Here is a 42173-nt window from a genome sequence, read left to right on the forward strand (position 1 = left end):
AGAAGTAGCGAACATGATCACCCATGCCTTGCTCGGCATGTCGGCGCCCGCCACCGAGCGACTCATCGCTGAGGGCGAGCGCAAGCGCAAGCGCCGCCAAGTCGACGAGCAGTCACGCGCCGACGTCGCCCGGCGGCAAAACCTGGTCAGTGCCGCATGATTCGGCCGCGGATCCACCCCGACGACCTCGGCCTCGTCGGCGACCTGCTCGCCTTGCTGCTACTGGCCGTCGTCATGTGGCAGGTCGGCGCGTGGCTCACGAGCTGGGCCTCGCTGTGATCGGCTGGATATGCGTCGTAATCGTTTGCCTCGCATTGGGATTCGCTGGCCTGGTCGTCGCCCTTGTGCACGGGGGCAACCGTTGACCGAAACCCGCTGGTTCACCGCCTACGAGCAGGCCTACGAACGGCGACCGCAGGCGCAACCCTACGGGCCACCCCCAGCCACCACCACCGACGACGAGTGGCTCGCGTACTGCGAAATCAGTTCGGCTGCCACATGGTTCGCCGGTCTGCTGCTCGCGCCATGCGTGATCGCGATCATCGCCCGCGCAGTCGTACAGCACATCAACCCTTATAAGCCGCCCGCCGCCAAGGCGCCAACCGCAGCGACGGGCGACCTCTCCTAACCCCTGAAACACCTGTGCCCCGCCGAGTTACCGCTCGGCGAGGCGCACTCCAGAGATCGTGAGGGACTCTACATGTCCAAACATCGCGCCGGATTGCTCCACAGATTCACGCGCCGTCACCAGACTGCGCCCGCCATCGCCGCCCGCGAAGGCCTCGACGCACGTCGCGCACTCGCCGACGCGCCCACCGTCGTACTTCCCGTCTACGTCGACCCGCAGGCCGATGCGATCACCGAGGAACTTCCGGTCGTCACCGCCGGCGTGCTCGGATGGGCCGCGCCCTGGCCGGTCGCCGAGCAGACCGCGGCGACGATCCGCGAGCACGTGCTCGACGGCGTCGCCGGTCGCCGGTCCCTGGCCGTGCAGGGCCGCCGATGAAACTGCTGACCTTCCCCAGCGCCGAGCCGGTCCAAGGTCCGCCGCCGGACCTCGTCGCCGCGGCGGTCGCCGCCGAGCTCGCGAAAGAACTCGGGTGGTCCGGCCATCGCGATTTCGCCGAGCGGGCCCGCGCGGTCGTTGCCGTACTCGGCTACGAGTTCGACATCCTCGAGGACCCCGCCGAGGACGACGGCGAAGATGTGCCGTTCGATCCCGACGTCGTCCGCGACTACGAACTCGCCGCCGAATCGGGGGCGCTATGAGCTGGGATGCGCGGGACGAGTCGGACCTCGACCCGGTCGTCGTCCGCCGGTGCGAGTGCGGGCGCGAGTTCACCCCGCAATTCACCAACACCGTGCGATGCCCGGCATGCATCCATCGATACACCGCGGCCGAACCGGTCCGCGCCCACCTCGCGCGCCTGCGGGCGAGCAAGTCCTTGTGTCAGGTCGGGCGCGAGGCGGGCGTCCGGCCGGCGACGGTCCGAAGCATCGGATCCAAGCTCGACCGGCAGTTCGTGAGCGCGGACATTGCCGAGCGCCTGCTCGCCGTCGACTGCGGGGTCGCGTGATGGCGCGATACACCGATCACGACGACATCGCCGCCGAGGCACTGCTCGTTTGTGAGGCGGTCCGGGAGCTCGCCCCACTTGAGGTCTATCGACGTTTGGCGCACATGTGCGCCCGCAATCCCGAATCCGGCGCGCAACTGCTGATGTGCCTGGCGACGTGGGTCGATTACGAGGCACCGGTGAGCAAGCTCGCCGACCGCGCCGAGGCGATCGTCGAGGGCCGGATCCGTGCCGTCGCAACGAGGCTCGTGTCATGACGGCCGCGCTCCGCGAGGCCGGTCTCTTCGCAGGTATCAGCGCAGCCGACTACCACGCCGACACGGATTCGCTGTCCGCGTCCGGTGCGAAGTTGCTCGCCGCCCGCACGCCGTTCGAATTCTGGTACGCCCAGAACAACCCACCGACCCGCAAACCCGAGTTCGACCTCGGTCACGCCACCCACCGCGAAATCCTCGGCGAGGGCGAGGAAACCGAGATCATCGACGCCGCCAACTACAACACGAAACCCGCTCGCGAGGCCCGCGACACTGCGTACGCCGCCGGTCGGGTACCGCTGCTGCCCGAGCAGCACGCGCGGGTTCAGACCATGGCCGAGCGCGTGCGCGGGCACGAGCTCGCGGGCCCGCTGCTGTCCTCGGGTCTGGCCGAGCAGTCCGGTTGGTGGTTCGACGAGGCCGCCGGTATTTGGTGCCGGTTCCGGCCGGATTGGATGACCTGGCGTGGCGAGGTTCTCTACCTCGTCGACGTCAAAACGACCCAGGACGCCGACCCGGCCGCGTTCGAACGGTCCGCGGTGCGGTTCGGCTACCACCAGCAGGACCCGCACTACGTCGAAGGCGCCATGAAAACTACCGGCGCCGAACGCGTTTCGTTCGTGTTCGTCGTCGTCTCGGTCAAGCCCCCGCACATGGTGAACGTCTTCTATTTCGACGACGACGCGATCGCCGAGGGTGCGCGCCTCAATCGCCGCGCCCGCCGCATATTCGGCCGCTGCCTGGCCGCCGATCACTGGCCCGAGTACCCGCTCGGCCCGCACCGAATGTCCCTGCCCAGATGGCACCCCCACGAGGAAACCGAAGATGACGAATGAAATCGCTGTCCGCGAACCGACATCCGCACTAGCGATCACCACCGATCAGCGCGAGTTCAACGACGCACAGGTCGCGGCACTGTTACAGCTCGCCGGCGTCAAAGACGCGCCGCCCGCACAGCTCGCGATGTTCTTTCACCGGTGCCGCACAACCGGATTGGATCCGTTCGCACGACAGATCTACCTCATCGGCCGCAAAACCAAGACCGGCGGCTACAACGGCGAGCCTGCGAAGTACGAGACGACGTGGACGATCCAGACCGGTATCCACGGGTACCGACTGAACGGCCGCCGTGCCGCACAGAGGGCGGGCCACCGCGTGCAGACCGAAGGCCCGTTCTGGAAAGGCCCGGACGGCGGCGACTGGCTGGGAGAGTGGCTCGGCGGCAAGGGCAAACCGCCGGCGGTCGCCAAGTTCGTCGTATTCGTCGACGGCGAGCCCAATGTCGGCATCGCTCATTACGACGAGTTCGTCCAGACCAAGTACAACGGCGACCCGAATTCCATGTGGGCCAAGATGCCCGCGAACCAACTCGCGAAGTGCGCCGAGGCGCAAGGCTGGCAAAAGGCCTTCCCAGATGATTTCTCGGGCCTGCTGCTCGAGGACGCCGTCCAGTCGATCGAGCCCGACGGCATGCCCTCGCCGACCCGCGTCGCGTCCGAGCGCGTCGCCCCGACCGCGGCCGAGATCATCGCCGCGCCCGCCTCGGATCCGGGCTCAACCCCGGCCGCGGCGAAGGCCTCACCCGCGGACCCCGTCGAGCCGCGCATCACGGCCGAGCAGTCGGCGGCGATCGGCGAACACCTGCGGGCCCTCGAAATCGTCGACGAGGCCGAACAACTGCGGCTCGTGTCCGAGGTCCTCGGCCGCCCGGTGACCGGACCCGGCGACCTCACCGAAGTCGAGGCGACCAAGCTCGTCGACGACCTCGCCGAGCTGCGCGCCGCCGAGGCCGCCCCGATCGAGGCTGCGGCCCAATGAGCGACCACCACCGCGCCGAGGCCGAGCGCATGATCCGCCAGGCCGAAGGCGCCGATACCCACGCCGCGGCGGGCCTGGCCGGAATCGCAACCGCCCGCGCCTTGCTCGCGGTCGAGGCCCGCCTCGGCCAGATCGCCGAGCACCTGGCCGACGCGACTCGGACCGGCCGCGCTGGTTTCGCGCTGCACGCCTCGGTAACCGACTACGCACCCGAGCGCCTCGGATGGGCCGCCCGCGCGCACGTCACCGCCCTCGTCAACGAGATCGTCACGCCCGCAGCAAAAGAGGAGAACCCCCGATGACCTCCACTGCCGACGGGCCGACCCCGGATCCGGTTCTCGCTCTCGCATGACCACCAGCACCGGCGGGCCTGCCCACGCGGGGCCGCCGGTGCGCCCCTGATCCACGAAAGGCACGGATATGAGCCTGGACCCGCGCGAGTTCATCCGCGTGCATTCCGGCATGCCCGAGCACCCGAAGGTAGAACCGCTCAGCGACAACGCGTTCCGGGCGCTTATCGAGGCATGGTGCCTGTGTCGGCGCAGCCGCAACGACGGCCTTATCCCACTCGCCACGTGGAACAAGCGTTGGAAGTTGAAGGCCCGCAAGGAACTGATCGCCGCGGGCCTGGCGCACCTACATGCCGACGGCGTCGAAGTTCACGACTGGCTCGAGCACCAGCCCAGCGCCGCCGACCTCGAGCACAAGCGGTCGGTGCGCGCCGAAGCCGGTCGCAAGGGCGGCAAACAGTCCGGCAAGGCCCGTCAGGACCGAAGCACAGCACAAGCAAACGCCGAAGCATTTGCTTCCGGTTTTGCTTCCCCCTCAGATGGTCACGAAACGGTAACTTTCGTCGAAAACGTCGCCGACATGGGACACGAGTCTGGCCTCTCGAAATCGGTTGCAAATCAAGCACGTTCGGACGCCGTACAAACCGAATTACCTGCGGAGACGGTCCAGAACAGTGAAGCAATTGCTTCGGTTTTGCTTGATCAAACGCTGAAGCACAGCGGAAGCAAAACACAACCAGACTCAGACTCAGACATAGATATAGGTCGCGTTGGGGGAGAAACGTACGTAAGTAGCGCACCGGTTTCGCGCGAAAACAACCCGCCCCCAAAGCATCACGCCGAGCATCCCGAGTGGGATCCGGACTGCGCCCAGTGCACGGCACTACTCGACAACCGCATCGACTTCCAGGCCGCACAAGTCGATGCCACCGCACCGCCAGCGCCGCACTGCGATGAGCACCCCGGCGGCACCGACGCCCCGTGTGCCCCGTGTGGCAAAGCGCGCCGCGCCCGCCATGCCTACGACATCACGCGGGCCCGCGCCCAATCCGCCCGCCTCACCGCCGAGGCCTACCGCACCGCCGAGCGCCGTCGCGCCGCCATCGATCGATGCGGGCTGTGCGACGCGACCGGGTACCACGGCACGACCGTTTGCGACCACGACCCCGACCGGCCCGCACGCGCCGCCCGCCGAATCGCTGAAATCCGCGCTGACCTCACACGAAAGCGCGCCACCACCACGGAGGAACACACCAATGCCTGACCTCGACGACATCGTCGCCGCCGGTCGCGACGAGCTCGACCGATCCACCGACGAACCGATCTACGGTGTCGCCCTGCTCGGCACCTGGGCTCGCCGCCACCTCGCCCACGTGCTCGACGACCGCGACCGACTCGCCGCCCGCATCGCCGAGCTAGAGACCGTCATGCCCGAGGCCGACTCATGAGCCGCACTCGGATTCGCGCCGCCGCAATCGAGATTGCCGCGAAGGCCCTGGCCGCTGGCGAGAGCAACTCGACGCCGCAGGCGCGGCACTACACCGACGCCGAGGCCGTCGTGGACGCTCTCGGCTCGCGTATCTGTGCGCCGCCGCGGCGGCGCACCCGAGCGAGCGCCAAGAGCGCGGGCGGCGCATTCGAGACGCTCATCGTTCGCGGCCTGGCCGCCGCCCTCGACGATGACCGGATCGAGCGGCGCGTCCGCAACGGGGTGCGCGACCGCGGCGACGTGACCGGCGTCCGCGCGCCCGGTGGCGGCCGCCTCGTGCTCGAGTGCAAGGACTACGGCGGCGAGATCCGCGCCGCCGAGTGGACCGCGGAGGCCGAGGCCGAGCGCGGACACGACGACGCCCTCGTCGGTCTCGTCGTCGCGAAACGCATGGGCACCAAGAAATTCGGCGATCAATGGGTCCTGCTGACGATGCGCGATCTCGTCGCGATCCTGACCGGCCGCCGCAACCACATCATCTGACAGGAGAGACGCCACCGATGAACATCGAGTGCCCGGCATGCATGCGGCCCGCGCCGCCCGGCTGGTTCCTGTGCGCGACATGCGCCGACCGGCTCGTCGCCGAGTTGCTCGCCGTGCCTGGACTGGTCGACGAGTGGACGACCACGCGTGCCGGCCTCGCCCGAATGAGCGCGGGGCGCTATGGAGGCCGGTCGGCCGAGACTGCGCTCCCGGTTCAGTCCATCGCCCGCGATCTGCCCGAGTATGAAGAACAGGACGCCGTCGGTGCGACGCTGCGCGGCGACCGTGCCCGCCAGCGCCTCGACAACGCCGTCGGCACGTGGGCGCGTTTGGTGGCCGAGGAACGCGGCGTCGAAATCCCCATCGGGGCGCGCGGACTGGCTCAGCTCGCCGTCAACGGCCGCGCCGGTCGACTCGACGCGCCGCCGGTCGTCGAGGTGGTGCGCTGGCTCGAGGGCGCCCCGGTCGGACCGCCCCGCCCGCGGGCCCGGATCGTACGCCGCGGGGCCGACACTCTCACCGCACCGGCGACACCGGTCGAACAGACGGCGGTGTGGCTGGCCTGCCACGCACACACCTTGCGTGTGCACGCGCTCGCAGGCGACGCGCTCGCCGAGATCACCGGCGCGACCGAGGGAATCCGTCGTGTGATCGACCGATCCGAGCGGCGCTATCGGGGCGTGTGCCCGCACTGCTCGGCCGAGCTGCGCGCCGGTCTCGGCGAGTCCTACGTCCGTTGTCGAGGATGCTGGGTGCAATACGACGTCGCCGAGATCGAGGCCGCAGCACGGGAATCCGCGGCCAAGCGGCTCTACACCGCAGGCGAGCTATTGCGTGTGCTGCCTGAGCTCGGCGCACCGGTCGCGAAATCCACGCTGTACCGATGGATTCGGGCGCGCAAGCTGACCGAGTGCGGATGGTCCGACCGCGGCCGCCGAATCACCGATACGAAACACAATCACAGCGACGCCGCCGTCTACCGGTGCGGCGACGCGCTCGCGCTCGCTGAAACCGCGGCCGTCGACAGCGACCCCGGGGTCTGATGTCGAGATGGACTGTGTGCCAGCACTATTCGGCAATTCAGTCCATCGAACCTCTTGTACTTCGCATCGTGACGATGTATAGTTAGAGATGTGAGGGAGACATCCTCACAAACAACTACACAGAGGAGGCGGTGTGGATTGGATTCCAATCGCAGGGCTGATCATCAGCACAGCGAACGGACTGACCACCATCTACATCTACCGGATCAACCACCGCGAGCCCCCCTACAAGGGCAAGCACCGGAGGAAACCGGACAGAGGTAGGAAAGGCCGGTAAGAAGTGAGGGACCGGGGTGTAAGAGGCACCCCGGTTCCCCACCGAAACAGTCTCACACCGCCGGAAAGGAACCACAAATGTTGAACCTGCTCCGCGGCCTCGCCGCCCTGACCGCGGCCGCCATGGTCGTACTGACCGTCATCGCGCTCATCGCCGGTCGCTCCGGCGCTGAGGTGGCGATCTACGCGGTCACCGCGGCCATCCTGGTCGCTACCACCATCTACACACTCAGGAGGTCCCGTGCCCAGTAAGGGCCCCGTCCGCTATCTCAACCGCGCCCAGGTCGCCGAACGGCTCGGCATCGCAGCCTCATCGCTGAGCCGCGCTGTCCTGCCCGATCCCGACGTGATCGTCGGCCCGGTCAACGAGGACGGCTCGCTCCCCAAGGGCACCGTCCGCGGATGGCTCGAGACGACCATCAACGAATGGAAGCGACCCGGCCAGGGCGCCCGGACCGACTTGCATCCATAACCGCAGATAGACGACCGTGCGGCCGACACGACATTGCACCTGTTCGCGTCGGCCGCTAACGTGTGGCACTACAAACCGCGACTGACGACCCGACCCCGGAATCGTTCCAGCCGCGGTTTTTTCATGCCCGTAGCGCGTCAAACCGGGCGACCCGGCAAGCAGTCCAACGAGCACCACGACTGATCCGTCAGTCGCTCCGCAACCCCGGAACTAGCGACGGGGGACGGCCCGCCCTCGAGCAGTCCAGCGGGCCCGCTGCGCGCTACCCCCTTCCCTCTCGGAATCGACGAAAGGAACAGCCGTGCCCGTCGTGCGCGAAATCGCCCTCAAAAAGGACGAATCCCTGTTGGTTACGTGGATGGCCGAACCGGCTCGCTACGCGCGATTGCAGACCGCCGCAGCGAATTACAGCAAGTACGTGTTCGCACTGAACATCCCGCACATCGTGAGCGGCATCGAATACACCCAGGTCGAAATCAAGTTCGACGACGTCCCGTACTACGCCACCAACTACGAGGTCACCGGCATCTCAGCGACCGGCGCACGCCGGTTCTTCCGAGGCATCGGCCGCTCTTTCTGGGGCGGTCGCACGATCAAGGGCCTGCTCGTCTGGGAGCTTCCCCAGTTCGGCGCGGGCTACGACATCGTCGATTGGGGCGGCATCGCCGTACCCGACGACCGACCCGCGTAGCCAATCACCCCACACCCCAAGGAGTTACACCATGATGTCAACCCTGTCCGCCGCGGCGCACGCCGTCGACTGGTCGCTCGTCGGCCGCGCCGCCGTCGACGTGGCCGCCGCCCTGTTCCGCGTCATCTTCTGAAATGACCCTGAAGTATCCGATCCTCGTCATGCCGTTGTGCTGGTGGTCGACCATCCTGGCCGCCCTCGCCTACGGGCCGACTGCCTGACCATGGTCACCCGCCGCACCACCACACAGCGCGGCCTCGGCTGGCACCACCAGCAACAGCGCGAGGCGCTACTCGCTCGACACCGCGACGGCGCGCGCTGCTGGTGGTGCGGCGAACCGATGTACCGCGACGCCGTCCGCAACCTCGACGGCGAGAGCCTGGCCGCGGACCACTCCCACGCCCGAGCTCACGGCGGCACCCGAGCCGACCGGCTGCTCCATGGCCTGTGCAACAAATCCCGCGGCGACGGCTCGCGCGACGACCGCCGACCCGCGCTCACCCGGCGATGCGGCGGCCACGCAGGAAACGTCCTGGAGTGGAGTTGAGGACCCCAGGCTGGCCGAGGCTTGCTAGCTCAGCAGCCGCGGCCTCGATGAGATTGTCTCTTGCCTTTTCGATCGCCTCAAACGCGTTCTCGACCTTAGTCAGCGCTCCGGGCATTTGCGACTGCAAAGGATCTTCGCCTTCATCGGCCTCGACTATTTCGCGAACTGCGGCGATGAGATCGTCGTCGTTAAACGCGTCCGCTAGCTCGCGGCACGCGGCGCTGACCGAAGGCGCATTAAGCATTTGAAGCATCCCAGCGTTCGCCTCGATGCTGCCACCGCGTTCGAGGATCGACAGGGCACCAGCAAGTCGCTCCGAGTCCTCCGGGTTGTAAATCATTCTGCCGTAGGCAATTTGACCGTTGTACGCGCACTCGACTGATTCGCCGCACAACTTGAGGATCTGCTCGCGTTGCCATTTGAGATGCTCGCGGCCGTCCGCAGCAGAGATCGCAGCGCGGTTGGTGCGGTTGGCGATACGGATGCCTAGGAGTGTCACGGACGCGATGACGAGCGAGCTGAACAATGGAAGCCACTGAGCCATACACCGAGCATCGCACATGAGACGATCGGCGCTCCGCCGGAAAATACAGACCCCCGGGTCCTGACTTCGGCAGCGGTAGTCAGGATTTTTTGTACAGGGCCCGGAGCTACAGCGTCGAGGGGGTGTGCCATCGACCTCGACCTCACCCCCGCCGGCCTCGCGCTGTTCGAATCACTCAGCGACCCAACCGATTCGGTCGAGCTCTCCGCGCTCATCCTCGAGGCGGCGCGAATCAAGGACCGCCTCGACAGGCTCGACCGGCTGATCTCGGGCGAGGATGAACTCTGGGCGCGCCTGGTGACCGCACGGGGCGGCGACGACACCGTCCTCGAGGTCCGGATCGACTCGACGCTGACCGAGGCCCGTCAGCAGGCCACCGTATTCCGTCAGATGCTCGCCGAGATCGGCCGCCGCCGCGGTCACGAGGGCGGCGCGAGCGGGTATGACCCTCTCGACGATCTCTAGCGTCGATATCGACGCCCGTTTCGCGGACATCATTGCCGCGGAATGGCCGAAACTTACTGGGCGCCAGAGTCCGGAATCGGTCTGCTACACCGACGGCGACCCCGACCTCGGCCACAAGGCCGCCGAAATGGGCCGCCGATCGGCCGCTCGGATCCGCGTCATGCCTTGGCAAGGCTGGTCGCTCGAGCGGATCCTGTCCAAGAACCCGGATGGGACCTGGACACACCCCGAGTGCTGTCTGATCGTCCCCCGGCAGTCCGGCAAGTCCCTGGTTCTGTCACTGCGCGTGCTCTACGGCATGTTCAAGCTCGGCGAGAACATCGTGTTTTCGGCGCAGCAGTGGGAAACCGCTAAGGCGCTGTGGAAACGCACGTGGGCGATCGTGAAAACGACGCCGTGGATGCTGAAACACGTTGCCTCACACACCTGCTCGCAGGGACGCGGCACGATCGTTCTCGAGTCCGGCGCTCAGGTCGTGTTCACGACCCGCTCAGCGAACGCCGGCCGCGGCCTCGACCGCGTCGACCTCGAAATCTACGACGAGGCGTACGACCTCACAGAGGCCGATATGGCCGCGTTGTCGCCGACCAAGATGGCCGCGGGCGACCCTCAAACGATCTACACCTCGAGCGCGGTCAACGCCGAGCAGCACCCGAACGGGAAAGTGCTTGCCGCAGTGCGCCGCCGCGGCCTGGCCGGTGAGTGCGGGTTGCTGTTCGCCGAATGGATGGCACCCGAGCACCTCGACCGGACCGACCCGGCCACCTGGCGCACCGCGAATCCGTCCTACGGCGTGATTCAGACCGACAAGAAACTCGAGGCCGAGATCCGGAAGTTCTCGACCGAGGCCGGCCGCAAGTCGTTCGATGTCGAGTACCTCGGCCGCGGCGACTGGCCGGTCGACGAGGACGAGGTCACGCCCGCAGTCGATATGGACTGGTGGGAACAACTCGGCGAAACCGACGGGGTACGTGTCCACGGGCCGCGCGCTCTGGCGATCGAAATGTCGACCGACCGGCAACTGTGTGTGATCGCTGCGGCGACACGCACGCAGGGCCGCAACGAGCGCATCCGCGTCGAGATCGGCTACTACGGGCCGCCCGCGCCGGTGATCGCCCGCATCGTGGACTTGGTCGAACGGTGGGATCCGTGCGCGGTCGTGATCAATTCGTCCTCACCCGCGAGCGCGCTGGTAGCCAAGCTCGGCGAGTTCGGCATCGAACCGGAAGTGACCAACGCACAGCAGTCGGCGCAGGCAACCGGCGGATTCGTCGACGACGCGGCCGAGGGCCGAATCTCGCACGCTGCCGACGACCGGCTCACGCGCTCACTCGAGACGACCCCAACGGTCGACGTCACCGGCGGCGGCATCCGATGGGACTACCGAGCGTCGAATGTTCTGCCCGTGCAGACCGTTTCGCTCGCCCGCTGGGGCCTGCTGACCTTCGGCGTCGATATCCGACCGCCGCAGACACCGACACACACCGGCGGGCGCGACGTCGAGCTCGTCGACGAGCTGATGGTCATGGGATTTTGACGAGAGGGGGTCACAGTGAGCACTCCGACCACTGAAATCGGTTACGCCACCGACGGTTACACCGACGGCGGCAAGTTCTGGCAGCACGCCGAGGACACGCCCGAGCTGCGCTGGCCGCTGAACGTGCGTGTGTATCGGCGCATGGCCCGCCAGGACGCCCAGATCACATCGGTTCTGCGCGCGGTGTCGCTGCCCGTGCGTCGTACGGCCTGGCGCATCGATCCGGCAGGCGCGCGGCCCGAGGTGGTCGAGCACATCGCCCGTGACCTCGGGCTACCGATCAAGGGAAAGGCCGAGGTGACCGGACGGCGCAAGGGCCGATTCTCATGGTCGAAACACCTGGCCGAGGCGCTGCTGTGCCTGCGCTACGGACACGCCTATTTCGAGCAGGTCTACAGCCTCGGCGCGGACGGTCTCTACCACCTGCGCAAGCTGGGTCCCCGTCTGGCCGAGACGATCTCGGATATCGAAGTCGCGCGCGACGGCGGACTCGTCTCGATCGAACAGTACGGATTCGGCGTCAGCACCGCCGCCGCCCGCATCCCGGTCGGTCGGCTGGTCGCCTATGTGCACGAGCAAGAGGGCGGCGATTGGACCGGTACCTCGCTGCTTCGCCCGGCCTATAAGCACTGGCTGATCAAAGATCGGCTGTTGCGCGTGCAGGCGCAGACGATCGAGCGGAACGGTATGGGCGTGCCGGTCTACGAGGCCGGCCCGAACGACGATCAGGCGCAAATGGACGCGGGCAAACGAATCGCCCAGTCCTACATGGCCGGATCCGCCTCCGGTGCCGCGACTCCGTATCAGGCCCGGCTGCGCCTGGCGGGCGTCGAGGGCAACCTCATGCCCGCCGATCCGGCGATCCGCTACCACGACGAGCAGATCGGCCGCGCGGTCCTGGCGCACTTTCTGAACCTGGGAACGCAAACCGGATCGTGGGCGCTCGGTTCGACGTTCGCCGATTTCTTCGTGATGTCGTTGCAGACCGTCGGCGAGCTCATCCGAGACACCGCCCAAGCGCACGTGATCGAGGACTTGGTCGATGCGAACTGGGGGCCGAATGAACCCGCGCCGCGACTGGTTTTCGACGAGATCGGCACGCGGCAGGCCGCGACCGCCGAGGCCCTGAAAATCTTGATCGACGCTGGCGTGATCACACCGGACCCCGCGCTAGAGCAGGCCGCCCGCCAGGACTACGGGCTCCCCGCCTCGGCCGAGCCGGAACGGGTGACCGCGGCCGTCGCCGCACGCATGGCCCGCATTAGCCGCGACGAATTCGCCGACAAGACCGCACAGCTCGATTTCGCGCGCCGAATGGCCGAGGCGACGCCGCGGGCCCGCGTCCGCATCGAGACCGACGGCGCGCTGACGCTGTGGTGACCGGAGGAGAGTTGCTGTGACCGATAGCCGTATCCACGCACTGCGCGCGAACGGGCCGAGTGCACGCCGCGACTGGTATCGCATCGAAAACACCGCTACGGGAGTGCCCGAGGTATTCCTGTACGACGAGATCGATCCGTACTGGGGCGTTTCGGCGGAATCGTTCGCCCGTGAGCTCGCCGCCCTCGACGTCGACGCCCTCACGGTGCGGATCAACTCGCCCGGCGGGTCGGTATTCGACGGCATAGCGATCATGAACTCGCTACGCGGGCACCGCGCACGCGTAACCGCGGTCGTCGACGGCCTCGCCGCCAGCGCCGCGAGCTTTATCGCCATGGCCGCGGACGACATCGTCATGCGCCCGCATGCCGAGCTGATGATCCACGACGCATTCGGGGTGTGCGTGGGCGACGCGAACGAAATGCGTGACCTCGCCGAGCAACTCGACCGCGTCAGCAACAACATCGCCAGCATGTACGCCGCGCGGGCCGGTGGCACGGCCGAGCAGTGGCGCGCACACATGCACGCCGAGACCTGGTACTCGGCCGAGGAGGCCGTCGCCGCGGGCCTGGCCGACCGGATTGAGGACGCCCAGCCCGCCGACGCCCAAACACCCGGCCTTGCTGCACGTTTCGACCTGTCGATCTTCAATTTCGCGGGCCGTCGAGCCGCGCCCGCGCCCGAGATTCCCTCTGCCACCCCGGCCGAGGCCAACCGAAAGAGAGGAATGCACATGTCGTTTACCGCCGACATCGCAACGCGCCTCGGCCTCGCCGAGGACGCCGACGAAACCGCGATCCGCGCGGCGCTGGACACCGCGCTCGCCTCGCCCCGCAATATCGCGCCGGTCGAATTGCCGTTCACCGACGCCGACATCGCGTTCGCGCGCGCAATCGTCGAGCACGCGCCGACGCTGCTCGACGCGGCGAACTCCGCGATCTCTGATGGCAAGTCGACCGACCTCGCCGCGCTCGCGCAGCCGATCGCCGACAGCTTTCAGGACACCATCGACACCGCGAACGAGGCCCTTGACGCGTGGGGACAGGCCGCGACCGCCGATACCCCGCCCGCGCCTGCTGCTGCACCGGCCGCGCCCGGCAACGCCGCGGTTGCGCTGCCCGCCGGTGTGCTGGCGATCGACGCCGCGACCCTGTCCGAGCTCCAGACGCGCGCCGCCCGCGGCGACACCGCCCGCACCGAACAGGAACGAGCCGAACGCGTTGCCGCGGTCGACAATGCGGTCCGCACGGGCCGGATCGCGCCCTCGCAGCGTGAGGCGTGGACCAACCGCCTCGAAACCGACCCGGCCGAGCTCGTGGTCCTCAACGCGCTCACCCCCGTTCATCCCATCGGCCCCGAAATCGGGCACGCCGCAACCATTCACGACGACAACAGCGACGACGTTTACGCGACGCTGTTCGGAAAGGACGCCTGACATGCCCGAATACGCTGCGATCTTCAAACCGGCCGAGGCATTCTCCCGCATCACCTCGGCCGCTGTGACGGGCGGTCAGCTCGTCATCGTGTCCGGCAACGACACCATCGCGCCGTCCTCGGCCGCCAGCTCCGCATGGCTGGGCGTGGCCGCCAACGACGCCGCATTCGGTGACGTCGTGACCGTGTTGACCGGCGGCGTGCACGAGCTCGCCGCCTCCGGTGCCATCGCCGCGGGCGCGCGTGTGCTCCCGGCCGCCGGCGGCGCGGTCGCCGACATCGGTTCCGGCACCGACTATTCGCAAGTCGTCGGCATCGCCCTGGCGGCGGCGTCCGGCGGCAAGGTCCGCGTCAAGCTCGCCCGCTGAGGCGTCAGGAGAGGAACACCCACATGCCGTACACCTACCCGCCCGCAGCACCGACCATTTCGGGCGACAACATCACCATTTCCCGGTTCCTGAAGGATCCGAACCTCATCGCGCGGCGCCTACGCGAGATCGCCGAACAGCGATTCATCGCCGACGTGCTGCTCACCGGACGCTACGACGCGACCGGCGGCGCGATCGCCTACGAACAGGGCGAGTCGATCTACTCCGACCGTGCGCCCGAGGCCGTCGCGCCCGGCGCCGAATACCCGCTGACCTCGATCAGCGAGGGAACCGAGCAGATCGCCCGCACTGTGAAGTGGGGCCGCGACAGCGAGATCACCGACGAATCGATCGCGCGCCGCAAGATGGATCCGGTCAACCGGGCCATGACCAAGCAGGTCAACCAGATGGTCAAGACCGTCGACGGCGTCGCGCTGGCCGCGATTACCTCGCAGGTCACCCAGACCTCGGCGGCCTCGTCGTCCTGGTCCTCGGGCACCGCGACCATCCTGCGTGACGTGCTGCGCGTCGTCGCCCAGATCCGCGCCCTGAACGAGGGCTACGACCCCAACACGATCGTCGTCGACGACATCACATGGGCCAACGTGATGAGCGACCCGCAGATCGCGAACCTGCTTAAACGCGAGGACGGCCTCGCACCGATCTACACCGGCAATTTCCCGTCGATCGCCGGCCTGCGGTTCCTGCCCACCCCGAACATTCCGGTTGCGGGCACAGCCTTCGTTTTGGACTCGACCCAGCTCGGCGGCATGGCCGACGAAAAGCTCGCCGGACCCGGCTACGTGTCCGCGGGCGGCAGCATCCCCGGCGTCGAGGTCAAGACCATCCGCGACGACAACAAGGATCTGTTCCGGCTGCGCTCGCGGCGCGTCACGGTGCCCATCGTGATCGAGCCGAAGGCCGGCTGGAAGATCACCGGGGTCTGACCATGGACATCGTTGTCACTTCCCCGCTGGTCGTCGTCGCCGACAACTCCGGTCGGCTGCGCTATCACTATGCGGGCACGGTCATTCCGGAAATCTCGCGCGCCGACGCCGAGCGGCTACTCGCCGACGGCCTCGTCGCCGCGGTCGCCTCGCCCCTGTCCGACGTCCCCGTCGACGAGGGCCAGGACGACCACGACACGGACGAGGGTCCGGTCGACGTACCGGATCCAGACCGGCCGAAACAGGCCGCGCCGAAAGAGGATTGGGTCGCCTACGCGGTCGCGCAGGGCCTCGCCGAGGCCGAGGCCGAGGCGATGAGCAAGACCGACTTGATCAAGCGGTTCGCGTAGGTGGTGGCTGTGGCTCTGGCAACCGTCGACGAGATCGCCCGCGGCTGGCGACCACTCGACACCGACGAGCGCGCCGACGCCGCGCTGTTGATCGCCGCGGCCGAGGCGTGGATCCGTGACCCGGACCGTCGCCCCGACATCGCCGAGGGCGATCCGATCGCCAAACGCGTTGTTATCGAGGTCGTTCGGGCCGCGCTCGCGCCGCCAGCCGATTTTGTGGGCCACACCAGCTACTCGGATGGGATGGGTCCGTGGGCACAGTCCGGCACTGTGCCCACGCCCGCCGGCATGCTGATGTTCACCGCACAACACGAGGGCCTACTCGGTATCTCGTCGCAACCGATGCCGCGTGGCGAGTTCGGCGACCCTCGCGGCTACCGGTACCCGCCCTCGGGCGCGGTCCTGCCGTGAGTGCCAGCGTGATTCGCCATCGCGGCGGCGGATTCGACGACGAGGGCAACCCGATTCCCTCGACCGATACCGGGCTCGTCGCCCTGGCCGTCGCACCCGGCGCGGCACCGGCCTACCTCGACCGAGGCCGCAACGGGCAATCGGTGTCGATCTCGGTCTACTTCCGGCCCGCGGTCGACCTGCTCAGCACTGACGAGCTCACCGTCGACGGCATCCGCTATCAAATCGACGTGCAGCAGTGGGCGCCGCGCCGCGGCGGGCCTGCTCGTCGCGCCGGCACGCTCGCACTGTGCAGCGTGGGGAAGGGGTGACCGTATGGCCGACAACACCATTCGTCTCAACCGCGCGGCCGTCGCGAAACTGCTCAAATCCCCGGAAATAGCGGCCCAGATCAACGCCGCCGCACACCGGATCGCCGCCGCCGCGGGCGACGACGCCGAGGTCGACGAATACACCACCGACCGCAACGCCGCCGCCGTCAAGGTGGGCGCAGAGCGGCAGGCCGCCGAGGGAGCACTCACCCGCGCCGCGGCCAGTGTCGGGCTCGAGGTTCGGGCTAAAGCGTGAAACCCCAACGCGTTCCGGGCGACCCCGCCAAGGCGATCAAGACATACCTTGCCGCCACCCTGCCTGCGCTGGTCACCACGCCCGCCCCGACCGTCGGCCTCGTGCTCCCCACAGGATGGACCACGAAATCGGTTCCGGCCGTGGTCGTGTTCGACGACGGCGGCGCGGGCGCGTGGCCCGTGTCGACGTCGCCGACGATCCGCGTCACGGTATGGGCCGACGGCCGCGACCGCTCCCGCATGATCGCCGGTGCCGCGCTGGGACTGCTCGCCGCCGGCGACGTCCCCGGCGTCGCGAACATCACCGAGGCCTCGGGCCTGCTCGAGGCCCGCGACCCGAATAACGCCGGAATTCTCGCGTCGTTCACCGTGCGCGCTCAATCCCGCACGCTCCCAGCCTAATTCGGGCTGGACCACTCGATAGCCCCTGATCAGGAGGTAATTTGCCATGGCACGTGACCCCGGAAACGTCAAGATTTGGAAGGATGCTCACGTCTATGTGAGCTCCCTCGCCACCCGCCCGGCCATGCCCGCGACCATCGACGCCGCGATCACGACCGGTTGGGACGAGGTCGGAATCCTCAACGGCGACGACGGTTTCGCCGAGGACCGCTCGCAGTCCGAAAGCAAGCATTTCGGCTGGGGCCTGGGCCTGATCAAGATTGGTAGCAAGGATTTCGAGCTCGCTCGCAAGTTCTCCCCGCTCGAGGACAACACGATCACGCAGTCGATCGTCAACCCCGGCAGCACCGCAACCAAGTTCGCGATGCCGAAGCCGGTCAACATGTGGATCGCGTTCGAAACCGCGTCCGACCTCGGCGACAAAGAGCGACTGTTCTCGATCCTGCGGGCCCGTCTCTGGGTACCGGCGAACGCGCGCAACGAGTCCGACATCACCAAGTGGGAAGTTCAGTGCGCCCTGTTCGCCGACGGCACCGGCAACGTGTTCGACCGCCAGATCGGCACCCCCGCCACCCCGTAGACGCTGGCGGCCGGTACTTCCGTGCGGGTTCGACCGCGCCGCCAGCACTCCTGTAACCCGCGCTCACCGAAGGGAATCCGCACATGTCCAACCATCGCCGCCGCCCGAACCGGCCCGCCGCCTCGGCGCGGCCGGTTCCGGTGTCGCCCGCGCAGCGCGAGGCCGAGGGCCCCGCGACCGCCGTAGTCGAATGGCAGGGCCTCACGTTCCGAATCAACGCTGATCCCGATCAGTGGAATTTCTGGACCGTGACCCTTCCCCTGTCCTCTGACAATCTCCCGCAGAGTCTCCGCGGCCTGCTCGGGCCCGAGCAGATGGCGAGATTGCAGCAGGCCAAACCGCGGCTGACGAACATCGAGGCCCGCGAACTGTTCAACAAGATTAACGAGACCCTCGGGTTCACCTGGGGAAACTGATCGGGCTCCCGGCGGGCCTGCGGCGGCGACTGCTGCGCAAGTTCGCCGGCGAGCCGGTCCCGCCGCTCATGGCAGCGATGTCGCTGCTGCGGTTCTATCCCGACCTCGTCGAGGCCGACCTCGCCCGATTCTTCGGCCTGCGCTATTCGGACCGGTGGCGATTCGACGCCCACGGATACCGCATGCTCACCGTCCGCGAGATCTGGGTCCGGCTGCGGCAACTTCCCGACGACGCCCGCCTCGTTATTCACAGTCTCGGGCGACGTCGTTGGTCGGATGAGAGTTACCTGCTCGCCGACGTTTTCACCGCGCTTACCGGCCGCGCTCACCCGGCCCGCTCGGCCCCGGCGACCACGCCCGCACCGGCCGATGACGAGGCGGCGCGACGAGAGCAACTGCGGCTCAACCGTATTCGCGAAAAGCGCATACGCGAGGGACAGGAGGTGTAGCGATGTCCGAAACTGCGTTCGCCTACGCGACATTGCAAGTCATTCCCTCGATGCGCGGATCGACCGCGGGCCTCGAGCGGGAATTCACCAGCATTCTCGGCTCATCGGGCCGGACCGCCGGTCGCACTGCGGGCGCGGGCGTCGCGGCCGGCCTGCGGGACTCGCGCGCCGACGTCGAGAAGGCCTCGGCCACACTGGCGGCGGCCCGCGACAGAGAGGCCGACGTCGCTGGCAAGGTCCGCGTCGCCGAGACCCGACTCCAGGAACTCCGCGACAGCGGAAAGGCCAGCGCGACCCAGCTCGCCCGCGCCGAGGAACAACTCGCCACCGCAATGCGCGGGCGAGAGACCGCCAGCCGCAACACCACTCGCGCCGCCGAAGCACTCGAGAACGCTACCCGCGACGCCGCTCGGGCTGCCTCGAGCGGCGGCACCGGCCGCGACGCGGGCGAAGCCGTCGGCGGCAACATCGCCTCCGGTCTGGGCGAGAAACTCTCGGGCATGCTCGGCGGCAAGGCCGGAATCATCGGCGGCGCCGTCGCCGGCGCGATTGGCCTCGTAGGTCTGAGCGTGCCGGGCCTGTTCGCCGCGGCCCTGCAAAAGGGCATGGACAATCAAAAGTCCCTCGACATGACCCAGGCCCGCCTCGGCGTCGACGACGCCACCATGGCCAAGATCGGTACCGCGGCCGGACGCGCCTACACCTCCGGATTCGGCGAATCCGTCGGCGAGAACCTCGACACCGTCCGCCAGGCCATACAGTCGGGCCTGCTCGACGAGGGCGCCAGCGCGCAAGAAACGCAGGCCGTGGTCGCGCAACTGTCCACAGTGTCGAGCCTCATGGGCGAGGAAATCCCGGCCGTCGCCCGCGCGGCCGGCCAGGCGATCAAGACCGGCATCGCGGGTACAGCGACCGAGGCATTCGACCTGTTCACAGCCGCAGAACAGAACGGCCTCAACGTGTCCGAGGATTTCCTCGACACCATCACCGAGTACGGCACCCAGTTCCGCAAGCTGGGCTTGTCCGGGCCCGAGGCCGTCGGCCTGATCAATCAGGCTGTCAAGGCGGGCGCGCGCGACACCGACGTCGCCGCCGACGCGATCAAGGAATTCTCGATCCGCGTCGTCGATGGCTCGGAATCGACCGCGGGCGCATTCGAGGAACTCGGATTCAAGTCCGACGACCTCGCCACCAAGTTCGCCGCCGGTGGGACGACGGCGCGGGCCGCGGTCGGTGGTCTGCTGGCGAAGATTCGCGAGATCGAGGACCCGGTCAAGAAAAACGAGATCTCACTCGCGCTGTTCGGGACCCAGTTCGAGGACCTCGGCGACGCGCTCAATCAGATGAACCTCGACACCGCGGTCGAGGAACTGGGCACGGTCGGCGGCGCCGCCGACGCCGCGATGAAAAAGTTGGGCGGCGGCGCGGCGAACTCGATCGAGAACGCGAAACGCTCGATCGAGACCTCGACCGATGCGATATCGAACGCACTCGCCAAGGCCTTCGGCCCCGAACTGGCCAAGCTCGCCGATTGGGTAACCCAGCATCAGCCCGAGATCATCGGATTTCTCGGCAAGGTGGTCGAATTCGCGTTCAAGGCCGGCGACGGTTTCCTCGCCTTCAGCGCGACCGCGCTGCGGGCGCTGGCGGCGTTCGCCGACGGCGCGGGTTCCGCGCTGGGCTCGGTACTGAATCCGCTCGGCAAGGTCACCGAGGTATTCGGCAAGCTGACCGGAAACGACGATATCGAGAACCTCGGCAAGGACCTGGGCAGGCTCCAAACCAAGTTCAGCGGTGCGGCCGACACGGCCCGCACCCTCGCTGACGGCATCGATAACACGTTGCGTCCCAAGCTGACCCAGCTCGGCCAGACCGTCGGCGACAACATCGAACAAACCAAGCTCTCGGAACAGATGTTCCGGGCGCTGGGGACCACTGTCACCACCCTGCCCGACGGGCACACGATCACGTTGAAGGACAACACACCCGAGACCGAGGCCAACCTCGAGGCCCTCGGGTTGAAGGTCAACCACCTACCCGACAAGACGGTCACCGTCACCGCCAATACTGCCGACGGGCAAAAGGTCCTCGACGCGTTCGTGACCGCGAACAGCGGCCGTCAAATCCCGATGACTGCCGAGGTTCAGGCGAAGCTGAATACCGACATAGCCAATATCGAATCCCGTTGGAATCGCCCGATTCCCGGCGAGGTTCCGGGCCGTGCCGGTGGCGGCTTGTTCCGTGGTGCCGGGGGCCCACGCGAGGACGCGAACCTCGTGGCGATCTCCGATACCGAGTACATCGTCAACGCGCGCGCAACTGCGGCGAATCTGCCGCTGTTGGATGCGATCAACGCGGGCTGGACCCCGTCGGCCGATTTCGTGCGCGCCATGGTCGCAGGGCCGCAGGCCTTCGCCGACGGCGGTGTCGCCGGTAACCGCGCGAAGGTCTATGCGAGCAGCAAAGCCGGCGCTCCGTATGTGTACGGGTCGGATCTCGACTGCTCGGGATTCATGTCCGGTATCTACAACAGCCTGACGGGCAAGTCCGTGCGGTTCACCACCGCCAGCGATTTCGCACAGTTCGGTTTCGTGCCAGGTCTCGACGCCAACGGATTTTCGATCGGCACCAACGGCGGCGAGGGCACCGCCGGCCACATGAGCGGAACCCTGCTGGGGACCAACGTCGAATCCGACGGCACCAACGGCGTTCAGGTCGGCGGCAACGCCGACGGCGCGGCGAACTTCCCGAAGGTGTGGCACTTGCCGCGCGAGCTATGGGCCCCACCGGAATCCGACGACCCGACCAGCGAACGCGGCGCAGGCCTCGGCAGCGGCGGCGCGAACGGCAACGGGGTCGGCGGCAGCGACGGCGGACTCACCAGCGGCGGCAGCGGCAGCGGAACCGGCGGCGGCGCGGGCAGCGGGACCAGCAACGGAGGCGCGACGGCCACCCGACCGACAGGGACCGCGACGCCGGTATGGGTCGACAACTGGCCCAGCAACTACAACACCAGCGGGGGCGCCACCACGCCCACCAGCGGGACGACCCCGGCCGACGGCGGGACGACACCGGCCGACACCACCACCCCCACCGATCAGGCGACCACCACCCAGGACACCTACACCGCCCGCCAGCACCCGTTGCAAGGCGCGTGGATGACCGGTGACCTGTTCACCGGCGACGCGCCGTGGTGGTACGACGTCAAGAGCCCACAGGAGGCGCTGGCCAACCTCCAGGGCCAGGCGCAAAACCAGTGGAGCAAAACGCAATCCGACTTCCAGACCTGGGCGCAGGACTCATGGAAGGAAATGCTGTCCACCGGCGCCGCAGTCCTCGGGATGGGCGCGACCAGCGCCGCCAATAGCGGCGACACGATCAACATCAACGTCACACAGGCCGACCCGATGAGCGCGGCCTCGGCGGTCGAACGCGTGCTACGGCGAAAGACGTTGGCGCAACAACGGTCAGGAGGTATGGGCCGATGACACACCCCGCATTCGCCGTCGACACGACGAAAGTCGTTTACTGGGGCGCAATCTCGCAACGAGCCTGGCACTTGTCCGGCGTGGGGGCCGGACGCGAGGGTGTCGTCCTCGGTAGCGACCCGAAAGGCTATCTGTTCGCGCCGGTTTCGCTGCTCGTGAGCGAGGGCGCGCGCCAGGACGGGGCGACCTTTCTGCGGTCGGTGCGGTCGAAAAAGGAAATCGACTGGGTCGTCCACGTCGGCGGCGACATGCTCCCGACGCCGCTTCAGTCACCTCGGGATTTCCACGCCGTCAACGACGCGTGGTGGCGGGACTGGTCGACCGACGCCCCCGGCACACTCGGGTTTTTCACCCGTCACCAGGGATGGCGATTCCACAGCGTCCGTTTGGATGCCGCGCCCGAGCCGACCACCGGCATGGACCCGGCCCGCAATCTCCACGAGGCCTACAGCATGGGCCTGGTGGCACTCGATCCGCTCGCCCGCCACCTCGGCGAGTGGGACGTGTGGACCAACAGCGACGGCGCCAACGAGGGCCGCGTCCGTGTTCGCAACGCCGCCGATCAACCGGGCTGGCCGCGCTACACCATGCCCGGCCCCGGCCGCTACAGCCTCGAGGACCCGAGCGGGGCGACTCTTCCGCGTGTCGTCGACACCCCGAAAATCCTCGCCGGCGAGACCTTGCGCATCGACACCCACCCGCGGCACCGGACCGCGCGGGTCACCTCGGCTGCCAATCCCGCCGGTCGCAACGTGTGGGGACAGTTGGGCGGGCGCCGCTGGATTTCACCGGTACCACCGTGGAGCACAACCGATCTCGTCGTCCGCTGCTCGGACGGCGCGACCTCGGCGGCGAGTGTGCGCGTCGATCTCACTCCACGCGCCTCGAGGCCCTGGTGAGCCGATGACGTGGGATTCGGCCGCCGCCGCGCGGCAGATGGACGCCCTGCAGCGGGCGGACGAGGCCTACCTCGCTGATCAGACCGTCGTGGTCCGCTATTGGGACGGCGACATGGTCGAGGTGGGGGAGGAGCATAACTACAGCCACTTGCAATTCAGCTACGCGCGCAACGCTGCGGGCGGGCTGAAACTTACGGTGCCGTTCGATGATTTCCTGTACTACGACCACTTTTTCGCCAACGAGTACGGCGAGGACGCGACGATCCCGATCACGGTCAACACGCGTGCGTTCCGGTGGGACGGCTACGTCACCAAGGCCTCGATTCTCCGCGACGACAACGGCCTGAAAACCGTTGATATCGAGGCTATTCACGCCTGGAACCACATTGCCGCCATCTGCTGTTGGGCCTCGCCGTTCGCGCCGATCATCGCGCAATGGCCGCGGCATCACTACGTGGTCGCCCCGGCACGCACGTTCGCGCTGTCCTACCTCGTGCCCAATCTCATTCGGTTGCAATCGCAATATGGGTCGCTGGATCCGTCGGGCGCGATGTGGCCGATCACCGTGGTGCCGGTCGACGCGTGGACCGACGACAGCAAATTCGCGTTCGGCACTGCCCGGTTCGACATGGCCGACACGGTCATCGTCCCGCCGCTCGACGACGCCGGATGCGTCATCACCGCACGGTTTTTCCTGCCCGGCGAGGACGAACAACCCGCGCCCGCGTATTACACCCTCGACCGGCCGACGGTCGTGCTCGAGACCGAGAATCTCTCGCTGATCACCGGGCCCACGGGCACGCTGATCGACGGCCTGCTGTTGTTCGTCGAGGATTTCCTCCCCGACGGCGTGACCCCAGTCCGGTACCCGGTCCTCGACGCCCAGAGCGAATACGAATCCGTCTACGCCAACATGGGCCCGCTCGGCAGCGTCCGCGGCCTGCCGTGGGTCGGCTACCGCGAGGGCGAGTACTCCGGTCTCGGCAAGTCCGAAACCGCGATGCACAAACCCACGGCAATCGATGTGATCGTCGGCGGCAAGAGTCCCGGATGGGTCAATGCCGGCATCGAGATTGCGATCAAGAATCTGCTCTCGTGGCTCGGTCTGCTGATCGGCGTTCCGGGCCTCGACTCGCTGTATCAGGGCCAACTCGACGACGTGTTCCTCGCGTTCATGGTCTACCGCGACCAAGGACGCGCAAACAGGGCAGGCCCCTTTGCGTTCCGAGAGCTATTTGTCACCGGATCCGACAAGGCGTTCACGTTGGACGGTGTGATGAGTGGCCGCAAGGGTCTGCACCTGACGCGCGGCTATACGAGCAACCGCGTTTCCGTGGGAGACGGCAGCCCTCACACCCTGGGCCCGAAGGGCGACCTGTGGGTCGGCGATGGCGCATGGTTCGAGGTCGGCGATCAGCTGTTCGTCGACTACGTCACCGAAGCCACGTTCACCGACGACCGCACCACCGCGGCGAAATGGGAACTGACCATCGGCGACGGCTCGGACGAGGACGACTCGACGGTCAAGGCCTGGACCCGGCTAAGCGCGCTCGCGCAGATGGTGAAAACCCTCTCGACCGATGTCGGCGCTGACCTCGACCTGATCATCTTCTGACCGAAATCCCCTGTACGGAGGTGACTTAACGCATGTCCGACGTGACATTCCCCGCGCGGCTGACCGTGACCTCGGATCCCGACCTCGACGGTCTGCCGATCCTGTCGGCCACCGTCACGCCCTCGGCCGAGGCCGCCACTCAGGAACTACCCAAGGGCCAACTAGGCCCGGCCGGGCCACGCGGCGGGCCCCGCACGACGTTCCGCAAGGTCGGCACGCTGGCCAGCGCCGTCGCTCGCCCGACCGGCCTCGGCCCGGACGACCGCGGCAAATGGTGGCACCGCCTCGACAGCAACGGCATGGACGTATGGGTCGGCGACGGCTGGTTCCATTCACCGAACGCCGTTGGTGCGCAAGGCCTGACCGCCGACGCGCTGACCGTGACCGCCACCACCAACCACGCTGAGACGTTGACCGAGGCGGCGCTGACCGTCACCGCCAACGGGCGCGCGTTGACCCTGGCCGCGACCGCGCCCGCGGGACTGCAAGGCCCGCCCGGACCGACCGGCAGCAGCGGAACAATCAGCGCCGCCACCGATTTCGACAACACCGTCGGGCCCACGCACCGAGGTTTGTTCGCCTATCAGCCCGCGGCCCGCCGCTGGAAGGTCGCGGCACCACCCAACGGATTCAGCCAGTGGTCATGGTTCCAAGAGGATTTCCTCGCCAGCACCAGCACCGCGAATCCGTCGCTGACTGTCGCCTCGCTCGCCCTGCCTGCTCTGCCGTTCGCGTGGCGGCCCATGGTGTGGCTCGCCGGTTGGGTCCTGTCGGACACCGATGCCGGAACCTATCCGATCCTTGCCGCCCGACTCGGCTCGCCGACCGGGGTCATGGTCTCGTACGGCGCCGGAATCCGTTCCGGCAAATGGTGGTACCACATCACGTCGTTTCCGACCTTCGGCGATGACGGCCCCAAACCCCTGTCCCCGGCCAGCACGTACGCGAGCGTCCCGGCAGGCGAAAAGGCCTCGATCCTCGTAACCGTCGAAAAGATCGGCACCGCCGCCGGAAACCTGTCCTGGGACCGCACGCTCGCCAGCGCGGTTGTGTGGGCCCTACCGATCGGAGGATGAGTTGCCCAGCATCGGCGAGTACTTCAGCAGCGTTCGCATCGGCGGCGTCGACGAGGGCATCGCGGACGACGGCGTCACGCAATCCTTGCAAGCCACCCCCGCCGACAGCTCCCTCGAGCTCCCCATCGGGCCGCCCGGCAACACCGGACCCAAAGGCCCGCAGTCCTACCCGTTCCGGTGGGAGGGCGATATCGCCGATCAACGCGCCCTGGCCGCCATCGCAACCGGGCTCGGCCCGATCCACGCCGGTAAGGCCTGGCACGTCAAGTCGACAAACAGCCTGGCCTATTGGAACGGAACGACATTCGATACCTTCGCCGACGCGTTCGGCGCGCACGGCCCGACCGGCCAACCGAATCAGCTGACCCTCGGCACCGTCACCACCGGTGCGGCCGGCACCCAAATGCAGATCACCGTGACCGGCACGCCGCCGAACCAGACCGTGAATTTCGTTGTGCCGCGCGGTGTCAAGGGCCGCAAGGGTCCGATCGGACCGCCAGGACCGATCAGCGCCGCCGCGGATTTCGACAGCACGATCACCCGTGCCGACGGCATGATCCCGATGTGGAACGCCGCCACCAGCAAATGGACGCCGAGCCGTAACCCGAACTGGCGTGGCCCGTGGACGATCAACGACGCGTTGCGCTACGACGGCGGCCCCGGATTTGTGGCCGACAACCCCAACATCACGGCCGTGCCGTATCAGATTGCGTCCCTGCCGATTCCGGCGCAAGACGTTGCCTGGCGGCCGTTCGTGACCGGCGGCGTGATCGCGTGCACGACCAGCGACAAGTCCGGCGAGCGTGTCGTGTTGCATGCGGCCCTGCCCGACAACACGATCGTCGCGTACGGCGACGGGCACGGGTGGGCGGTCCTGCGGCACCTGACTTTGGTCCCGCACATCCGCACCACGGCGCAGAACCCGACCAGCACGGTTGGTGTGGTGCCCGCTGGGCAGGCAACGAGCATCATCGTCCGAATCGACGCGACCACCAACGCACCCCCGATCACCTACGGCCGCGCCTATTCGCACCTGGCGGTGTGGGCGGTACCTGTGACAGGAGCTCCCGCATGACCACTGTCTACGACTCCGACGTCACGGTCACCATGCGCTCGGTCACTGACGCGACCGGCCTGCCGCATACCGTCAACCCGATCGAGGTCGTCGACCGTCAGGTCCTCGTCGAACTGCGCGAGGGCCCACCCGGAACCCTAGGCCCACAGGGCGATCCGTCGTGGCCGTGGACATGGGCGGGCGACATCGCGAGCTTTGCCGCGCTGCAAGCCCTACACCTCGGCACCGCCGATGCCCGCAAGGCCTGGCGCGTCGTCGACGAACAAGCCCTGTATCTGTGGTCGGGCATGGAATTCGTGCGCATGCTCGGCACGTTCCAAGCCGTCGGCCACCAGGCCCCACCGACCACCCTGGCCGGATCCGCAACCGCGGGCCCGACCGGATCGGCGGCGGCGGTGGCGATCACCGGCACCGCCCCCGATCAGCAACTCGCGATCACGTTCCCGCGCGGCGTGACCGGCGACGTCGGCGACCCCGGCGTCCCCGGCCCGATCCGCGCCGCCGAGGACGTCGGCGACCTGTCGGGCGCGCGGCAGGACGCGGTACTCGCCTGGAATGCGGCCGCCGGCGAATGGCAGCCGAGACCGGCCCCACGCATCGGCGGACCGTGGGCGATCGCTGCCTCGCAGTTCACCGGCGGTGGATCCAACCTCTCGGCGTCTCCGAGAACCCTGGCGACGATGAACATTCCGGCCCAGCCCTACCCCTGGCGGCCGATCGTGATCGCCGGAAACATCGGCATTCAGAACCACGTCAGCGCCTACGACGCCGGCCGCGTCAACGTCGAGATCCGGCTCGGCGCCATCGACGGCCCACTCATCGGCTACGGCGTATCGACCGCGCTGGCGAATAACTCTGTCGTGCAGTTCTATCCGCGTTGGGACTACGCGATCGCCGACGGATCCACACACGCGACCGTCGCCGCCAACGTCACCGCCGCAATCTACGTGCTCGCCAAACGCGCCACCGGCAACGCGAACTATTCCGTCCAGACCGCCAATGCTCAGCTAGTGATCATGGCCCAACCCCTCTGAAACGATGAGCGAACAACCCGAAATCGTCGAGCAAATCATCACCCCCGCCGGACGCAACCAAACCAGCGCCACAGACCGCCCACCACGAGCAGGCGAGGCCGAGATCCCGCCGCGCATGCGGGCATTCGTCGAACAGCTCACCAACGGACAGTTGCCCGACCCCGGCGAGGTTCCCGAGCAGGATCCGCAAGTCCTCGCCCTGGCCGCCGAGCTGCAAATCGTCCATCTGCCCGAGTGGCGCAACCCGGCCGGTCGCGTGCTCGCCGGACCCGCGACCACCCAGATTCCGGCCGCGGTCCGCATCGCCGAGTACCTCGTCCGCCGCGGGGTGCGCGTACACCCCGAGCTCGAGCAGATCCGTTGGATACCGACCCCGAACGGCCCGCCCCGCGCCTACGACGACGGTCTCCACGTCACGCCCGACGAACACGGGCAATGGCCCGACCCGGACCCCGAAACGTTCTGGGACGTCGCCGATATCGCCGTCCGCCAGGAACGCGACGGCTCATGGATAGCCGTGCACCCGCGTGGAATCCAGTTCACCGCACTCAGCAAGAGCGCAGCCTATGCCGGCCTCGTCGAGCGGCTGCGCGCCAAGATCGAGGAGGCGCAACAGCATGGCTGAGCATGTGCTCGCTCACCAGTACTCGCCACAGGAAACCGGCTATTGGTGCGGCCCGGCGTCGACACAGATCGTGCTGACGATCTGCGGAATCGATGTGCCCGAGCAGCAGCTCGCCGCCGAGATCGGTACCGACACCGACGGAACCGACTGGATAGGGCAGATCACCGAGGTACTAGCCCGCCGCAGCGGGCGCCCGTACGTCACGCGTGAAATCCCCAACGATCCACCGACACCCGGCCAGCGCGAACAACTCTGGGCTGATATTCGCGCCTCGATCGACAGCGGCAACGGGCTGATCGCCAACATCGTCGCCCCGCCCGGCAACCAGCCACCCGGCTACCCGCCGGGACAGACGATCTACCACTACATCGCCCTCGTCGGATACCGCGACGGGGGCGATGTCTATGTCGCGGACCCCGCCAGATTCGGCGGATACGAACACTATTGGCTCTCGCTCGATCAGCTCGCCTCGCTGATCGCCCCGAAAGGCTATGCCGCGGTCCCGGCCGGCGCACCCGTCCCGCCGCCGTCTGCGGCCGTGACGTTCGGTGTCGACATCAGCAACCATCAGGCCGGCCTCGACCTCGACCGGGTGTTCGCCGAGGGATTCGAGTTCGTGATCGCCAAATGCACTGAGGGCGAGTACTACCGAGACCCGACCTGGCCCGGATTCCGCGATGCCACCCTCGGCGCGGGCAAGGTCCTGGCTGGCTATCACTACGTGCGTGCCGACGGCGACGCCGAGGCGCAGGCCGCGGCGTTCGTCGAGCACCTCGGGGACCCGAGCATTCCTGCGATGCTCGATCACGAGGACGGCTCGGGCGACCTCGGCGCGTTCCTCGCAGTGCGTGAGGCGATCGAGCGGCGCGGCGTGCGGGTCGCGCTTTCCTACCTGCCGCAGTGGTATTGGGACCGCATCGGCCGCCCGGACCTGTCCGGCATTCCGCCTCTGATGACCTCGCATTACGGGCCGCGTCGCGCCGGATTCGCCGCGGCGATCTACCCCGGACACGACGACATCGGATGGCAGGCATACGGCGGCGGCGACCCTCGGATCTTCCAATTCAGCGACCGCGGCCTCGTCGCCGGCCGAGAAATCGACGTCGACGCTTTCCGCGGCACCCCCAGCGAACTTCGCGACCTACTCACAGGAGACGACGACATGGCATTCACCGACGACGACCGCCGCATGCTCCGCGAGATCTGGGAACAGCTGCGCGGCCCCAACGCCGAGGGCTGGCCGCAGCTGGGCACCAACGCCGAGGGCAAGAACATGACCCCTGTCGATGCCCTCGCCGAGATCCGCGCCACCGTCAAGGGCAAGTGATGGGGCGCCACGACCTCGCCGAGGGCGGTCCCAGTCAGGTTCGCCACCCTTGGCGCGCGGTGGCCCGCACTGCCTTTCAGCTCGTCGTCGGCCTGGCCGCCGCCCTGCCCGCGATCGTCGCCTCGACCGGCCTACCGGCTACCGCCGCCGGTATCGGTGTGGCGCTGGCGATCTCGGCGACGCTGACCCGGATCATGGCCGTGCCTGCGGTCAATTCCGCGCTCACACTGTGGGCGCCCTGGCTGGCGGCCGAGCCGCGAGCAGGTGATGGCCTATGAATCCCGAGCAGATCACCGCGCTAGGCGGTGGCGTGGTCGCGATCATGACCGCGGTATTCGGTTGGCTCAATGCCCGGCAAGCCAAGCGGTTCGCCGAGCTCGAGCAGCGCGTCGAGCACCTCGAGACCGAGCTCGCCGAATCGAAATCCCTTTTTCGCGAAGCGGTCCGGTTCATTCGCGTACTGCTTGCCCATATTGCCGATCTCGGCATCGCCCACCGCACCGGCAGCGACCGGCCACCGGTGCCCGAGATTCCCGAACGACTGCGAGAGGAGGTCTGACCCGTGTCCGATCTACCCCCGTTGAAATACGGGCGCGTCGTCGGTCGTTTTCTGGCCAACATCGCCGACGGCCCCGACGTCAACGACACCCCGGATTTCGTGCCGCTCGCCGGAACCGTGACGTTCACCGCCGGCGCGCCGAAAGTGCTCGTCGCCTCGGCGCAACCGGACCCGGCGACCTACGTGCAGTTGCCCGAGTACTACGAGTGCCAGCTCGACGAATTCGGTTACCTCACCTGGCGCGGCGGCCGCGGAATCCGGCTGGTCGCACCCAACGGCGACACCAACCCGACCAACTGGACTTGGCGGGCCTCGTTCAACCTCACCTATCAGGGCAAACCGGTACGCCTAGACTCGTTCGCGTTCCTTGTCCCGCCCTATGTGCCCGGCCCGAATCCCGAACACCCCGATGTCGACGCAACCGGCCTGGTCGACCTCACCCTCGTCTCGCCGGTCCCCGCCAGCAACGGCGAGGCCGTCGTCCGCGGACTGAGCGTGGTCGCTGTGCGAATCGTCGGCGACGCACTCGTTTTCGAGCTGGACAACGGCGACGACCTGCCGCCGGTCACCGTGCCGGCCATCCCCGCCGCCTCGGCCGCCGCCGCAGCCGCCGCAGCCAGCGCGAGCACCGCAGGCACCGCCGCCACCAACGCGCAGAACGCCGTCAACTCGTTCACGCTCGGAATAGGCACCGTCACAACGGGACCGGCCGCCGCCGCCGTCCACGGCGGCCCGCCCGGCTGGACGCTGGACCTCACATTGCCGCCCGGCCCAACCGGCCCGGCCGCACCCGACGCCACCGCCAGCGGCAAGGGAATCATTCAGCTCGCCGGCGACCTCGGCGGCACCGCCGCCGCGCCGACCGTGCCCGCCCTCGCGGGCAAGGCCCCCGTCGTGCACACCCACCCGTCGACCGACATCTCGGACTCGACCACGACCGGCCGCTCGGTCCTGACCGCCGCCTCGGCCGCCGCCGCCCGCACAGCGATCGGCGCCGGTACCTCGAGCCTCGCCATCGGCACCGCCGCCGGTACCGCCTGCGAAGGCAACGACGCACGCCTCACCAACACGCGCACGCCCTCACCCGGCACCGTGCCCTACGACCTGTCGATCGTGGTGTGCGGCAAAGACACCGTGCGTGCGGTGGGCGTCGGCGATTTCCCGTTCGGCGTCAAGCTCCAACGCGCGGCGACGTTCACGTCGTGGACGATCCGCGCCGGGGGTGCCGACGCGTCGGGAAACCTGGTCGTCGAGATCCGCAAGAACGGGACCGCGGTCTCGCCGACGAGCACGATCACGGTTGCCGCCGCCAGCCAGGTCGCGGGCGCAACGGTCACTGGCAGTTGGTCATTCGCCGCCGGGGACATCCTCACCGTCGCGATAACCGGCGTCGGCACCACGCCCGGCAAGGGCCTGATCGCCGACATTCTCGGCCAGGCGTAGGGGCGGCGAATGGGAATCATCGTTGTGGGCCCGCGCGCGTCGGCGTTCCTGCCCTCGAAGATGAACAAGAACGGCACAGCGAACCTCACCACGAGCTACGCACCCGTTCAGGGCTGGACCGCTGACACCGGCTCATATCCGGGGAGCACGGTCAGCAGTCCCGACGCACTCGTCGTCCAAAACACCGGGGCATCGGTCAAGATCACGGTATCCGCGACATGGTCCGTCGGTATCGGATCAACCGTCGTCAGCCTGAATATCACTGTGAACGGCGGGATCGTCGCCACGATCGACAGCGCGACCGCGTCCTCGGGCACGACCAGCACGAACTGGACCGGTGCGGTCGCGCAAGGTGACCTGATCCGGATGGAAGCCAAAGCGGCCAGTGCGTTTCAACCCAGTATCTCGGCGGGATTCGTCCAAGTCGTCTGAGCGACAACACAAACGAGAACGCGCCCCGGCAATCCGTTGCCGGGGCGCTGTTTTCGCTGTTTCAGCCCGTGACAACCTGCCAGGTCGACAGCTCTGCCTTCGCCGAGGGCTTGCCGTTCCACAAGTGCAGCTGAAAATCAGGGTCTTTGACCTTCGCCTCATCCTTGAACGCCGCATCCTTGTCGGCGACGTACAGTGCGAAGGTCCGGCCACCGATGTCGGTTCCCTTGAGCGCCTTAGCGATATCGGTGGCGATCGGCCGCAATGCGTCCGCAGTTCGCGAGGTCGGCACACAGAGGTAGACGTGCACAGCGACCTTGCCCGGTTTGCTGGATTCGGTGCTGGTGAGCGCGTGAACGACGCTCACGCCGGCCGGTAGCTGTAGACCATCCGCGAATGCCGACAGTTCTGGATCGTCGATCGGATGCGACGGGTAGCACGCCGCCGGTTCCGCAGCCACGGGCGCAGAGGTCTGCACGCTCGTCATTGCCGGTCGTGTAGTGGTGGGCTGGACCTTGTCGTCATCGCCGCTGGATCCGCAGCCGGCGAGCAGGGCGGTAGCGCCGATAATCGGAAGCACCACAGCAGTTCTCATGATTTCCCCTCGGTTTGCGTGGCCGTGACGCTACCGACTAGCGAACAGCCGGACCAGAGTTTTCTGGGTGATTTGCACGATTTGTCAGGTTTTGGCCTCGTGTGCGCAACGCCGAAACCGGCAGGGTGTCGGCCGTCGATGAGGAGACCCGTGGAGGTGCGGCCCGCAGGCCCCGAATACGAACAGCTACCCCATTTCTCGTGCGCTTCGACGCGGACATGCCGCTGATCCTTGTACTCGATTAACCCGCGCAATCGCTCGTTACCGATCCCTTCCCCTGCCCCGGTCGTCGCGTTCACGCTGCCGCTCTGCGTCCCGGCCAGCGCGGGTAGCACGTTCGGCGGCCTCGCGTGACGCGCGCGCCGCGTCACCTGGCAGCTGACCAGAGCGGGCGAGGGTGCTGATCACGTCGTCGGGTGCACCGGGCATCGCAGCACGGAACTCTCGTTCCCTGTCGTGGATCGCGTCGGTACGCGCTCGCAGGACCCGTGTCCGCTCCGCCTGCTCGGCTTCTTTGCGTTCCCGTTCCGCTGTCTCACGGGCCTGCGCCTGTGCCCGGACACGGTCGGCGCGCTCTTGCGTACGCTGCCGTTTCCGTTCGCGATCCGCCTGCCGCAGCCGTTCGACGTCGTGCAGTTCGAGCTGCTCACGACCGCGTTCCCGTTCGATCTTTTCGCCGGCCCTGACAGCATCGCGAACCTGTTCCCGGTTCACACGCTCCACCTTGAACCGGTCGGGGAAGTCGCGACGCATCCGCTCCATCGCGGTACGGGTGCGTTCGTCCATCCGGGCGTCGTCACGAATGACCCAGGTGCCACGCGCGCGCTCATCGCGTTCGAGAATCTCCCGGTCCTTCTGCAGCTGGAAGAACGCATCACTTTCCAGCCGGTGGCGATTCTTGTACTCGGTGAAATCGCGGACACGCCCGTCCTTGTCGCGCCGGACAGTGTCGTGTCGGCGGCCGCCCAGGGAGGTGTTCGTTGTCTTCTCGTGCTGCCACCCGGCGGCTTCGGTCTCGCCACGCTCGCGGGCCTGGCCCTCGTGGAACGCGCGCCCCTTCTCGTTGGACTTGCGTCCGCGTTCACTCGCTCGTCGCTCGGTCTCGCGCATCCGTGCGGACTCTTCGGCCCGCTGCCGCGCCGAGTCCTCGGCTCGCCGTCGTGCAGATTCTTCCGCTCGCCGCCGCGCCGTGTCCTCTGCCCGGCGACGCTTTTCCGCGTCCTCGGGAGTACTCACGACGGCTACACGAGACCGTGCTTACGCCTCGTCTCGTCGTGAGGGTGTGGCAGGCCGTGCTTTTCAGCGTAATCGGCCGAGCGCGAATAGATCTCGGTGCCGATCATCATGAATGCCTCGGTGCTGCCGTCTGCCTCGGCTGCCTCGAACAGCATGTCGGTCAGGTCGTCGGGGCTGTTTCCCCACCGGTAACCGATCGCGGGGGTGAACGCCTCCCCGTACAGCACCGATCCGGGAGCATCCTGGTAACGCTCGTTGAACCACTCACCGCCCGCCAGCAGGCGCAGAGCTTCCCCGAAGTAGCACACGAACTGATCCGCGCGCTGCTGGCGTTCGCCCTCGTACGCCGCATAGAGAGCATCGACATCTGGAAAGAAATCGTCGAACTCATTGCATACCCAGCCGACCATGTCGTGAGTAAAGCGCTCACCGTCGGGCCGTGGCTCACCGTCCACCGACACCATCGGCAGGGTTTCGGTGAACAACCGGTCGACCTGTGCCGCGATCCGTTCCGGCCTCGACCAGGCGACCCAGGCAGGTAACTGCTGGGCGGCAGCGTCGAAATGGCCGGGGTTCAGTAAGTCATCACTCATGGTGGGGATCCCTTGTCAGGGTCACAGCGGTAGATCCTACCGCTGTGACAGCTAAGTATTCCGCCGCTTGGGGCGGTCTGTTGACTCGCATTCGAGTGCGAGCTGTGGCCGGCCTTCCGCCTGATTGCCGTACTCGACGTCAACGACCTCGAGTGGTTCGATGTCGATAATTTCGGTGATGAATCCGGCCTCTACGAGCTCACTCAGGTCGCGCTGCGCTACCTCGATGAGATCTTCAGCGGTGATCGGTGGCCCGACCCGGCCGTCTTCGGCGACCGGTGCCCAGGACCCATCGAGGTATTGCAACCAACCCGCGGGGCGGTCGCCGCTCAGCAGCGCTAGGACTCCTTCGGCAGACATCGCACGGCCTAGCTCGTAGCGCGATGGGTTCGGGCGTAGGTGGCCCCAGCGGCGGTGATCACGGCCGCCACCTCGAGCAGCTCGGAAGGAACTGCCCGGTCGTCGAAATGCGATGTGCTCGGCACGATTACGGCGGCGACGCCCAGACGGTCCACCACGACGCGCAGGCGGTGCAGTCGGTCGTTGGTACGTTCGCCGAACACGACGGTTTTGCGCAGGTCATAGCCAGTTCGCTTGGCGGCCGATTGGATTCGCTCTTCATCGCGAACCTGATTCAATCCCGACACATCGCTCCGCAGGTAGCCCACGGCAGACGGCAAGAGACCCACGGTCACCACCCCCGGCTGATCGGAACATAAGTGCGCGGTGGTTCGGCGGCGAGTCTTGTCTTGATGTCGGCCACGGTCAGCGTCGGCTGTGAGGACCGCGCAATGTCGACAACGCGGGCGACTACAGCAGCGACAAACAGCAGTAGCGAAGTGAGCGTGATTGCGAGGATCATTTCCATGTCGGGTGTTCTCCTGGTCCCTGGAACGGCTCTGGAGTGCACCCGACGCCCGAATTGGCCGGGCACCGAGTGCAATTCCACCCTCTCGCTGCGTTTGCTCCGAATGAAGTAGACGCCGGTACACGCCGGTATACGCTCGGTACACGCATCTCCCGCAGGGGTGAACAAATGGGTATGCACGAGGCATGGACCGGTGCAGACGCGACAGCGCTAAGGCTCGCGCTGGGCATGTCGCAACGCGAGTTCGCCGAGAGAACAGATATCTCCCTCAGCGTGGTCAAGAAGTGGGCGAGCCGCGGCGAAACAGTCATCCTGCCACCGGAATTCGGCGAGATGATGAACACGCATCTCGATGTCCGGGCAACACCGGAACAGCGCGCTGCCTACTTCGCGCACCGACAGTCCCGGACCGCGATCCTCGTACCCGATGGTCCCGAGCTCTCCATCGATCCCGCCGCGCCCCACTGGGATCCGGGAATCTGGACCGCGGATTGCAACGCCGTCGCCACTGAACTCACCCGAAAGGACCTCATGCTAGATCGGCGTCAAGTGGGGCGCGCCCTATTGGGGGTCGTGGTCGGCGCGAACCTGCTCGAACCCCTGGAACGCTGGCTATTGCGGGCTGGCCACGCAACACCAGACACCACCACCGCCAGCGTCCCTGGCGCTGGACTGCAAGAGATCGACGACTTGGAGAACGCCGCCCGCATATTCCGCGAATGGGACGACCAGCACGGCGGCGGCTTGCGACGAATGGCGGTCGTCGGACAGCTCAACGAAGTCAACGATCTGATCAAGCAATCCCAACCGGGCGAGCTCCGCCGACGCCTCCGCGGCGTGCAAGCACATCTCGCCGAAACCGCTGCGACGATGTCATGGGATTCCGGCTATCAGGCGCTGGCCCAGCGGTATTACGTGCTCGCGGTCAGGGCCGCGCATGCAGCGAGCGATTCCGCCTTTGCCGCGAACGCGCTAGCAGGTATGGCCCGCCAACTGCTGTGCCTAGGCCGCGCCAGTGATGCACTCGAGCTGGTCCGCCTGGCGCAAGACCACGCGGCCCGCGGAGCGACGCCGACTGTTCACGCCATGCTTCGCACTCGCGAGGCGTGGGCGTACGCAAATCTCGGCCGCCCGTCAGCATTTCACCGAACCTGGGACCGAGCCGGTGACGACATGGCAGCCTCGACACCCGACGACGACCCACACTGGATCGGATACTTCGACCGAGCCGAGTTCGCGGGAACCATCGGCGGTCGCCTGCTCGAGATGGCCAAGCACGCACCGGAATTCGCCAGCGAGGCCGCCGGCCAGATCGCTCAAGCAATCACTCTGCGACGACCGGAACGGCTGCGGAGTTCAGCCCTGGACCAGTTAGGGATCGCCGAAGCGCGCCTGATCGAGGGCGAGGTCGAGGAGGCATGCCGACTCGGCGAGGAAGCCCTCTCGACCGTCGAGAAAACGACCTCGGATCGAGTGCTGGTGAAAGTGCGTGAGATCTACGAGCGGACAGAGCAACTCGTCAACGTCAGCGCCGTCGCCGAACTTCGAGACAGAATGTGCCCGCTGGTCGGGTCCACGGTATGAAGTGAGCATGACTCGTATCGGTGTCACCGGCCATATGAACATCACCGCCGACACGGCCACCCTGGTCTATGACGAAATCGCTCAATTGCTCACCGAGGCAGCGCAGAACGGCGAACTGACCGGGATCAGCTGCATCGCGCGCGGCGCAGACAGCGTGTTCGCTCAGGCCGTTCTCGACGCCGGCGGCCGCCTCGAGGTCGTCTTGCCTTGCCGCAACTACCGCGAGCAGAAGGTCAAGCCCGACCATGTCGAGCAGTTCGACGAACTACTGAGCCGCGCCACCACCGTGCATGTTCTCGAGTTCGACGTTGCGGGCCGCGAAGCGTACGAGGCGGCCAACGAACTGCTTGTCGGCTCGAGCGATCGACTCGTCGCGGTTTGGGACAGCAAGCCCAGCGAGCAGGGCGGCACGGGTACCGTCGTCGAGCTGGCTCAGAAGAAGGGCGTGCCGGTCACCATTGTTTGGCCGACGGGAGCGGAACGCTCCTGATCAGTACCGGTCGTCGAGGTCGTCGTCGTCCACCTGGCGCACGGCCTCGGCCAACCGTGACAGCCGCGTGAGGACGTCGTCAGCAGCAGCCCCGGCGCGGTACGTCTTCTCCCCGACCGAGATGAGGCCCCCGAGCGTCGGCAGGGCCAGAACCCCGAGCACCTGCTCGACCTCGTCGAGGCTCGGCACCGGATCGAAGGCCGGCCGGATACCGCGCAGCACCTCGGCCGCCCCGAACACCGCACCGGGATCGGCCTCGGCAATTACGTCGAGGGCGGCGACGAGCAGATGATCAGCCCCCACGTGCGGGCCCCGACTCATCCGTCCACGGCCGGACTGCGCGCGCCGAACACCATTGGCGCACCTCGAGTTGCCCCCGCCCGTTGGCGGTCTCCGCCGTGAACTCGACGTAGGCGAGCCATCCACCGTCAGTACAGCGCAGCCAGGCATACAGCAGGCCCGGAACGGTGCGCGCGCGATTGAGGCCGCCCGCGCGGACCCGTAGCGGTACAGAGTTCGCGCCGAAAGTGGCTGGGTGGGTCGGCATGGCGAGGCCGATTTCGACCAGAACGCGTTTCGGCGGATCCTCGACTTTCCACAGCGGAGGATCGGTGATGGGCCATTGATCGAACATCAGTTCGGATAATAGCTCGAGCCGCTAGCGTGCCACGCCAACAACCGACGCGCCACGCTCGTCGAACCGATGTGCGAATATCAGATAACCGACCGCTTATGATCTGCGTGTGTCGGACGAACAGAAACTATGCGAGATCTGCGGCGAACGTCCTGTCACGGACAGCTACATGTCGATGATGTGCCCAGAGTGCCGGACACGGATCGAGACCCAGAACGCTACCGACCCGTACCCGCTGGTGGTGCTGCGCGAGGACTAGCCCCCACGCCAATCTATCGCGTCAATGTGTACTCGTCCGGGTTGCCGGATCGATACAACGATGCACACGGGCTCGAACGGCGATATCGTTCCCCAAAAGCATTGGGGGGCAATCTGTGTCTGAGGCGGTAACTGGCGAGAAGAACCCGCCTGTTTCGGCGTACAACCGATTCTCGTTGCGACGTCGACCGCTCTGGTTGGACCTCGGGCTCACTGTCGGAGGTTCTGCAGGGGCAGGATTCAGCGCCGCTCTGTTGTTCGGCGTGCCGGCCAGTTTCTCTCAACCGCTCGCGACATTTCTCGCTGGCACCGGCGCGCTCGGCGCGGGTTCGCTGGCCTACCTCAATGGTCAACGTTCCCGCACCCAAAGCGAGAACCACCACCAGGCCGACATGGATCGTGAACGGGAACGTCATCGCGAAGACACCCACCGCGCGCAGGAAACTGACCTGCGCAACCGATACACCGCGATCGCCGCCCAGATCGCTGACAGCTCCGCTGCGATCCGGCAAGCTGGCGTCTATGCGCTCACTGCGCTTGCAGATGACTGGTACAGGTTCGGAGAGGCCGAGGAACGCCAGGTTTGCATCAACTTGCTGCAGTGGTACCTGCGTGTCCCATTCCCAACAGAAACCAGCCACACGCGGCCAGATCTTCCCGAATATGAAATTCGCCAGACGATCGTCACCATCCTTATCGAACGTCGTCATCGCGCACCCGATCACCCTCGATCCTGGGCTGGTACCTCAATAAGCATGCGACAGGCATCGCTGCCAGGATGCGACCTCTTTCGATACGACCTCAGCCATCTCGACCTGACCCGGGCAAATTTAATCAACGCGATCCTGACCGGCGCGAACCTGACCAGCGCCAAGCTGATCGACGCGAACCTGACCGGCGCGGGCCTGACCGGCGCGAACCTCTCCGAGGCGGACCTAATCGGCGCGATCCTAGTTGGCGCGACTCTGCACGTCACGAACCTGACCGACGCAGACCTCTCCGAGGCAGACCTGACCCGCGCGATCCTAACCGACGCGAACCTGACCAATGCGCAATTGCCCCACGCGAAACTGACTGGTGCAGACCTCACCAACGCAACGCTAAACAGCGCATACATGACCAGCACCGACCTAACCGACGCGAACCTTACCAGCGCAAGACTGCTCCAGGCGAACATAACCGACGCAAACCTGACCCGCGCGAGACTGAATATCGCGAACTTGACCGGCGCATATCTGAGCGACTCAAAACTGATCGACGCGCACCTAACCGACGCATACCTGGCCGGTGCGGACCTAGCCAGCGCAGACCTGACCCGAGCCGTCCTGACCCGCGCCAATCTGACCAGTGCGAACCTGACCGACGCGAACCTGAACAGTGTGGACCTGAGTAGCGCGCACCTGCGCGCTGCGAACCTGACCGACGCAGACCTCACCGAGGCGAAACTGACTCGCGCACAACTGATGCACGCAGACCTTACTCGCGCGAACCTGACTCGCGCTGACCTAACCAATGCAGACCTAACCGGCGCAGATCTAACCGGCGCAGACCTGACCGGCGCGAACCTGACGGGCATCCTTAACGGTCCGGGGACACAGTGGCCGGTCGGCTCCACCCCGTCAACACCGCAGTGACGCACTAGCCGCGCCAACATCCGCCATGTTTACGGGCACGACGAACGCGTGACGGTCGGCACGCTACAAAATCACGCCACGCGTAGTATTCGTCCTCCTCGACGAGGCCGAGAAGCTCGGCCATCTCGTCGAAGATGCGCAGATCCGCGCCAACCAGGTCGGGGTCGAAATCGGGGAACATACGAGAACGGACGCACCGCGCCGGAGGCAGGTTCCCGACGCGGTACGTCCATACCTGCGAGTCTTATCGAACAAGTCGCAGCGGTGTCCGCAAGCGATAGAACACGATGTCGGCAGCAGACCCGCACGCAGCCGAGGGACCGATGACCTGGGCCGCAAGTTCTCGCATGGCGTCGACGGTGGGCCCGTCCTGCCATGCAAGCGCTACACCACTCCACCGGCCCAGGTTGCCGGTGGCGACGCCCTCAAGTTCGACTGGCACGCCAGCTTCATCGGTGAGCCACTGAGCAAGCGCCGTTGCTGTGTCGAGGCCCGCGTATTCGAATCGAGGGTTCCCGTCCCCGATGCCGGCGAACGCGTCCTGAGGAGTCATCGAAGGCCCGCCAATCGGTCCCAGCTGACCGGTGGTACCTGCCAACGCATTCGAGATTGCGGCGGCTGCGCCTAGGTGCGCGCTTCGGTCGAGGTGGCCGTACGTGTGAATCGTCGTCGTGATCGACTCATGCCCAAGGTGTTCTTGGATTACGGGCAGCGGCACTCGCGCGGCGATCAGCCACGATGCGCAGGTGTGCCGGAGGTCGTGCACGCGAGGCTGTTTGCCGTGTAGCTTCGCGCCGGCGCGGGCAACCGCCGGTTTCCACACGTTGTGGTAGTAGCTCCCCACTGCCACATTGCGACCCCGAGTGTTGAGGAACAGGAACTCCGATGGGTCGCGGGCAAGGTCGAGGTACTCGAAGATCTGCGGTGCGAGGTTGATTGTGCGAGTGCTCTTTTCGGTTTTCGGATAGCCGATCTGCCAACGCGCCTTGCCCTTTGCCCGGGTGTCCTTCCAGGCCTTCGTGATGCTGCACGTCTGCGCCCAATGGTCGATATCGGCGACGGTCAGCGCGGACGCCTCGCTGAATCGTGCGCCGGACGACACGAGAAACAGCGTGATCGCGTGCCAGCGCTCGGGCATCTCGACCAGGATCGCCTGAAACTCCGGCGGGCGTAGAAACACCGCGCGGCGCTGATTCGACCGAGGTAGCTGGGTTTCCTCGCAGGGGTTCGCGAGAATCAGCTTCTTTCTAGCGGCGACTTTCAGTGCGCCGGAAAGAAATCCATGCTTGTTCGCAATCGTCTTACCGGCCGACCCTCTGGCCTTCTGCGCCTGTACCCACTCGCCGACTCGCGTATCGGTCAGCGCGGTCAGCGGCAGCGCGAGCAAGTCGGCCTCGAAGTCGTTTCGCACCATCGCGCGGTACCTGTCGAGGGTGCCGAGGTCGGCCTTCGTCCGAGAACTGATGTAGGTGAGCAACCATTCTTCAAGCGTCGGAATGTCTTCGGCCTTGACGCCTACCTGTGCTCGTAGAACCGTGAGGGCGGCCTCGGGCCCGACCTTGTCGAGAAGCGTTTGCCAGCGGAGGCCGGCCTCGTGATCGTCGAAGGACTCGGAGGTCTGTGTCCCGTTGTGGCGGAAGCAAACTTGCGTGTACGTGGACTTGTCGGCACGCGTGCGGACGCGGATCGAAGACATGACGGATACCCCATGGTCGCGGTGTCGGTTAGGTCCGTCGACATCCCTCAATGTCTGCCATGTTGACCGCAAGTGTTGACGGGCAGGTCCGACCCTAGAAAAAACAGGGTCTGACCTGCCCGTTTTCAGCGGAAGCGGAGGGATTTGAACCCCCTGCCACCGCCGCCGAAAACACTCCGACCTGCGCAAAAGCTGATTTGAGTTCACGAAGACGGATGGAACT

At 66.8% G+C, this 42173-nt stretch carries 58 protein-coding genes (1 of these 58 cut by a window edge); 48 read left to right on the forward strand and 10 right to left on the reverse strand.

Features of this window, described 5'->3' with window-relative positions; translation table 11 throughout:
• The 18 genes from ACFXHA_RS45065 to ACFXHA_RS45150 all read left to right on the forward strand — a co-directional run.
• Nucleotides 1–160 carry the 3' portion of a hypothetical protein gene (locus ACFXHA_RS45065; protein ID WP_379367539.1) on the forward strand. Its footprint begins 47 nt before the window's first position, so 160 of the gene's 207 nt are visible here — the last part of the coding sequence; its start codon lies off the left edge, out of view; it ends in the stop codon at nt 158–160.
• Nucleotides 157–279 (forward strand): hypothetical protein, encoded by a 123-nt coding sequence (locus ACFXHA_RS45070; protein ID WP_379367541.1) that lies wholly within the window; start codon nt 157–159, stop codon nt 277–279. The genes ACFXHA_RS45065 and ACFXHA_RS45070 overlap by 4 nt, the downstream gene beginning before the upstream one ends.
• Nucleotides 280–361: 82 nt before the next feature.
• Nucleotides 362–628: a hypothetical protein gene (locus ACFXHA_RS45075; RefSeq protein WP_379367543.1), complete on the forward strand. Its 267-nt coding sequence runs from the start codon at nt 362–364 to the stop codon at nt 626–628.
• A gap of 72 nt (nt 629–700) precedes the next feature.
• Nucleotides 701–1006, forward strand: coding sequence for a hypothetical protein (locus ACFXHA_RS45080; RefSeq protein ID WP_379367545.1), 306 nt, complete (start codon nt 701–703; stop codon nt 1004–1006).
• Nucleotides 1003–1269, forward strand: coding sequence for a hypothetical protein (locus ACFXHA_RS45085; RefSeq protein WP_379367547.1), 267 nt, complete (start codon nt 1003–1005; stop codon nt 1267–1269). The genes ACFXHA_RS45080 and ACFXHA_RS45085 overlap by 4 nt, the downstream gene beginning before the upstream one ends.
• On the forward strand, nt 1266–1577 hold the full coding sequence (locus tag ACFXHA_RS45090) for a hypothetical protein (RefSeq protein ID WP_379367549.1): 312 nt from the start codon (nt 1266–1268) through the stop codon (nt 1575–1577). Before ACFXHA_RS45085 ends, ACFXHA_RS45090 begins: the two co-directional genes overlap by 4 nt.
• Complete coding sequence (locus tag ACFXHA_RS45095) at nt 1577–1834, forward strand: hypothetical protein (protein ID WP_379367551.1); 258 nt, start codon at nt 1577–1579, stop codon at nt 1832–1834. The genes ACFXHA_RS45090 and ACFXHA_RS45095 overlap by 1 nt, the downstream gene beginning before the upstream one ends.
• On the forward strand, nt 1831–2667 hold the full coding sequence (locus tag ACFXHA_RS45100) for a PD-(D/E)XK nuclease-like domain-containing protein (protein WP_379367553.1): 837 nt from the start codon (nt 1831–1833) through the stop codon (nt 2665–2667). The genes ACFXHA_RS45095 and ACFXHA_RS45100 overlap by 4 nt, the downstream gene beginning before the upstream one ends.
• Entirely contained in the window at nt 2657–3649 is a 993-nt protein-coding gene (locus tag ACFXHA_RS45105) for a RecT family recombinase (RefSeq protein WP_379367555.1), read from the forward strand. Before ACFXHA_RS45100 ends, ACFXHA_RS45105 begins: the two co-directional genes overlap by 11 nt.
• A complete protein-coding gene (locus ACFXHA_RS45110; RefSeq protein ID WP_379367557.1) occupies nt 3646–3951 on the forward strand; it encodes a hypothetical protein in 306 nt (101 codons plus the stop codon). Before ACFXHA_RS45105 ends, ACFXHA_RS45110 begins: the two co-directional genes overlap by 4 nt.
• Nucleotides 3952–4069: 118 nt before the next feature.
• On the forward strand, nt 4070–5203 hold the full coding sequence (locus ACFXHA_RS45115) for a hypothetical protein (protein WP_379367559.1): 1134 nt from the start codon (nt 4070–4072) through the stop codon (nt 5201–5203).
• Nucleotides 5196–5387: a hypothetical protein gene (locus tag ACFXHA_RS45120; RefSeq protein ID WP_379367561.1), complete on the forward strand. Its 192-nt coding sequence runs from the start codon at nt 5196–5198 to the stop codon at nt 5385–5387. Before ACFXHA_RS45115 ends, ACFXHA_RS45120 begins: the two co-directional genes overlap by 8 nt.
• Nucleotides 5384–5911 (forward strand): hypothetical protein, encoded by a 528-nt coding sequence (locus tag ACFXHA_RS45125; protein WP_379367563.1) that lies wholly within the window; start codon nt 5384–5386, stop codon nt 5909–5911. The genes ACFXHA_RS45120 and ACFXHA_RS45125 overlap by 4 nt, the downstream gene beginning before the upstream one ends.
• Nucleotides 5912–5928: 17 nt before the next feature.
• A complete protein-coding gene (locus tag ACFXHA_RS45130) occupies nt 5929–6954 on the forward strand; it encodes a hypothetical protein (RefSeq protein ID WP_379367565.1) in 1026 nt (341 codons plus the stop codon).
• A 354-nt stretch (nt 6955–7308) separates the two neighbouring features.
• Nucleotides 7309–7482, forward strand: a complete 174-nt coding sequence (locus ACFXHA_RS45135) for a hypothetical protein (RefSeq protein WP_379367567.1) — start codon at nt 7309–7311, stop codon at nt 7480–7482.
• A complete protein-coding gene (locus ACFXHA_RS45140; protein ID WP_379367569.1) occupies nt 7472–7702 on the forward strand; it encodes a hypothetical protein in 231 nt (76 codons plus the stop codon). Before ACFXHA_RS45135 ends, ACFXHA_RS45140 begins: the two co-directional genes overlap by 11 nt.
• A 301-nt stretch (nt 7703–8003) precedes the next feature.
• On the forward strand, nt 8004–8393 hold the full coding sequence (locus ACFXHA_RS45145) for a hypothetical protein (RefSeq protein ID WP_379367571.1): 390 nt from the start codon (nt 8004–8006) through the stop codon (nt 8391–8393).
• Between the two features lie 175 nt (nt 8394–8568).
• Nucleotides 8569–8940: a hypothetical protein gene (locus tag ACFXHA_RS45150; protein WP_379367573.1), complete on the forward strand. Its 372-nt coding sequence runs from the start codon at nt 8569–8571 to the stop codon at nt 8938–8940.
• On the opposite strand, the gene ACFXHA_RS45155 is transcribed toward ACFXHA_RS45150, so the two are convergent.
• A complete protein-coding gene (locus tag ACFXHA_RS45155) occupies nt 8891–9484 on the reverse strand; it encodes a hypothetical protein (RefSeq protein ID WP_379367575.1) in 594 nt (197 codons plus the stop codon). The two genes, ACFXHA_RS45150 and ACFXHA_RS45155, sit on opposite strands and share 50 nt — an antisense overlap.
• A gap of 297 nt (nt 9485–9781) precedes the next feature.
• Between ACFXHA_RS45155 and ACFXHA_RS45160 the strand changes: the two genes are divergently transcribed.
• The 26 genes from ACFXHA_RS45160 to ACFXHA_RS45285 all read left to right on the forward strand — a co-directional run bounded on the left by ACFXHA_RS45160 (nt 9782) and on the right by ACFXHA_RS45285 (nt 32362).
• On the forward strand, nt 9782–9949 hold the full coding sequence (locus ACFXHA_RS45160) for a hypothetical protein (RefSeq protein WP_379367577.1): 168 nt from the start codon (nt 9782–9784) through the stop codon (nt 9947–9949).
• Nucleotides 9927–11486 carry a hypothetical protein gene (locus tag ACFXHA_RS45165; protein WP_379367579.1) on the forward strand — a complete coding sequence of 520 codons (1560 nt, stop codon included), beginning with the start codon at nt 9927–9929 and terminating at the stop codon, nt 11484–11486. Before ACFXHA_RS45160 ends, ACFXHA_RS45165 begins: the two co-directional genes overlap by 23 nt.
• Before the next feature lie 15 nt (nt 11487–11501).
• Nucleotides 11502–12866, forward strand: a complete 1365-nt coding sequence (locus ACFXHA_RS45170; protein WP_379367581.1) for a hypothetical protein — start codon at nt 11502–11504, stop codon at nt 12864–12866.
• Nucleotides 12867–12882: 16 nt separating this feature from the next.
• Nucleotides 12883–14301, forward strand: a complete 1419-nt coding sequence (locus ACFXHA_RS45175) for a head maturation protease, ClpP-related (RefSeq protein ID WP_379367583.1) — start codon at nt 12883–12885, stop codon at nt 14299–14301.
• Between the two features lies 1 nt (nt 14302).
• Nucleotides 14303–14668: a capsid cement protein gene (locus tag ACFXHA_RS45180; RefSeq protein WP_379367585.1), complete on the forward strand. Its 366-nt coding sequence runs from the start codon at nt 14303–14305 to the stop codon at nt 14666–14668.
• 23 nt (nt 14669–14691) lie between these two features.
• The gene (locus ACFXHA_RS45185) at nt 14692–15615 is read left to right on the forward strand and encodes a hypothetical protein (protein ID WP_379367587.1); all 924 of its coding nucleotides are present in this window, start codon (nt 14692–14694) and stop codon (nt 15613–15615) included.
• Nucleotides 15616–15617: 2 nt separating this feature from the next.
• Nucleotides 15618–15965 (forward strand): hypothetical protein, encoded by a 348-nt coding sequence (locus ACFXHA_RS45190; RefSeq protein WP_379367589.1) that lies wholly within the window; start codon nt 15618–15620, stop codon nt 15963–15965.
• A 9-nt stretch (nt 15966–15974) separates the two neighbouring features.
• On the forward strand, nt 15975–16376 hold the full coding sequence (locus ACFXHA_RS45195; RefSeq protein WP_379367591.1) for a hypothetical protein: 402 nt from the start codon (nt 15975–15977) through the stop codon (nt 16374–16376).
• Entirely contained in the window at nt 16373–16687 is a 315-nt protein-coding gene (locus tag ACFXHA_RS45200; RefSeq protein WP_379367593.1) for a hypothetical protein, read from the forward strand. Before ACFXHA_RS45195 ends, ACFXHA_RS45200 begins: the two co-directional genes overlap by 4 nt.
• A 4-nt stretch (nt 16688–16691) precedes the next feature.
• Nucleotides 16692–16943 carry a hypothetical protein gene (locus tag ACFXHA_RS45205; RefSeq protein ID WP_379367595.1) on the forward strand — a complete coding sequence of 84 codons (252 nt, stop codon included), beginning with the start codon at nt 16692–16694 and terminating at the stop codon, nt 16941–16943.
• A complete protein-coding gene (locus tag ACFXHA_RS45210) occupies nt 16940–17344 on the forward strand; it encodes a hypothetical protein (RefSeq protein ID WP_379367597.1) in 405 nt (134 codons plus the stop codon). Before ACFXHA_RS45205 ends, ACFXHA_RS45210 begins: the two co-directional genes overlap by 4 nt.
• A gap of 46 nt (nt 17345–17390) precedes the next feature.
• Nucleotides 17391–17924 (forward strand): hypothetical protein, encoded by a 534-nt coding sequence (locus ACFXHA_RS45215; RefSeq protein ID WP_379367598.1) that lies wholly within the window; start codon nt 17391–17393, stop codon nt 17922–17924.
• Nucleotides 17925–18007: 83 nt separating this feature from the next.
• Nucleotides 18008–18340 carry a hypothetical protein gene (locus ACFXHA_RS45220; protein ID WP_379367600.1) on the forward strand — a complete coding sequence of 111 codons (333 nt, stop codon included), beginning with the start codon at nt 18008–18010 and terminating at the stop codon, nt 18338–18340.
• Between the two features lie 77 nt (nt 18341–18417).
• Nucleotides 18418–18789, forward strand: a complete 372-nt coding sequence (locus ACFXHA_RS45225; protein ID WP_379367602.1) for a hypothetical protein — start codon at nt 18418–18420, stop codon at nt 18787–18789.
• Between the two features lie 2 nt (nt 18790–18791).
• A complete protein-coding gene (locus ACFXHA_RS45230) occupies nt 18792–22277 on the forward strand; it encodes a phage tail tape measure protein (protein WP_379367604.1) in 3486 nt (1161 codons plus the stop codon).
• Entirely contained in the window at nt 22274–23176 is a 903-nt protein-coding gene (locus ACFXHA_RS45235) for a phage tail protein (RefSeq protein ID WP_379367606.1), read from the forward strand. The genes ACFXHA_RS45230 and ACFXHA_RS45235 overlap by 4 nt, the downstream gene beginning before the upstream one ends.
• A 37-nt stretch (nt 23177–23213) precedes the next feature.
• Nucleotides 23214–24791, forward strand: a complete 1578-nt coding sequence (locus ACFXHA_RS45240) for a phage tail protein (RefSeq protein ID WP_379367608.1) — start codon at nt 23214–23216, stop codon at nt 24789–24791.
• 32 nt (nt 24792–24823) lie between these two features.
• Nucleotides 24824–25867 (forward strand): hypothetical protein, encoded by a 1044-nt coding sequence (locus ACFXHA_RS45245; RefSeq protein ID WP_379367610.1) that lies wholly within the window; start codon nt 24824–24826, stop codon nt 25865–25867.
• Between the two features lies 1 nt (nt 25868).
• On the forward strand, nt 25869–26942 hold the full coding sequence (locus ACFXHA_RS45250; protein WP_379367612.1) for a hypothetical protein: 1074 nt from the start codon (nt 25869–25871) through the stop codon (nt 26940–26942).
• A complete protein-coding gene (locus ACFXHA_RS45255) occupies nt 26939–27976 on the forward strand; it encodes a hypothetical protein (protein WP_379367614.1) in 1038 nt (345 codons plus the stop codon). The genes ACFXHA_RS45250 and ACFXHA_RS45255 overlap by 4 nt, the downstream gene beginning before the upstream one ends.
• Before the next feature lie 4 nt (nt 27977–27980).
• Complete coding sequence (locus tag ACFXHA_RS45260; protein ID WP_379367616.1) at nt 27981–28601, forward strand: hypothetical protein; 621 nt, start codon at nt 27981–27983, stop codon at nt 28599–28601.
• On the forward strand, nt 28594–29928 hold the full coding sequence (locus ACFXHA_RS45265) for a C39 family peptidase (protein WP_379367618.1): 1335 nt from the start codon (nt 28594–28596) through the stop codon (nt 29926–29928). The genes ACFXHA_RS45260 and ACFXHA_RS45265 overlap by 8 nt, the downstream gene beginning before the upstream one ends.
• On the forward strand, nt 29928–30206 hold the full coding sequence (locus ACFXHA_RS45270; protein WP_379367620.1) for a hypothetical protein: 279 nt from the start codon (nt 29928–29930) through the stop codon (nt 30204–30206). The genes ACFXHA_RS45265 and ACFXHA_RS45270 overlap by 1 nt, the downstream gene beginning before the upstream one ends.
• Entirely contained in the window at nt 30203–30487 is a 285-nt protein-coding gene (locus ACFXHA_RS45275; RefSeq protein ID WP_379367622.1) for a hypothetical protein, read from the forward strand. Before ACFXHA_RS45270 ends, ACFXHA_RS45275 begins: the two co-directional genes overlap by 4 nt.
• 3 nt (nt 30488–30490) lie before the next feature.
• Complete coding sequence (locus ACFXHA_RS45280) at nt 30491–31930, forward strand: hypothetical protein (protein WP_379367624.1); 1440 nt, start codon at nt 30491–30493, stop codon at nt 31928–31930.
• 9 nt (nt 31931–31939) lie between these two features.
• The gene (locus ACFXHA_RS45285; protein WP_379367626.1) at nt 31940–32362 is read left to right on the forward strand and encodes a hypothetical protein; all 423 of its coding nucleotides are present in this window, start codon (nt 31940–31942) and stop codon (nt 32360–32362) included.
• Between the two features lie 61 nt (nt 32363–32423).
• Here ACFXHA_RS45285 and ACFXHA_RS45290 read toward each other — a convergent pair whose 3' ends face one another.
• From ACFXHA_RS45290 to ACFXHA_RS45315, 6 genes are all read right to left on the reverse strand, one after another.
• The gene (locus tag ACFXHA_RS45290) at nt 32424–32957 is read right to left on the reverse strand and encodes a hypothetical protein (RefSeq protein WP_379367628.1); all 534 of its coding nucleotides are present in this window, start codon (nt 32955–32957) and stop codon (nt 32424–32426) included.
• Nucleotides 32958–33218: 261 nt separating this feature from the next.
• Nucleotides 33219–34067 (reverse strand): hypothetical protein, encoded by an 849-nt coding sequence (locus tag ACFXHA_RS45295; protein ID WP_379367630.1) that lies wholly within the window; start codon nt 34065–34067, stop codon nt 33219–33221.
• A gap of 131 nt (nt 34068–34198) precedes the next feature.
• Nucleotides 34199–34786 (reverse strand): hypothetical protein, encoded by a 588-nt coding sequence (locus ACFXHA_RS45300; RefSeq protein ID WP_379367632.1) that lies wholly within the window; start codon nt 34784–34786, stop codon nt 34199–34201.
• A 51-nt stretch (nt 34787–34837) separates the two neighbouring features.
• On the reverse strand, nt 34838–35146 hold the full coding sequence (locus ACFXHA_RS45305) for a hypothetical protein (protein ID WP_379367633.1): 309 nt from the start codon (nt 35144–35146) through the stop codon (nt 34838–34840).
• 8 nt (nt 35147–35154) lie between these two features.
• Nucleotides 35155–35454 (reverse strand): hypothetical protein, encoded by a 300-nt coding sequence (locus ACFXHA_RS45310; RefSeq protein WP_379367635.1) that lies wholly within the window; start codon nt 35452–35454, stop codon nt 35155–35157.
• Nucleotides 35455–35477: 23 nt separating this feature from the next.
• A complete protein-coding gene (locus ACFXHA_RS45315; RefSeq protein ID WP_379367637.1) occupies nt 35478–35654 on the reverse strand; it encodes a hypothetical protein in 177 nt (58 codons plus the stop codon).
• Between the two features lie 168 nt (nt 35655–35822).
• Between ACFXHA_RS45315 and ACFXHA_RS45320 the strand changes: the two genes are divergently transcribed.
• Nucleotides 35823–37238 carry a helix-turn-helix domain-containing protein gene (locus ACFXHA_RS45320; protein WP_379367639.1) on the forward strand — a complete coding sequence of 472 codons (1416 nt, stop codon included), beginning with the start codon at nt 35823–35825 and terminating at the stop codon, nt 37236–37238.
• A 34-nt stretch (nt 37239–37272) separates the two neighbouring features.
• Nucleotides 37273–37728: a hypothetical protein gene (locus ACFXHA_RS45325; protein ID WP_379367641.1), complete on the forward strand. Its 456-nt coding sequence runs from the start codon at nt 37273–37275 to the stop codon at nt 37726–37728.
• Here the strand turns inward: ACFXHA_RS45325 and ACFXHA_RS45330 are convergent, their stop codons facing one another.
• Together ACFXHA_RS45330 and ACFXHA_RS45335 are read right to left on the reverse strand one after the other, a co-directional pair.
• Nucleotides 37729–38031: a hypothetical protein gene (locus tag ACFXHA_RS45330; RefSeq protein WP_379367643.1), complete on the reverse strand. Its 303-nt coding sequence runs from the start codon at nt 38029–38031 to the stop codon at nt 37729–37731.
• A complete protein-coding gene (locus ACFXHA_RS45335) occupies nt 38021–38362 on the reverse strand; it encodes a hypothetical protein (protein ID WP_379367645.1) in 342 nt (113 codons plus the stop codon). The genes ACFXHA_RS45330 and ACFXHA_RS45335 overlap by 11 nt, the downstream gene beginning before the upstream one ends.
• A 109-nt stretch (nt 38363–38471) precedes the next feature.
• On the opposite strand from ACFXHA_RS45335, the gene ACFXHA_RS45340 reads away from it, so the two are divergent.
• Together ACFXHA_RS45340 and ACFXHA_RS45345 are read left to right on the forward strand one after the other, a co-directional pair.
• A complete protein-coding gene (locus tag ACFXHA_RS45340) occupies nt 38472–38621 on the forward strand; it encodes a hypothetical protein (RefSeq protein WP_379367646.1) in 150 nt (49 codons plus the stop codon).
• Between the two features lie 115 nt (nt 38622–38736).
• The gene (locus ACFXHA_RS45345; protein ID WP_379367647.1) at nt 38737–40254 is read left to right on the forward strand and encodes a pentapeptide repeat-containing protein; all 1518 of its coding nucleotides are present in this window, start codon (nt 38737–38739) and stop codon (nt 40252–40254) included.
• 244 nt (nt 40255–40498) lie between these two features.
• Here ACFXHA_RS45345 and ACFXHA_RS45350 read toward each other — a convergent pair whose 3' ends face one another.
• Nucleotides 40499–41950 (reverse strand): tyrosine-type recombinase/integrase, encoded by a 1452-nt coding sequence (locus ACFXHA_RS45350; protein ID WP_379367649.1) that lies wholly within the window; start codon nt 41948–41950, stop codon nt 40499–40501.
• Nucleotides 41951–42173 lie beyond the last annotated feature (223 nt).

The sequence above is a fragment of the Nocardia sp. NPDC059240 genome, from assembly GCF_042753865.1.
In the GTDB taxonomy this organism is placed as follows: Bacteria; Actinomycetota; Actinomycetes; order Mycobacteriales; family Mycobacteriaceae; genus Nocardia.

Coding starts and splice junctions, on each gene's coding strand:
- ACFXHA_RS45100 (WP_379367553.1), top strand. CDS start 1,831: ATGACGGCCGCGCTCCGCGAGGCCGGTCTCTTCGCAGGTATCAGCGCA.
- ACFXHA_RS45125 (WP_379367563.1), top strand. CDS start 5,384: ATGAGCCGCACTCGGATTCGCGCCGCCGCAATCGAGATTGCCGCGAAG.
- ACFXHA_RS45155 (WP_379367575.1), bottom strand. CDS start 9,484: ATGGCTCAGTGGCTTCCATTGTTCAGCTCGCTCGTCATCGCGTCCGTG.
- ACFXHA_RS45245 (WP_379367610.1), top strand. CDS start 24,824: ATGTCCGACGTGACATTCCCCGCGCGGCTGACCGTGACCTCGGATCCC.
- ACFXHA_RS45105 (WP_379367555.1), top strand. CDS start 2,657: ATGACGAATGAAATCGCTGTCCGCGAACCGACATCCGCACTAGCGATC.
- ACFXHA_RS45185 (WP_379367587.1), top strand. CDS start 14,692: ATGCCGTACACCTACCCGCCCGCAGCACCGACCATTTCGGGCGACAAC.
- ACFXHA_RS45110 (WP_379367557.1), top strand. CDS start 3,646: ATGAGCGACCACCACCGCGCCGAGGCCGAGCGCATGATCCGCCAGGCC.
- ACFXHA_RS45255 (WP_379367614.1), top strand. CDS start 26,939: ATGACCACTGTCTACGACTCCGACGTCACGGTCACCATGCGCTCGGTC.
- ACFXHA_RS45090 (WP_379367549.1), top strand. CDS start 1,266: ATGAGCTGGGATGCGCGGGACGAGTCGGACCTCGACCCGGTCGTCGTC.
- ACFXHA_RS45315 (WP_379367637.1), bottom strand. CDS start 35,654: ATGGAAATGATCCTCGCAATCACGCTCACTTCGCTACTGCTGTTTGTC.
- ACFXHA_RS45080 (WP_379367545.1), top strand. CDS start 701: ATGTCCAAACATCGCGCCGGATTGCTCCACAGATTCACGCGCCGTCAC.
- ACFXHA_RS45070 (WP_379367541.1), top strand. CDS start 157: ATGATTCGGCCGCGGATCCACCCCGACGACCTCGGCCTCGTCGGCGAC.
- ACFXHA_RS45335 (WP_379367645.1), bottom strand. CDS start 38,362: ATGTTCGATCAATGGCCCATCACCGATCCTCCGCTGTGGAAAGTCGAG.
- ACFXHA_RS45260 (WP_379367616.1), top strand. CDS start 27,981: ATGAGCGAACAACCCGAAATCGTCGAGCAAATCATCACCCCCGCCGGA.
- ACFXHA_RS45320 (WP_379367639.1), top strand. CDS start 35,823: ATGGGTATGCACGAGGCATGGACCGGTGCAGACGCGACAGCGCTAAGG.
- ACFXHA_RS45165 (WP_379367579.1), top strand. CDS start 9,927: ATGACCCTCTCGACGATCTCTAGCGTCGATATCGACGCCCGTTTCGCG.
- ACFXHA_RS45130 (WP_379367565.1), top strand. CDS start 5,929: ATGAACATCGAGTGCCCGGCATGCATGCGGCCCGCGCCGCCCGGCTGG.
- ACFXHA_RS45270 (WP_379367620.1), top strand. CDS start 29,928: ATGGGGCGCCACGACCTCGCCGAGGGCGGTCCCAGTCAGGTTCGCCAC.
- ACFXHA_RS45300 (WP_379367632.1), bottom strand. CDS start 34,786: ATGAGTGATGACTTACTGAACCCCGGCCATTTCGACGCTGCCGCCCAG.
- ACFXHA_RS45325 (WP_379367641.1), top strand. CDS start 37,273: ATGAACATCACCGCCGACACGGCCACCCTGGTCTATGACGAAATCGCT.
- ACFXHA_RS45265 (WP_379367618.1), top strand. CDS start 28,594: ATGGCTGAGCATGTGCTCGCTCACCAGTACTCGCCACAGGAAACCGGC.
- ACFXHA_RS45235 (WP_379367606.1), top strand. CDS start 22,274: ATGACACACCCCGCATTCGCCGTCGACACGACGAAAGTCGTTTACTGG.
- ACFXHA_RS45230 (WP_379367604.1), top strand. CDS start 18,792: ATGTCCGAAACTGCGTTCGCCTACGCGACATTGCAAGTCATTCCCTCG.
- ACFXHA_RS45180 (WP_379367585.1), top strand. CDS start 14,303: ATGCCCGAATACGCTGCGATCTTCAAACCGGCCGAGGCATTCTCCCGC.
- ACFXHA_RS45350 (WP_379367649.1), bottom strand. CDS start 41,950: ATGTCTTCGATCCGCGTCCGCACGCGTGCCGACAAGTCCACGTACACG.
- ACFXHA_RS45135 (WP_379367567.1), top strand. CDS start 7,309: ATGTTGAACCTGCTCCGCGGCCTCGCCGCCCTGACCGCGGCCGCCATG.
- ACFXHA_RS45275 (WP_379367622.1), top strand. CDS start 30,203: ATGAATCCCGAGCAGATCACCGCGCTAGGCGGTGGCGTGGTCGCGATC.
- ACFXHA_RS45240 (WP_379367608.1), top strand. CDS start 23,214: ATGGACGCCCTGCAGCGGGCGGACGAGGCCTACCTCGCTGATCAGACC.
- ACFXHA_RS45115 (WP_379367559.1), top strand. CDS start 4,070: ATGAGCCTGGACCCGCGCGAGTTCATCCGCGTGCATTCCGGCATGCCC.
- ACFXHA_RS45295 (WP_379367630.1), bottom strand. CDS start 34,067: ATGCGCGAGACCGAGCGACGAGCGAGTGAACGCGGACGCAAGTCCAAC.
- ACFXHA_RS45095 (WP_379367551.1), top strand. CDS start 1,577: ATGGCGCGATACACCGATCACGACGACATCGCCGCCGAGGCACTGCTC.
- ACFXHA_RS45225 (WP_379367602.1), top strand. CDS start 18,418: ATGTCGCTGCTGCGGTTCTATCCCGACCTCGTCGAGGCCGACCTCGCC.
- ACFXHA_RS45220 (WP_379367600.1), top strand. CDS start 18,008: ATGTCCAACCATCGCCGCCGCCCGAACCGGCCCGCCGCCTCGGCGCGG.
- ACFXHA_RS45305 (WP_379367633.1), bottom strand. CDS start 35,146: ATGTCTGCCGAAGGAGTCCTAGCGCTGCTGAGCGGCGACCGCCCCGCG.
- ACFXHA_RS45205 (WP_379367595.1), top strand. CDS start 16,692: ATGGCCGACAACACCATTCGTCTCAACCGCGCGGCCGTCGCGAAACTG.
- ACFXHA_RS45085 (WP_379367547.1), top strand. CDS start 1,003: ATGAAACTGCTGACCTTCCCCAGCGCCGAGCCGGTCCAAGGTCCGCCG.
- ACFXHA_RS45290 (WP_379367628.1), bottom strand. CDS start 32,957: ATGAGAACTGCTGTGGTGCTTCCGATTATCGGCGCTACCGCCCTGCTC.
- ACFXHA_RS45190 (WP_379367589.1), top strand. CDS start 15,618: ATGGACATCGTTGTCACTTCCCCGCTGGTCGTCGTCGCCGACAACTCC.
- ACFXHA_RS45120 (WP_379367561.1), top strand. CDS start 5,196: ATGCCTGACCTCGACGACATCGTCGCCGCCGGTCGCGACGAGCTCGAC.
- ACFXHA_RS45215 (WP_379367598.1), top strand. CDS start 17,391: ATGGCACGTGACCCCGGAAACGTCAAGATTTGGAAGGATGCTCACGTC.
- ACFXHA_RS45285 (WP_379367626.1), top strand. CDS start 31,940: ATGGGAATCATCGTTGTGGGCCCGCGCGCGTCGGCGTTCCTGCCCTCG.